Annotated in this window: 59 protein-coding genes, 1 tRNA gene and 4 pseudogenes (2 of these 64 running past the window's edge); 44 read left to right on the top strand and 20 right to left on the bottom strand. The window is 70.9% G+C overall.

Annotated features, from left to right (window positions below; genetic code table 11):
* The 4 genes from ACZZ0J_RS08415 to ACZZ0J_RS08400 all read right to left on the bottom strand — a co-directional run.
* On the bottom strand, positions 1-40 hold the beginning of the coding sequence (locus tag ACZZ0J_RS08415) for an NAD-dependent epimerase/dehydratase family protein (protein WP_463436223.1). 1028 nt of this gene lie to the left of the window's left edge; the window shows 40 of its 1068 coding nt (coding positions 1-40); the start codon lies at positions 38-40; its stop codon lies beyond the left edge, outside the window.
* A 31-nt stretch (positions 41-71) separates the two neighbouring features.
* Positions 72-944 carry a sulfurtransferase gene (locus ACZZ0J_RS08410; RefSeq protein WP_463436222.1) on the bottom strand — a complete coding sequence of 291 codons (873 nt, stop codon included), beginning with the start codon at positions 942-944 and terminating at the stop codon, positions 72-74.
* A 236-nt stretch (positions 945-1180) separates the two neighbouring features.
* On the bottom strand, positions 1181-1915 hold the full coding sequence (locus ACZZ0J_RS08405) for an MFS transporter (RefSeq protein WP_463436221.1): 735 nt from the start codon (positions 1913-1915) through the stop codon (positions 1181-1183).
* Positions 1804-2721 (bottom strand): MFS transporter, encoded by a 918-nt coding sequence (locus ACZZ0J_RS08400; protein WP_463436220.1) that lies wholly within the window; start codon positions 2719-2721, stop codon positions 1804-1806. The genes ACZZ0J_RS08405 and ACZZ0J_RS08400 overlap by 112 nt, the downstream gene beginning before the upstream one ends.
* Positions 2722-2890: 169 nt before the next feature.
* Here ACZZ0J_RS08400 and ACZZ0J_RS08395 point away from each other — a divergent pair, with 169 nt between their 5' ends.
* Positions 2891-3553: a TetR/AcrR family transcriptional regulator gene (locus tag ACZZ0J_RS08395; RefSeq protein ID WP_159574131.1), complete on the top strand. Its 663-nt coding sequence runs from the start codon at positions 2891-2893 to the stop codon at positions 3551-3553.
* A gap of 178 nt (positions 3554-3731) precedes the next feature.
* Here the strand turns inward: ACZZ0J_RS08395 and ACZZ0J_RS08390 are convergent, their stop codons facing one another.
* Positions 3732-5363, bottom strand: coding sequence for a dolichyl-phosphate-mannose--protein mannosyltransferase (locus ACZZ0J_RS08390; protein WP_463436219.1), 1632 nt, complete (start codon positions 5361-5363; stop codon positions 3732-3734).
* A gap of 65 nt (positions 5364-5428) precedes the next feature.
* On the opposite strand from ACZZ0J_RS08390, the pseudogene rsmI reads away from it, so the two are divergent.
* The 8 genes and pseudogenes from rsmI to ACZZ0J_RS08350 all read left to right on the top strand — a co-directional run bounded on the left by rsmI (position 5429) and on the right by ACZZ0J_RS08350 (position 11673).
* A pseudogene (gene rsmI, locus ACZZ0J_RS08385) lies at positions 5429-6249 on the top strand (16S rRNA (cytidine(1402)-2'-O)-methyltransferase).
* Between the two features lie 134 nt (positions 6250-6383).
* A complete protein-coding gene (metG, locus tag ACZZ0J_RS08380; protein ID WP_463436218.1) occupies positions 6384-7961 on the top strand; it encodes a methionine--tRNA ligase in 1578 nt (525 codons plus the stop codon).
* Entirely contained in the window at positions 7958-8866 is a 909-nt protein-coding gene (locus tag ACZZ0J_RS08375; protein ID WP_463436217.1) for a TatD family hydrolase, read from the top strand. The genes metG and ACZZ0J_RS08375 overlap by 4 nt, the downstream gene beginning before the upstream one ends.
* Entirely contained in the window at positions 8866-9717 is an 852-nt protein-coding gene (gene rsmA / locus ACZZ0J_RS08370) for a 16S rRNA (adenine(1518)-N(6)/adenine(1519)-N(6))-dimethyltransferase RsmA (RefSeq protein WP_463436216.1), read from the top strand. Before ACZZ0J_RS08375 ends, rsmA begins: the two co-directional genes overlap by 1 nt.
* A 92-nt stretch (positions 9718-9809) precedes the next feature.
* Positions 9810-10082: a hypothetical protein gene (locus ACZZ0J_RS08365; RefSeq protein ID WP_463436215.1), complete on the top strand. Its 273-nt coding sequence runs from the start codon at positions 9810-9812 to the stop codon at positions 10080-10082.
* A 2-nt stretch (positions 10083-10084) separates the two neighbouring features.
* Entirely contained in the window at positions 10085-10618 is a 534-nt protein-coding gene (locus ACZZ0J_RS08360) for a type II toxin-antitoxin system VapC family toxin (RefSeq protein WP_463436214.1), read from the top strand.
* Between the two features lie 37 nt (positions 10619-10655).
* Positions 10656-11195: a hypothetical protein gene (locus ACZZ0J_RS08355; RefSeq protein ID WP_463436213.1), complete on the top strand. Its 540-nt coding sequence runs from the start codon at positions 10656-10658 to the stop codon at positions 11193-11195.
* Positions 11196-11247: 52 nt separating this feature from the next.
* The gene (locus ACZZ0J_RS08350; protein WP_123673765.1) at positions 11248-11673 is read left to right on the top strand and encodes a hypothetical protein; all 426 of its coding nucleotides are present in this window, start codon (positions 11248-11250) and stop codon (positions 11671-11673) included.
* Positions 11674-11727: 54 nt separating this feature from the next.
* Here the strand turns inward: ACZZ0J_RS08350 and ACZZ0J_RS08345 are convergent, their stop codons facing one another.
* Together ACZZ0J_RS08345 and ACZZ0J_RS08340 are read right to left on the bottom strand one after the other, a co-directional pair.
* Positions 11728-11922, bottom strand: coding sequence for a hypothetical protein (locus ACZZ0J_RS08345; protein ID WP_463436212.1), 195 nt, complete (start codon positions 11920-11922; stop codon positions 11728-11730).
* Positions 11907-12515 carry an SDR family oxidoreductase gene (locus ACZZ0J_RS08340; protein ID WP_463436211.1) on the bottom strand — a complete coding sequence of 203 codons (609 nt, stop codon included), beginning with the start codon at positions 12513-12515 and terminating at the stop codon, positions 11907-11909. The genes ACZZ0J_RS08345 and ACZZ0J_RS08340 overlap by 16 nt, the downstream gene beginning before the upstream one ends.
* A 54-nt stretch (positions 12516-12569) precedes the next feature.
* Here ACZZ0J_RS08340 and ACZZ0J_RS08335 point away from each other — a divergent pair, with 54 nt between their 5' ends.
* From ACZZ0J_RS08335 to ACZZ0J_RS08310, 6 genes are all read left to right on the top strand, one after another.
* Positions 12570-12767, top strand: a complete 198-nt coding sequence (locus ACZZ0J_RS08335) for a hypothetical protein (protein ID WP_463436210.1) — start codon at positions 12570-12572, stop codon at positions 12765-12767.
* Positions 12704-13411 (top strand): helix-turn-helix transcriptional regulator, encoded by a 708-nt coding sequence (locus tag ACZZ0J_RS08330; RefSeq protein WP_463436209.1) that lies wholly within the window; start codon positions 12704-12706, stop codon positions 13409-13411. The genes ACZZ0J_RS08335 and ACZZ0J_RS08330 overlap by 64 nt, the downstream gene beginning before the upstream one ends.
* Positions 13412-13701: 290 nt before the next feature.
* Positions 13702-14691: an ATP-grasp domain-containing protein gene (locus ACZZ0J_RS08325; protein WP_463436208.1), complete on the top strand. Its 990-nt coding sequence runs from the start codon at positions 13702-13704 to the stop codon at positions 14689-14691.
* 108 nt (positions 14692-14799) lie between these two features.
* Positions 14800-15840: an LLM class flavin-dependent oxidoreductase gene (locus ACZZ0J_RS08320; RefSeq protein ID WP_194646903.1), complete on the top strand. Its 1041-nt coding sequence runs from the start codon at positions 14800-14802 to the stop codon at positions 15838-15840.
* Positions 15840-17159 (top strand): O-acetylhomoserine aminocarboxypropyltransferase/cysteine synthase family protein, encoded by a 1320-nt coding sequence (locus ACZZ0J_RS08315; protein WP_463436207.1) that lies wholly within the window; start codon positions 15840-15842, stop codon positions 17157-17159. Before ACZZ0J_RS08320 ends, ACZZ0J_RS08315 begins: the two co-directional genes overlap by 1 nt.
* A gap of 9 nt (positions 17160-17168) precedes the next feature.
* Positions 17169-18101: a 4-(cytidine 5'-diphospho)-2-C-methyl-D-erythritol kinase gene (locus ACZZ0J_RS08310; RefSeq protein ID WP_194646901.1), complete on the top strand. Its 933-nt coding sequence runs from the start codon at positions 17169-17171 to the stop codon at positions 18099-18101.
* Positions 18102-18150: 49 nt separating this feature from the next.
* Here the strand turns inward: ACZZ0J_RS08310 and ACZZ0J_RS08305 are convergent, their stop codons facing one another.
* Complete coding sequence (locus ACZZ0J_RS08305; protein WP_463436206.1) at positions 18151-19803, bottom strand: glycosyltransferase family 39 protein; 1653 nt, start codon at positions 19801-19803, stop codon at positions 18151-18153.
* Positions 19804-19898: 95 nt separating this feature from the next.
* Between ACZZ0J_RS08305 and ACZZ0J_RS08300 the strand changes: the two genes are divergently transcribed.
* Genes ACZZ0J_RS08300 through ACZZ0J_RS08270 form a run of 7 tightly spaced genes read left to right on the top strand, consistent with a single transcriptional unit; the run spans position 19899 to position 25183 of the window.
* A complete protein-coding gene (locus ACZZ0J_RS08300) occupies positions 19899-20969 on the top strand; it encodes a ThiF family adenylyltransferase (protein ID WP_463436205.1) in 1071 nt (356 codons plus the stop codon).
* A 53-nt stretch (positions 20970-21022) separates the two neighbouring features.
* Positions 21023-21439 carry a TOBE domain-containing protein gene (locus tag ACZZ0J_RS08295; protein WP_463436204.1) on the top strand — a complete coding sequence of 139 codons (417 nt, stop codon included), beginning with the start codon at positions 21023-21025 and terminating at the stop codon, positions 21437-21439.
* Positions 21436-22245, top strand: a complete 810-nt coding sequence (gene modA / locus ACZZ0J_RS08290; protein WP_463436203.1) for a molybdate ABC transporter substrate-binding protein — start codon at positions 21436-21438, stop codon at positions 22243-22245. Before ACZZ0J_RS08295 ends, modA begins: the two co-directional genes overlap by 4 nt.
* A 3-nt stretch (positions 22246-22248) precedes the next feature.
* Positions 22249-23049: an ABC transporter permease gene (locus ACZZ0J_RS08285; RefSeq protein WP_463436202.1), complete on the top strand. Its 801-nt coding sequence runs from the start codon at positions 22249-22251 to the stop codon at positions 23047-23049.
* Positions 23046-24071, top strand: a complete 1026-nt coding sequence (locus ACZZ0J_RS08280) for an ABC transporter ATP-binding protein (RefSeq protein ID WP_463436201.1) — start codon at positions 23046-23048, stop codon at positions 24069-24071. Before ACZZ0J_RS08285 ends, ACZZ0J_RS08280 begins: the two co-directional genes overlap by 4 nt.
* A 12-nt stretch (positions 24072-24083) precedes the next feature.
* The gene (locus ACZZ0J_RS08275) at positions 24084-24743 is read left to right on the top strand and encodes a calcium:cation antiporter (RefSeq protein WP_463436200.1); all 660 of its coding nucleotides are present in this window, start codon (positions 24084-24086) and stop codon (positions 24741-24743) included.
* Complete coding sequence (locus tag ACZZ0J_RS08270) at positions 24740-25183, top strand: calcium:cation antiporter (protein ID WP_463436199.1); 444 nt, start codon at positions 24740-24742, stop codon at positions 25181-25183. Before ACZZ0J_RS08275 ends, ACZZ0J_RS08270 begins: the two co-directional genes overlap by 4 nt.
* Before the next feature lie 136 nt (positions 25184-25319).
* Here ACZZ0J_RS08270 and ACZZ0J_RS08265 read toward each other — a convergent pair whose 3' ends face one another.
* From ACZZ0J_RS08265 to ACZZ0J_RS08255, 3 genes are read right to left on the bottom strand one after another with little or no spacing between them, the layout of a single operon-like run.
* Complete coding sequence (locus ACZZ0J_RS08265) at positions 25320-25559, bottom strand: MoaD/ThiS family protein (protein WP_463436198.1); 240 nt, start codon at positions 25557-25559, stop codon at positions 25320-25322.
* Between the two features lie 3 nt (positions 25560-25562).
* On the bottom strand, positions 25563-26627 hold the full coding sequence (moaA, locus tag ACZZ0J_RS08260) for a GTP 3',8-cyclase MoaA (protein WP_463436197.1): 1065 nt from the start codon (positions 26625-26627) through the stop codon (positions 25563-25565).
* A 5-nt stretch (positions 26628-26632) separates the two neighbouring features.
* Positions 26633-27880 (bottom strand): glycosyltransferase 87 family protein, encoded by a 1248-nt coding sequence (locus ACZZ0J_RS08255; RefSeq protein WP_463436196.1) that lies wholly within the window; start codon positions 27878-27880, stop codon positions 26633-26635.
* Between the two features lie 63 nt (positions 27881-27943).
* On the opposite strand from ACZZ0J_RS08255, the gene ACZZ0J_RS08250 reads away from it, so the two are divergent.
* From ACZZ0J_RS08250 to pheA, 5 genes are read left to right on the top strand one after another with little or no spacing between them, the layout of a single operon-like run.
* Complete coding sequence (locus tag ACZZ0J_RS08250; RefSeq protein WP_463436195.1) at positions 27944-28909, top strand: cytochrome b/b6 domain-containing protein; 966 nt, start codon at positions 27944-27946, stop codon at positions 28907-28909.
* Positions 28906-29472 carry a molybdopterin-dependent oxidoreductase gene (locus tag ACZZ0J_RS08245; protein WP_463436194.1) on the top strand — a complete coding sequence of 189 codons (567 nt, stop codon included), beginning with the start codon at positions 28906-28908 and terminating at the stop codon, positions 29470-29472. Before ACZZ0J_RS08250 ends, ACZZ0J_RS08245 begins: the two co-directional genes overlap by 4 nt.
* Positions 29469-29918 carry a hypothetical protein gene (locus tag ACZZ0J_RS08240; protein WP_463436193.1) on the top strand — a complete coding sequence of 150 codons (450 nt, stop codon included), beginning with the start codon at positions 29469-29471 and terminating at the stop codon, positions 29916-29918. The genes ACZZ0J_RS08245 and ACZZ0J_RS08240 overlap by 4 nt, the downstream gene beginning before the upstream one ends.
* 28 nt (positions 29919-29946) lie before the next feature.
* Positions 29947-30492 (top strand): MarR family winged helix-turn-helix transcriptional regulator, encoded by a 546-nt coding sequence (locus ACZZ0J_RS08235; RefSeq protein ID WP_123291838.1) that lies wholly within the window; start codon positions 29947-29949, stop codon positions 30490-30492.
* 53 nt (positions 30493-30545) lie between these two features.
* Positions 30546-31502, top strand: a complete 957-nt coding sequence (pheA, locus tag ACZZ0J_RS08230) for a prephenate dehydratase (protein ID WP_463436192.1) — start codon at positions 30546-30548, stop codon at positions 31500-31502.
* A gap of 115 nt (positions 31503-31617) precedes the next feature.
* On the opposite strand, the gene ACZZ0J_RS08225 is transcribed toward pheA, so the two are convergent.
* The gene (locus ACZZ0J_RS08225; protein ID WP_131921472.1) at positions 31618-32694 is read right to left on the bottom strand and encodes a diacylglycerol/lipid kinase family protein; all 1077 of its coding nucleotides are present in this window, start codon (positions 32692-32694) and stop codon (positions 31618-31620) included.
* Between the two features lie 72 nt (positions 32695-32766).
* Between ACZZ0J_RS08225 and serS the strand changes: the two genes are divergently transcribed.
* From serS to ACZZ0J_RS08185, 8 genes and pseudogenes are all read left to right on the top strand, one after another.
* On the top strand, positions 32767-34029 hold the full coding sequence (gene serS, locus ACZZ0J_RS08220; RefSeq protein WP_463436191.1) for a serine--tRNA ligase: 1263 nt from the start codon (positions 32767-32769) through the stop codon (positions 34027-34029).
* A complete protein-coding gene (locus ACZZ0J_RS08215; protein WP_463436190.1) occupies positions 34026-34889 on the top strand; it encodes an HAD family hydrolase in 864 nt (287 codons plus the stop codon). The genes serS and ACZZ0J_RS08215 overlap by 4 nt, the downstream gene beginning before the upstream one ends.
* Before the next feature lie 201 nt (positions 34890-35090).
* Positions 35091-36467, top strand: coding sequence for a DUF7933 domain-containing protein (locus ACZZ0J_RS08210; RefSeq protein WP_463436189.1), 1377 nt, complete (start codon positions 35091-35093; stop codon positions 36465-36467).
* On the top strand, positions 36362-37183 hold the full coding sequence (locus ACZZ0J_RS08205) for a DUF7507 domain-containing protein (RefSeq protein WP_463436188.1): 822 nt from the start codon (positions 36362-36364) through the stop codon (positions 37181-37183). Before ACZZ0J_RS08210 ends, ACZZ0J_RS08205 begins: the two co-directional genes overlap by 106 nt.
* On the top strand, positions 37180-39204 hold the full coding sequence (locus ACZZ0J_RS08200) for a DUF7507 domain-containing protein (RefSeq protein WP_463436187.1): 2025 nt from the start codon (positions 37180-37182) through the stop codon (positions 39202-39204). Before ACZZ0J_RS08205 ends, ACZZ0J_RS08200 begins: the two co-directional genes overlap by 4 nt.
* Before the next feature lie 129 nt (positions 39205-39333).
* A tRNA-Ser gene (locus tag ACZZ0J_RS08195) sits at positions 39334-39421 on the top strand.
* Positions 39421-39846, top strand: a pseudogene (locus tag ACZZ0J_RS08190) (GNAT family N-acetyltransferase); the annotation flags it as partial. The gene ACZZ0J_RS08195 and the pseudogene ACZZ0J_RS08190, both read left to right, overlap by 1 nt.
* 112 nt (positions 39847-39958) lie before the next feature.
* Positions 39959-40522 carry a GrpB family protein gene (locus ACZZ0J_RS08185; protein WP_463436186.1) on the top strand — a complete coding sequence of 188 codons (564 nt, stop codon included), beginning with the start codon at positions 39959-39961 and terminating at the stop codon, positions 40520-40522.
* Between the two features lie 66 nt (positions 40523-40588).
* Here the strand turns inward: ACZZ0J_RS08185 and ACZZ0J_RS08180 are convergent, their stop codons facing one another.
* Both ACZZ0J_RS08180 and ACZZ0J_RS08175 read right to left on the bottom strand, forming a co-directional pair.
* A complete protein-coding gene (locus ACZZ0J_RS08180) occupies positions 40589-40762 on the bottom strand; it encodes a hypothetical protein (RefSeq protein WP_463436185.1) in 174 nt (57 codons plus the stop codon).
* Entirely contained in the window at positions 40759-41283 is a 525-nt protein-coding gene (locus ACZZ0J_RS08175) for an SDR family NAD(P)-dependent oxidoreductase (protein ID WP_463436184.1), read from the bottom strand. Before ACZZ0J_RS08175 ends, ACZZ0J_RS08180 begins: the two co-directional genes overlap by 4 nt.
* Before the next feature lie 85 nt (positions 41284-41368).
* Here ACZZ0J_RS08175 and ACZZ0J_RS08170 point away from each other — a divergent pair.
* Positions 41369-41823, top strand: a pseudogene (locus ACZZ0J_RS08170) (winged helix-turn-helix transcriptional regulator).
* Positions 41824-41880: 57 nt separating this feature from the next.
* On the opposite strand, the gene ACZZ0J_RS08165 reads toward ACZZ0J_RS08170, so the two are convergent.
* Both ACZZ0J_RS08165 and ACZZ0J_RS08160 read right to left on the bottom strand, forming a co-directional pair.
* Entirely contained in the window at positions 41881-42648 is a 768-nt protein-coding gene (locus tag ACZZ0J_RS08165) for a LacI family DNA-binding transcriptional regulator (protein WP_463438158.1), read from the bottom strand.
* A gap of 319 nt (positions 42649-42967) precedes the next feature.
* Positions 42968-44200 carry a Gfo/Idh/MocA family protein gene (locus ACZZ0J_RS08160; RefSeq protein ID WP_404561865.1) on the bottom strand — a complete coding sequence of 411 codons (1233 nt, stop codon included), beginning with the start codon at positions 44198-44200 and terminating at the stop codon, positions 42968-42970.
* Positions 44201-44430: 230 nt separating this feature from the next.
* On the opposite strand from ACZZ0J_RS08160, the gene ACZZ0J_RS08155 reads away from it, so the two are divergent.
* From ACZZ0J_RS08155 to ACZZ0J_RS08140, 4 genes are all read left to right on the top strand, one after another.
* Complete coding sequence (locus tag ACZZ0J_RS08155) at positions 44431-45378, top strand: carbohydrate ABC transporter permease (RefSeq protein WP_123292300.1); 948 nt, start codon at positions 44431-44433, stop codon at positions 45376-45378.
* 15 nt (positions 45379-45393) lie between these two features.
* The gene (locus ACZZ0J_RS08150) at positions 45394-46335 is read left to right on the top strand and encodes a carbohydrate ABC transporter permease (RefSeq protein ID WP_123291849.1); all 942 of its coding nucleotides are present in this window, start codon (positions 45394-45396) and stop codon (positions 46333-46335) included.
* A gap of 27 nt (positions 46336-46362) precedes the next feature.
* Complete coding sequence (locus tag ACZZ0J_RS08145; RefSeq protein ID WP_463436183.1) at positions 46363-47736, top strand: ABC transporter substrate-binding protein; 1374 nt, start codon at positions 46363-46365, stop codon at positions 47734-47736.
* A gap of 96 nt (positions 47737-47832) precedes the next feature.
* Positions 47833-48465 (top strand): ScbR family autoregulator-binding transcription factor, encoded by a 633-nt coding sequence (locus ACZZ0J_RS08140; protein WP_463436182.1) that lies wholly within the window; start codon positions 47833-47835, stop codon positions 48463-48465.
* Here the strand turns inward: ACZZ0J_RS08140 and ACZZ0J_RS08135 are convergent.
* Together ACZZ0J_RS08135 and ACZZ0J_RS08130 are read right to left on the bottom strand one after the other, a co-directional pair.
* Positions 48428-48856 (bottom strand): BLUF domain-containing protein, encoded by a 429-nt coding sequence (locus ACZZ0J_RS08135; RefSeq protein WP_463436181.1) that lies wholly within the window; start codon positions 48854-48856, stop codon positions 48428-48430. The two genes, ACZZ0J_RS08140 and ACZZ0J_RS08135, sit on opposite strands and share 38 nt — an antisense overlap.
* A 12-nt stretch (positions 48857-48868) precedes the next feature.
* Positions 48869-50014, bottom strand: a complete 1146-nt coding sequence (locus tag ACZZ0J_RS08130) for an AI-2E family transporter (RefSeq protein WP_123291852.1) — start codon at positions 50012-50014, stop codon at positions 48869-48871.
* Between the two features lie 137 nt (positions 50015-50151).
* Between ACZZ0J_RS08130 and ACZZ0J_RS08125 the strand changes: the two genes are divergently transcribed.
* Complete coding sequence (locus tag ACZZ0J_RS08125) at positions 50152-50793, top strand: hypothetical protein (RefSeq protein WP_463436180.1); 642 nt, start codon at positions 50152-50154, stop codon at positions 50791-50793.
* Here ACZZ0J_RS08125 and ACZZ0J_RS08120 read toward each other — a convergent pair.
* Positions 50722-52023: an MFS transporter gene (locus ACZZ0J_RS08120; protein WP_463436179.1), complete on the bottom strand. Its 1302-nt coding sequence runs from the start codon at positions 52021-52023 to the stop codon at positions 50722-50724. The two genes, ACZZ0J_RS08125 and ACZZ0J_RS08120, sit on opposite strands and share 72 nt — an antisense overlap.
* A gap of 90 nt (positions 52024-52113) precedes the next feature.
* Between ACZZ0J_RS08120 and ACZZ0J_RS08115 the strand changes: the two genes are divergently transcribed.
* The 3 genes and pseudogenes from ACZZ0J_RS08115 (at position 52114) to ACZZ0J_RS08105 (ending at position 54151) form a co-directional block, all read left to right on the top strand.
* Positions 52114-52836 (top strand): MSMEG_4193 family putative phosphomutase, encoded by a 723-nt coding sequence (locus ACZZ0J_RS08115; RefSeq protein WP_123338602.1) that lies wholly within the window; start codon positions 52114-52116, stop codon positions 52834-52836.
* Between the two features lie 33 nt (positions 52837-52869).
* Positions 52870-53397, top strand: coding sequence for a DUF3090 domain-containing protein (locus ACZZ0J_RS08110; protein WP_463436178.1), 528 nt, complete (start codon positions 52870-52872; stop codon positions 53395-53397).
* Positions 53394-54151, top strand: a pseudogene (locus tag ACZZ0J_RS08105) (SCO1664 family protein). The gene ACZZ0J_RS08110 and the pseudogene ACZZ0J_RS08105 overlap by 4 nt, the downstream one beginning before the upstream one ends.
* 364 nt (positions 54152-54515) lie before the next feature.
* On the opposite strand, the gene ACZZ0J_RS08100 reads toward ACZZ0J_RS08105, so the two are convergent.
* Positions 54516-55302 carry the end of a vWA domain-containing protein gene (locus ACZZ0J_RS08100; RefSeq protein WP_463436177.1) on the bottom strand. The gene runs 1232 nt beyond the window's last position, so only the last 787 of its 2019 coding nucleotides appear in the window; its start codon lies beyond the right edge, outside the window; its stop codon occupies positions 54516-54518.

The following is a 55302-nucleotide window of genomic DNA, read 5'->3' as shown; positions in this document are numbered from 1 at the left end:
CGCCGGTACCGCCGAGGATGACCGCGCGTCTGGAACTCATGCGCCAACGCTAGCCGGGACGCGCGTCGTCGTCAGGACGCCAGGGCCTCGGGCTCGTGCCGCCACCAGTCCAGCAGCGAGCCGTCGTACACGGTCACCTTGTCGTGGCCGAGCACGGTCAGCGCCAGCGCGTCGACGCACGCGGCGCTGCCGACCCCGCAGTATGTCACGATCTCGTCCTCGCCGACGACCGCGGCGAACGCCGCGGCGAGCTTCGGCCCGCGCAGGTACGCGTTGGTGTCCGGGTCGACCAGGGTGTCCACGGTGATCGGGGTACTTCCCGGGATGATCGGCGCGTGGTCGTCGCCGAGGGCCGCTGCGGGCGCCGCGAACACCAGTGCCGCGGGCTCTTCACCCGTCACTGCTCGGCGGACACGGGCGTGGTCGGCCCAGAGCGGGCGTTCTTCACCGGCGAGGAAGGCGCTGTCGTCGTCGGGCGTCTTCGCCGGCGATGGCGCCTGGCGCAGGGCACCGACGCGGACCGGTCGGCCCTCGTCGCGCCACTTCATGAACCCGCCGTCCAGGACCGCGACCGAGTCGAAGCCGAACGATCGGAAGATCCACCACAGCCGTGCCGACCACTCGCCGACGCTGTCGTCGTAGACCACGACCGTCGAGGTGTTCGTGACGCCGAGGTCGCCGGCAGCTGCCTCGAACCGCTCGGCACTCGGGCGGGTGAAGGGCACCTCGGCACCCGGCGTGGAGAACGCGTCGACGAGGTCGGCGAAACGGGCGCCGGGGACGTGTCCGCGCTGCTCGTAGGAGTCGACCGCGGAGTGCCACATCGTCTCGAGGCCGGTCCCCACCGTGTGCACGGAGGCGTCGAGGACGACGAGCTCGTCACCACCGAGGTGGTCGGCGAGCCACTGCGTCGACACGAGCGGCGAGGTCAGGACGGGGGCCATGCTGCACACGATAATGCGGACCTCTGACGGGCGACAGGGAAACCGACACACTGCGCAACCGGGGCGCGTGTGGTGGCTCGTGCGTCGACTCGGAACGACAAGGTGGTCGTCGCACGACATCGCGATCGTCGTATCGAGTCCGCCCCGCACCCCCGCCCCGCCCGCACCCCCGCCCCGCACGCATGAACGGCCCGCCCCGGCAGAACCAGGACGGGCCGTTCGGACGAGCTGACGCGTCAGTGTGCGGCGGCGGGGATGCTCCCGGTCGTCGTGGACGCAGCGTGGGCGAGCCGGTCGAGCCGCACCGACTGCCGGTTGATGAGCAGGCCACCCGCGAGGGCGACGAGCACGAGCACGCCGGCCGAGATGCCGAACGCCACGTGGTAGCCGTCGAGCGTGGCCTGCGCCTGCTGCAGCTTCGTGGGCGCCGCCGACAGCCCGGTCAGGCTGTTCTTCACGACGTCGGCGAAGATCGTCGACAGCAGCGCCGTGCCGATCGAGCCACCGATCTGCTGCATGGTGTTGACCGTCGCCGAGGCCACACCGGCGTCGGCGCGGGCCACTCCGGTGGTCGCGGTGTTCATCGCGGACGAGAAGATCGTGCCCATGCCGAGCCCGATGACGATCAGCGCCGGCAGGACGGTGCCCGCGTAGGAGCTGTCCAGGTCGGTGCGCAGCAGCAGGAGCAGGCCGATCGCGGCGACGAGGCCACCGGCGAAGATCAGGATCTTCGGGCCGATGCGGGGCAGCAGTCGCCCACCGATCTGCGTCGCCGAGATCATGATCGACAGTGGCATCGGCAGGAAGGCCAGACCGGTCTGCAGCGAGCTGAACCCGAGGGTCTGCTCGAGGTAGTAGGTCAGGAACAGGAAGATGCCGAACATGCCGATCGCCACCAGGCCGATCGCGATGAACGACCCGCCGCGGTCACGGTCGAGCACGACCCGCAGGGGCAGCAGCGGGTGCGCCACACGGGTCTCGATGAACACGAACGCGGCGATGAGGACGACGCCACCGGCGAGCATGGCGATGGTGACGGGGAGTCCCAGCCGTTGGTCTCGGCGTTCGAGAACCCGTAGACGACGCCCACCAGACCGGCCGTGATGGTGATGACGCCGGCGACGTCGATGCGCGGGCGGTCGACCTTCGGCGGCTTCTCCATGAAGACGAGCGCGCCGATCACGCCGAGCACGGCGAAGACGACGTTGACGTAGAGGCACCAGCGCCACGACGCGTACTCGGTGAGCACGCCGCCCAGGAGCAGACCGATGGCCGCACCGGAACCGGCGATCGAGCCGAAGATGCCGAACGCACGACCGCGCTCCTTCGGGTCACGGAACGTGGTGGTCAGCATGCCGAGCGCGGACGGTGCGAGCAGGGCGCCGAAGACACCCTGCAGGGCGCGCGCCGCGACGAGCAGGCCGAACGAGTCGGCGAGGCCGCCGAGCACCGATGCGACCGCGAAGCCGACCAGGCCGATGATGAAGGTGTTCTTGCGGCCGAACAGGTCGCCGAGGCGCCCGCCGAGCAGCAGGAGCGAGCCGAACGCCAGCGAGTACGCGGTGACGATCCACTGGCGCTGGTCGGTGCCGAACCCCAGGTCGGCCTGGGCCGAGGGGAGCGCGATGTTCACGATGGTGGCGTCGAGCACGACCATCAGCTGGGCGAGGGCGATGACCGCCAGGGCGATCCAGCGGTGGTTGCTCTTGGCGGGGGTGGAGCCAGGAGTCGTGGGTGCTGCCCCGGTGGGGGTCGGCACGGTGTGTTCTGCCGTCACGGCAGCCTCCTTCGAGAAGGTTGGAGGGGGAGCACGAAGCGCGCACCGTCGGGCGTTTCGAAGAGGAGAGGTGTCAAACGGATGCGCGGCATCCGTTTGTCGACAGTGTAGACCGAAACGGAAGGTCCGCATCCACTTATTCCCAGAAAGTTCAACTAGGTTCGGCATCGTGAGCACCACCGAGTCCGCGCCCGACCTCGAGCGCCCGCTGCGCGCCGATGCGGCACGCAACCGCGAGCTGATCCTGCAGACCGCTCGCAAGTGCTTCGCGGAGCGCGGGCTGTCGGTCACCCTGAACGACATCGCGCACGAAGCGGGGGTCGGTGTCGGCACCGTGTACCGACGCTTCGCCGACAAGGACTCCCTGATCGAGGCGCTGCTCGCCACCAAGTTCGAGGCGATGAACGACGCAGCCGCCCGCGCCGCCGACGTCGTCGACCCGCGCGAGGCCCTGCGGGTCTACCTGACCGGGGTGTTCGAGTTCCGCGCCCGCGACCGTGCGCTCGCCGACGCCATCGTGCGCGCAGGCAAGGCGCGTCCGTCGATCGTGCAGGAGCGTGACCGGCTGGAACGCCAGGTCTCCGCGATCATCGGTCGGGCCGAGACCGCCGGGGTGGTCCGCGCCGGCTTCGACTACCGCGACCTGCCGATGCTCACCGCCATGGTGGGTGCGGTGGCCGATGCCACCCGCGAGCACGACCCGAACGCCTGGCGCCGGTACGCCGAACTCCTCATCGAGGGCGTCCTGCCGCAGACCCGGACCGCGCCGAGCATGGTCGGCGACCCGCTCGACCGCGAATCGATCGAGCGCGCGCTGCACGCGCAGTCCTGACGCGTCCCCGCGGACCGCGCGCGGCTCGGGTGCCAGCCGACTCCGGACCGGAGGCCCGTGGCGGAGCCGACCCGTGCCTCCCGTCCGGCGGTCTGGTCGCGACCAGTGCGCCGGGCCGGTCACGACCAGTGCGCCGGGCCGGTCGTGACGGGCGCGCCGTGCCGACACCCGACGCGCGCTACAGCCAGCTCGGCAGCCAGTAGTGCGACCGGATGAAGTCCCACGGCACCTGGATCGCGGTCCACATCGGGTACCAGTACGCCGACGCGAGCACCACCACGACCAGGTACACGCCGACCCAGACGACCGCCCGTGTCCGTCGGGGCCGCGGATCGGTCCGTGAGCCGAGCACCAACCCGATCGCCGCCGCCAGCGCCATCACCATGAAGGGTTCGAAGGCGATCGTGTAGAACTGGAAGACCGTCCGGTTGACGTACATCAGCCACGGCAGGTAGCCCGCGGCGACGCCGAGCAGGACGAAGCCGTACTGCCACTGTCGGCGCAGGATCCAGAGCACGAGCAGCGCCACGGTCGCGATGACCGCCGCGTACCAGATGAACGGGTTCGCGACGCCGGTGATCGCCTCGCCGCAGCGGCTCGCCGAGCAGCCGTCCTGGCCGGCATCGGTGCCGACGTAGAACATCGACGTGGGGCGCTGCATCACGAGCCAGAGCAGCGGGTTCGCCTGGTACGAGTGCGGCGTGTGCAGCCCGATGTTGAAGTTGTAGATCTCCGACTGGTAGTGCCACCAGTTCTGCAGGCTGTCCGGCACCCACCGGAGCGCCCCGGTCCAGCGCTCTCCTCCGGAGGCCAGCCAGTTCCGGTCCCAGCCGTCCTTCGACACGAACCAGCCGGTCCACGACGCGACGTAGGTGACGGCGGCGATCGGCACGGTCAGCAGGAACGACACGGGGGCCTGCTGCAGCAGTGCGCTCGACGACCAGAACTCGACTCCGGCACGGCGGCGCATCAGCATGTCGCTCAGCACGGAGTACACGGCGAAGAACGCCAGGAAGTACATCCCCGACCACTTCGTCGCGGTGGCCAACCCCATCGTCAGCCCCATCGCGAACAGCCACGGACGCCACCAGAGCACGGGCCCCCACAGGGTGTCCCGGCCGGCGGCGACGCGCTCGGCGACCCAGTCGTCGAGCCGCCGCTGACTCCGGCGCCGGTCGAGCAGGAGCGCCCCGAACCCGAGCACGACGAAGAACGTCAGGATCCCGTCGAGCAGCGTGACGCGGGACATCACGATGGCCTGGCCGTCGATCGCGAGCAGGCCGCCGGCGAGCGTGCCGACCAGGGTGGAGCGGAACAGCGACCGGGCGATCACCGCGGTGAGGAACACCGTCGCGATGCCGAGCACGGCGACGGCGAACCGCCAGCCGAACGAGTTGTCCGCCCCGAACAGGAGCATGCCGAGCCCGATCAGGTACTTGCCGAGCGGCGGGTGCGCGATGAACTCCGCCGCGCTGGTGAAGACGTCCGTCTCACCACTCGAGAACCGGTCGTCGGTCGTCGGGGCGGAGTCGCTGCTCGGGTTCGCCGGCCAGGTGCCCTCGTAGCCGAGGTGGACGATCGACCAGCCGTCCTTGACGTAGTAGGTCTCGTCGAAGACCAGGGAGTGCGGGTTCCCCAGGTTCGCCAGGCGGAGCACGGCGGCGAGCAGCGTCACCGCGATCGGTCCGGCCCAGCGCCACACCGCGACGCGCTGGGCGGTGGAGAGCACCCGCCCCCACCAGTCGTCGAGGCGCGAGCCGACCGGCCCGTCGGGCACGGCCGTGCGGTCGTCGGTCAGCTCGCTGGTCATCGCTGAGCATCCTACGGATCGACCGCATGTCCACGCTGCGTCGGAGCTGCGACGACAATGGGTGCGTGATCGTCCTCGCAGCAACCCCCATCGGCAACCTCGGGGACGCCTCGCGCCGTCTCGTCGAGACCCTCTCCAACGCCACGGTGGTCGCGGCGGAGGACACCAGGACCGCCATCCACCTCATGCGCGCCCTCGGCATCGAGAACCGTCCGCGGCTCATCGCCCTGCACGAGCACAACGAACGGGCGAAGGCGTCCGAGGTCGTCGAGCTCGCCCGTGACGAGGACGTCGTGGTCCTCACCGACGCCGGCATGCCGGCGATCAGCGACCCCGGCTTCCCGCTCGTCGAGGCCGCCGCAGCCGCGGGCGTCACGGTCACGGCACTGCCCGGCCCGTCGGCGGTGCTCATGGCGCTCGCCGTCTCCGGACTGCCGACGGACCGCTTCACGTTCGAGGGGTTCCCGACGCGCAAGGGCGGGGAGCGGCGTCGTGCGTTCCAGGCGCTCGCGGGGGAGCAGCGCACGATGGTCTTCTTCGAGTCGCCGCACCGGTTGGCCGAGACGCTCGCCGACATGGTGGTCGGGTTCGGGGGCGATCGTCGCGCAGCGGTCTGCCGCGAGCTCACGAAGCTGTACGAAGAGGTCCGTCGTGGTCCGCTCGACGAGCTCGTCACGTGGGCATCAGCGGGGTCCGGGGCGAGATCTGCATCGTCGTCGCCGGTGCCGCCGAGGCCACCGAGGAGGCGACGCTCGACGACGGGGTCCGCCTCGTGCTCGAGCGGGTGGCCGCCGGCATGCGCATGAAGGAGGCCGCAGCGGCGGTCGCGGACGCGACCGGGCTGTCGAAGCGGGACCTGTACGAAGGGGCGCTCGCGGCGCGCTGAGCGGGGCTCGTCACGTTCGCGTCGGCCGGTCGGGAGGCGCGGGGCGGGCCCGCCACGGGCCTCCCGGATCCGGTTTTCCACAGTCCACCGCCGCGCGCGTCATCGGGGTTCCGTGCGCCCGTAGGATGGTCCGCATGTCCGACGGGTCCTCGTTCAGCATCACCACGCCGATCTTCTACGTGAACGACGTGCCCCACATCGGGCACGCCTACACCGAGGTCGCCGCGGACGTCCTCGCACGCTGGCACCGGCAGCGGGGTGACGACACCTGGCTGCTCACCGGCACCGACGAGCACGGCCAGAAGATCCTGCGCACCGCCTCGGCGAACGAGGTCACGCCCCAGGAGTGGGCCGACCGACTCGTGACCGAGGCGTGGAAGCCACTGCTCGACACCGTCGACGTGGCCAACGACGACTTCATCCGCACCACCGACGAGCGCCACGAGCGCGGTGTGACGGCGTTCCTGCAGAAGCTCTACGACGACGGCTTCATCTACGCCGGCGAGTTCGAGGGCTTCTACTGCGTGGGCTGCGAGGAGTACAAGCAGCCGAGCGACCTGGTCCCCGGCACCGGCGCGTACGAGGGGCAGCAGGTCTGTGCCATCCACTCGATCCCGGTCGAGGTGCTGTCCGAGCGCAACTACTTCTTCCGGATGTCGGACTTCGAGCAGCGCCTGCTCGACCTGTACGAGTCGAACCCGCTGTTCATCCAGCCGGAGAGCGTCCGCAACGAGATCATCTCGTTCGTGAAGCAGGGCCTCCGCGACCTGTCGATCTCGCGGTCCAGCTTCGACTGGGGCATCAAGATCCCGTGGGACAGCGACCACGTCCTGTACGTGTGGTTCGACGCCCTGCTCAACTACGTCACGGCGCTGGGCTACGGCACCGAGGACGACGAGGCCTTCAAGCGCCTGTGGCCGAGCGTGCACATCGTCGGCAAGGACATCGCCCGCTTCCACGCCGTCATCTGGCCCGCGATGCTCATGGCTGCCGGCCTGCCCGTGCCCGAGCGCGTCTTCGGTCACGGCTGGCTGCTCGTCGGCGGCGAGAAGATGTCCAAGTCGAAGCTGACCGGCATCGCGCCGTCGGAGATCACCGACACCTTCGGGTCCGACGCCTTCCGCTACTACTTCCTCCGCGCCATCACCTTCGGGCAGGACGGCAACTTCAGCTGGGAGGACATCTCGGCGCGGTACCAGGCCGAGCTCGCGAACGGCTTCGGCAACCTGGCGTCGCGCCTGGTCGCGATGCTGCAGAAGTACTTCGACGGCGCAGTGCCGGCGCGCGGGTCGCTGACCGAGGCGGACGAAGCCGTCGACGCCCTGGCGGTGTCGGTCACCGAGCGTGCCGACGCGGCCATCGCCGCGTTCGCCCCGCACGAGGCGATCGCCGCCGTCTGGGAGCTCGTCGACGCCCTGAACGGGTACATCACCGAGCAGCAGCCGTGGGCCCTGGCGAAGGACGACGCGAACCGTGAGCGGCTCGGCACCGTCCTGACCACCGCGCTCCGTGGGCTCGGCACCGTCGCGGTCCTGCTGTCGCCGGTGATGCCGAAGGCCACCGAGAAGCTGTGGGCGTCGATCGGTGCCGGCGGCTCGATCGCCGAGCAGCGAGTCGACCGTGCCTTCGAGTGGCAGGGCGCCGACCAGGTGGTCCCGCTCGAGAGCGGGCTCTTCCCGCGCATCGAGCAGGCGGAGCAGGGCGCCGCGTGACCGACGCCCACCTCCGCTCCCGTGGCGACGGGGACGGCTCCAAGCGCGACCTGACCTACCCGCCCCTGCCCGAGGCGCTCGTGGTCCCGGTCTACGACAACCACACGCACATGGAGATCGCCGACGGTGGCGACGGGGCGCTCGACTACCGCGAGCACCTCGGCCGTGCCTCGAGCGTCGGCGTCCGCGGTGTCGTGCAGGTCGGCACCGACCTGGCGACCTCGCAGTGGTCCGCCTCGATCGCCGCCCGTGAACCCCGCGTGCTCGCAGCGGTCGCACTGCACCCGAACGAGGCCCCTTCGCTGCAGGAGCAGGGGCTGCTCGACGAGCACCTCGCCGGGATCGAGGCCCTGGCGGCACTGCCCCGCGTCCGGGCGATCGGTGAGACAGGTCTCGACTTCTTCCGCACCGGTGAGGACGGGCGCGACGCCCAGATCCGCTCGTTCGAGGAGCACATCCGCATCGCGAAGGAGCACGGCCTCGCGCTGACCATCCACGACCGCGACGCGCACGACGCCGTGGTCGAGGTGCTCGACCGCGTCGGGGCGCCGGAGCGCACGGTGTTCCACTGCTTCTCCGGCGGACCCGACCTGGCTCGGCTCTGCGCCGAGCGCGGCTGGTACATGTCGTTCGCCGGCACCGTGACGTTCAAGAACGCAGCACTGCTCCGCGAAGCCGTCGTCGTCGCGCCACGACACCTCATCATGGTCGAGACGGACGCGCCGTTCCTGACCCCGACGCCGTACCGCGGCCGGCCGAACGCCCCGTACCTGATCCCGATCACCCTGCGGTCGATGGCGGAGACCCTCGGCACCGGTGCCTCGATGCTCGCCGCGCAGATCGCGTCGAACACCGAGCTCGTCTACGGTGCGTGGGACGCCGAGCCCGTGACGGTGGACGAGTAGTGGGCGCGCTGCTCGGCCCGGCCGAGATCCGGGAGCTCGCCGCCGAACTCGACGTGACCCCGACGAAGAAGCTCGGGCAGAACTTCGTGCACGACGCCAACACCGTCCGGCGGATCGTGTCGGTCGCTGGCGTGACGCCGTCGTCCCGGGTGCTCGAGATCGGGCCGGGCCTCGGCTCCCTGACGCTCGGGCTGACCGAGACCGGCGCGCCCGTCACCGCGGTGGAGATCGACAAGCGACTCGCGGCCAAGTTGCCCTCGACGGTCAGCGCGCTGCAGCCGGCGTCGACGCTGACGGTCGTGCAGCAGGACGCGATGACCGTCGCCGCGTCGGACCTCGACACCGAACCGACGCACCTCGTCGCGAACCTGCCCTACAACATCTCGGTGCCCGTCCTGCTGCACCTGCTCGCGACCTTCCCGTCGATCGAGCGGTCGCTCGTGATGGTGCAGGCCGAGGTCGGGTACCGTCTCGCGGCGGGCCCGGGCAGCAAGGTCTACGGGTCGCCGAGTGTCAAGGCCGCCTGGTACGGCTCGTGGAGCATGGCCGGGCTCGTCAGCCGACAGGTGTTCTGGCCCGTCCCGAACGTCGACAGCGTGCTCGTGGCGTTCGACCGGCACGAGCCCCCGGGGGACGAGCGGCTGCGGTCGCGGGTCTTCACCCTGGTCGATGCGGCGTTCCAGCAGCGGCGGAAGATGCTGCGGCAGAGCCTGTCCGGTGTACTCGGCGGCAGTGCCCACGCCTCCGAGGTCCTGACGGCGGCGGGCATCGACCCGACGGCCCGGGGCGAGGCGATCGGGGTCGACGACTTCGTGCGGCTCGGGCGGATGGTCCTGGCGGCTTCGGAGTAGCTCGTCTCCTGCTACCGATCGGCGAAATACGGAATGTTAGATGCCGTCCGTTCGGTGCTCCTACGGTTGATCACATCGACCAAGGAGGCACCGTGCAGCCGACCGAACCACGCCGACCGATCCGCCGCGGCCTGACCGAGGAGCAACTCACAGAAGGACGTCGTCGCGCCCTGCTCAGCGCGGATCCTGATCGACCGCGAGGACCGAGGATCTCCACCGACGCCGAGCGGCAAGCACTGTTCGCCCGGACGCCGAAACCAGAAGGCACGTTCGAAGAACGCCGCGAGCGCCGACGGCGAGCGATCGAGTCGATCGATCCGGACTTCTGGGTCGAGCCGACGGTCTCATTCCACACGCACCCCTGACCGTGTTCGAGCGACTCACGCCCGAGCATTTCGACGAGCACCGGGTCCTCGAGTTCAACGACTGCGCCGCGCGCCCGGACGCCGTCCTCGTCGATTCGAGCTTCCTCCGGAGCGCGCTGCGCCGGACCGATCGTCACAAGATGGAGTCGGTCGCGTTCCTCGACCACCTCGACCTCGCGGGTACAGAGATGATGTACAGCGGCTACGCGGAGTTCGAGGTCCTGCGAGCTGCTCACGGAATGGTGACGCAGGCCGCTCGTCGCCATGTCGCCGCATGGCGAGAACTGTTGCGGTCGACGCAACTGCACTGGGTCGGGATCGATGCCGTCAGCGATGAGGTCCCAGATCTCATGGAAGAATTCGGCCTGACCGTCTCGGGTGCATTGCACGTCGCAACAGCTCGGCATTGGGAAGTCGACGGCTTCGTGACGGTCGATCCTGCGTTCGGGGTCGTCGACAAGGAGCGCCTCCCGCTGATCATCGACGCCGAAGGTGCTCAGCTGGCGCGTCGCCTGCGGGCAGGTTCTCAGCGCTGATCCGCGATGGCGGTGTCCTGCGGCCTACGATGGCGGCATGACCGACGGAACGGTTCGCTCGCACGCGCAGGGGATGGCGCCGGACCGTGTCCTCGCGGCGACGGGCAAGTCACCGGACGAGTGGCACGTGCTGATCGACACGGCGGGCGGAGCCACCATCGGGCACGCTGCGATCGCGTCGTGGATCGTGGGCCAGGGCGTCGAGCCGTGGTGGGCGCAGGGCATCACCATCGGGTACGAACAGGCACGTGGGCTCCGCATCCCCGGGCAGCGCACAGACGGCACCTTCGCGGTGTCGGCCTCACGGCAGGTCCCTGGTGAGCGCGAGGCGGTGCTCGATCGGATCGTCCCGGTGTTCGCGGCCGCACTCGGGTCCACGCCGACGTCCGAACGCCGCGGCGGCAAGCGCCCGTCGGCCCGGTGGACCTTCCCCGACCGCGAATCCGTGCTGCTGAACACCGAGGACGGTCCCAAGCCCGACACCGTCCGCATCTCGGTGCAGCGGGAACGGCTCACCGGCCCCGAGCGGATGCCGGACGCCAAGGCCGAACTGCAGCAACTGCTCGCCGAACTCTGAGCCCGCGAACGGGGGAGCGCGCGCAGGACCCGCGGACCCCTACGATCGGCGGGTGCGTCGCATCACCCTTTCCCAGTGGCTCGCGATCGTCGCCGTGCTCGGCGGGCTGGTCATCGAGTTCTTCGCCGTACCCGCTGTCGTGCGGGACCCGGCGAACGACGCGGCGTGGGCGGGTGCGGTCCTCGGGGTCGCATTGCCGGTGTTCGGTGTCGCGGTCTCGGCGTTCCGAGACGATCCGAGCGACGTCGATGACGACTTCCGGCCGCCGATGCGCCTCGACCGGCTGGGCCGGGTGGCCGAGGGGGCACTGGCGGTGACGGCGTTCACCGCCGCCTGGGCGGTGACACGGCTGCACCACAAGCCCCTCGACTCGGCGTTGTACAGCGCGGTGGTCGCATCGGCGCTGCCGCTCGCGAGCCGCGCGCTCGACCGACTCGCGCGTCGCCGTGGGGAGCAGGCCGAGGGCAGCGACGACTGACCTGCCCCGTGCACCGAGCACGCCGTGCGCCGGTGCGAACCGACGCGCCGCGGGTCAGTGCGCGCGCGACGCCATCGCCTCGAAGATCTGCTGGTGCGTGCCGTCGCGCTCGGCGAACCGGAGCGGCAGCACGTTCTGCACCAGGATCTCGGGCGATGCCCCCGACTCCAGCAGCGAGAGGACCTCGTCGGCGAAGGCGTCGAGCGGCATGCCACCGAAGTCCGCTCCGCCCATCAGGTCGGTCGACACCGCCGGGGAGCGAGCTCGAGCACCGACACCGGGGTACCGAGCAGCTGCTGACGGAGGGACTGCGTGTACGAGTGGACGCCGGCCTTCGTGGCGTTGTACGTCGGCGTCGCGGTGAGCGGGACGAACGCGAGGCCGGACGACACCGTGACGATGGTCGAGGCGGGCTGCGCCAGCAGGTGCGGCAGGAACGCGTCGATGAGGCGGATCGTGCCGACCAGGTTGGTCTGGATGATCTCGAGTGCGTCGTGGATGTGGTCGGGGGAGCGCAGGTCCTCGTTGCGCATGATCCCCGACATGGTGACGAGGGTGTCGAGCGACGGGTACGCCTCGAGGACGGAGGCGGCAGCCAGCTCGATGGATGCGGCGTCGCCCACGTCGATCTGCACGGTGCCGAAGCCGTGCTCGGCGGCGAGCGAATCGAGGAGCGACTGGCGACGCCCGCCGATGACGACGGTGCTGCCCGCGGCCTGCAGGCGCTGGGCCAGGGCGAGGCCGATGCCGGAGGTCGCGCCGGGGATGAAGACGGTGGAGTTCGTGATGTCCATGTCCACCACCATGCGCCGTCGTCGGCGACCCATCCAGACCTCGGTCATCGGGGGATCGGCGGTCCCTGGCACGGCGGCGGGAACCGGACGACAATCAGGACCATGGACCGCGCTGCACTCGCCGACTTCCTCCGCCGTCGCCGCGAACTGCTGCGCCCCGAGGACGTCGGACTCGGCCAGGACCACGACGCCGGACGCCTGGTCTCCGGCGCGAAGAAGTCGCTGCGCTCGCGGGCATGTCGGTCGACTACTACACGCGGCTCGAGCAGCAGCGTGGGCCGCAGCCGTCGGAGCAGATGATCGCCGCGATCGCCCGGGCGCTCCGCTGCAGCCTCGACGAACGCGACCACCTGTTCCACCTGGCCGGGCAGAACGCGCCGACCCGGTTGCACCGCGCCGACCACGTCGACCCCGCGATCCTGCGGGTGCTCGACCGGCTCGAGGACACCCCCGCGATCGTGGTCAGCCACCTGGGCGAGACCCTGGTCGAGAACCGGCTCGCGGCGGCATTGCTCGGGTCGTCCGTCAGCTTGCCCGGCAACGAGCGCTACCAGGCGTGGCGGTGGTTCGTGACCGGAGACGAGCTCGCGAAGTACGCGCCGGAGCAACACGAGCGACTGGCCCGGGTGGTGGTGGCGTCGCTGCGGGCGGCGGTGGGGCTGGCCGGACCGGGGGACCGTCGGGCCACCGAGCTGATCGCCGAGCTCGAGACCCGCAGCCCCGAGTTCCGCCAGCTCTGGGCACTGCATGAAGTGACGAGTCGCTGGTCCGACAACAAGACGATCGTGCAGCCGCAGCTCGGCCGGATCACCGTCGACTGCCAGGTCCTGCACACCGACGACCAGGCCCAGGCACTGCTGCTCTTCACCGCACCCCCAGGATCCGAGGACGCGCAGAAGCTCGAGCTCCTCGGCGTCGTCGGCCAGCAGGCCTTTGCTGGCTGACGCGGCGCACGGTGCGGGTCCGTCCGGCTCGTGCGAGGTTGGTCGAGGCCGCACGGTGCGAGGCCGATGATCCCGTGCGCCGTTGACCGCTCGGTGCCGCGCTTCATCCCGCCACCGAGCGATCAACCTCGCACCGGCCGGACAAGCGCGCACCGTGCGACCCGGACCCCCGAACCCCCGGACCCCCGAACCCCCGGCCCCCCGGCTCTCTCTCCCCCGGACGCACCACACGAAGCAACCGCGCGTCACACACTTGGCCGCGTGCGGTATACCGTGCCTAGGGTGGGCGGGTGAGCACTCCCCGCGTGTACGTCATCCACGAGAACCCCGAGTGGTTCCCGCCGCTCGCCGCAGCCTTCGAGGCCGAGGGCGTCCCGGTGCAGGAGATCCTGCTGACCGACGGACAGATCGACCTCGGTGCCGAGCCGGAGCCCGGTGTGTACTGGTCCCGCATGTCGGCGTCGAGCCACACCCGCGGCCACGAGCACAGCAAGGAGTACACCCGCGCGGTCCTCGGCTGGCTCGAACGATCGGGTCGCCAGGTCGTCGGCGGCAGCCACGTGCTCGAGCTCGAGGTCTCCAAGGTGGCCCAGCACGGGCTGCTGCAGAACGCCGGGTTCGACGTGCCCCGCACCACCGCCGTGTTCGGCACGACGACGCTCAAGCAGGCCGCGCGCACCTTCACGAACGGCCAGGACGTCCCGTTCATCACGAAGCACAACCAGGGCGGCAAGGGCCTGGGCGTCCGCCGGTTCGACTCGCTCGCCGAGTTCGACGCCTACGTCGACTCCCCGGAGTTCGAAGCGCCGGTCGACGGCATCACGCTGCTGCAGGAGTTCCTGACGGCCCGTGAGCCCTTCATCACCCGTGTCGAGTTCGTCGGCGGCGAGTTCGTGTACGCCGTCCGCGTCGACACGAGCGCCGGCAGCTTCGAGCTGTGCCCGGCCGACGCGTGCGAGGTCCCCCAGGTGATCGCTGGAGCGGTCTGCGACGTGCCGGGAGCCGAACAGCCGAGCGCGTTCAGCGTCCGGACCGAGGTCACCGCCGAGCACCCGCTCGTCCAGCAGCTCCGCACGTTCCTGGCCGACCAGCGCATCACGATCGCGGGCGTCGAGTTCATGGAGACCACGGACGGCCGCACGGTCGTCTACGACATCAACACGAACACGAACTACAACCCCGCCGTCGAGGAGTCCGCGCCGGCCTCCGGTCCACGCTCCATCGCGCGCTACCTCGGTGGCCTGCTGGAGACGCAGTACGCGGCGCAACTCACGGCCTGAGCAGGCAAGAACCACCGGACAGGAGGCCCGTGGCGGGCCCGCCACGGGCCTCCCGTCCGTTCCGCGCCCCTTCCCGGGCACTCCCCACCTCCCCAAGGAACTCACCCCGTGCGATTCGGATACTGGACCCCGCTCTTCGGCGGCTGGCTGCGCAACGTCGACAACGAGAACATGCCGGTCACCTTCGACTACGTGAAGCGGCTGGCGCAGCGCGCCGAGCGGATCGGCTTCGACCTGACGCTCGTGCCGGAGCTCAACCTCAACGACATCAAGGGCACGGCCGCGCCGTCGCTCGAGGCCTGGTCACTCGCCGCGGCCATCGCGGCGACGACCGAGCGCCTCGAGATCATGGCGGCCATGCGCCCCGGCTACCACCTGCCCGCGGTGACGGCGAAGCAGGCGGCGACGATCGACGACATCTCGTGCGGCCGCTTCACGTTCAACGTGGTGAGCGCGTGGTGGGCGGAAGAGGCCAAGCAGTACGGCGGCATCTTCTCGGAGCACGACGACCGTTACAAGCGGACGGCGGAGTTCGTCGAGGTCATGAAGGGGATGTGGCGGGAGACGCCGTACTCGTTCTCGGGCGAGTACTACGACGTCCAGAACGCCCACCTCGAGCCGAAGCCGCGCGTGACCCCGCGCATCTACGCCGGCGGCGAGAGCGAGGCGGGCAAGGCCGCGATCACCGGCTACGCCGACGCCTACGTGACCCACGGCGGCACGGTCCCGGAACTCCGCACGAAGATCGCCGAGATGAAGCAGCGCCGCGTCGACGCCGGACTGCCGCCGTTCGAGGCGTTCGGCATGGCGGCCTACGTCATCGTCCGCGAGACCGAGGAAGAGGCGCAGGCCGAGCTCGCGCGGATCACCGACGTGCAGCACGGCAACGCGTACGAGTCGTACCAGGACTTCATCTCCAAGTCGCAGCTCGAGCACGTCCCCTCGCTCGAGGACTACTCGGTGTCGAACCGCGGCCTGCGCCCCGGGTTCGTCGGCACGCCGGAGCAGGTCGCTGCCCGGATCAAGGAGTTCGAGGACGCCGGGGTGGACACGCTGCTGCTGCAGTTCTCGCCGCAGCTCGAGGAGATGGACCGCTTCGGCGAACAGGTCATCCCGCTCGTCCGCCCGATCGTCGGAGCGCAGTCCTGATGGGTGCCGCGGAGACCGACGCCGAGGACGGCTGGGCGTTCGAGACCCGGCAGATCCGCGCCGGCTTCAAGGCCGACCCGGGGTTCGGTGGCAACGTCCCGCCGATCGCCCAGACCGCGGCCTTCGTCTACCCGTCCGGTGAGGACGCGGCGGACCGGTTCATGCTCAACGCTCCGGGGCACACGTACTCGCGCGTGAACAACCCGTCGGCGGCGGCGCTCGAGCGGCGCATCGCGGACCTCGAGGGCGGCGTCGGTGCGCTCGCGCTGGCGTCCGGCCAGGCGGCCACCTCGTTGGCCGTCCTCGGCGTCGCGCGGGCCGGTGACCACGTCGTGTCGAGTGCCTCGCTGTACGGCGCGACGTACACGCTGTTCGCGTCGACGCTGCACGACCTCGGCATCGCGTTCACCTTCGTGCAGGACCCCACGGACCTGGACGAGTGGGCTGCCGCCGTGCGTCCGGAGACGAAGGCGTTCTTCGGGGAGTCGATCCCGAACCCGCGCGGTGACGTCCTGGACTTCGCCGGGGTGGCCGGGGTCGCGCACGACGCCGGCGTCCCGCTCATCGTGGACAACACCATCGCGACGCCGTACCTGGTCCGTCCGATCGAGCACGGTGCCGACATCGTCGTGCACTCGGCGACGAAGTACCTGGCCGGTCACGGCAGCGCCATCGCCGGGCTCATCGTCGACAGCGGCAACTTCGACTGGGCGGCCCACGCCGACAAGTTCCCGCAGCTCGCGACCACCGAGCAGTCCGGGTTCGCGAACACGGACTTCGCCGAGAAGTTCGGCCGCCGCGCGTTCATCCAGCGCACCCGGTCGAAGCTCTCCGCCGACCTCGGTCCGGCGATCGCCCCCTTCAACGCCTTCCTGGTGCTGCAGGGCATCCAGACGCTCTCCCTCCGGATGGAGCGGCACGTGTCGAACGCGGCCGCCGTCGCGTCGTGGCTGGACGCGCACGACCAGGTGCTCGGCGTGCACTACGCGGGACTGCCGTCGTCGCCGTGGCACCACCTGCAGCAGCGGTACGTGCCGAAGGGGCCGTCGGCGGTCCTGGCGTTCGACCTGGACGGCGGGGTCGAGGCCGGACGGCGGTTCGTGGCCGCACTCGAGCTGTTCGACCACGTGTCGAACATCGGGGACGTCCGGTCACTCGTCGTGCACCCGGCATCGACGACCCACGTGCAGATGACGTCGTCGGAGCGGGCAGCGGCCGGTGTGGGCGACGGGCTCATCCGGCTGTCGATCGGCCTCGAGCACATCGACGACGTCCTCGCCGACCTGGCGCGGGGCTTCGCGGCAGCCGCAGCGGGATAGGTTGGGGGCATGACCACGTTGGCCGCCCCGACCCGCGTGCGGACGCGCGCCCCCGGCAAGATCAACGTGTTCCTGTCCGTCGGTGCGCTGCAGGACGACGGCTACCACGACGTGGCGACCGCGTACCAGGCCGTGTCGCTGTACGAAGACGTGACGGCCGAGCACGCCGACGACTTCTCGGTGACCTTCACCGGTCCGATCGACACGTCGGACGTGCCGGTCGACGAGTCGAACCTGGCGATCCGTGCGGCCCGGCTGGTGGCCGACGCCGCTGGGCACCGGGGCGGAGTCCGGTTGACGATCGACAAGCAGGTTCCGGTGGCCGGCGGCATGGGTGGTGGCTCGGCGGACGCCGCGGCCACGCTGCTCGCCGTGGACACGCTCTGGGGCACCGCCCTCGGGCGTGAGGAACTGCTCCGTCTCGCCGCGCAGCTCGGCGCGGACGTGCCGTTCGCCTTCGCCGGTGGCACGGCCGTGGGCACCGGCCGCGGCGACGAACTCAGCCCCGCGCTGGCGAAGGGCGAGTTCCACTGGGTCCTCGCGCTGAGCGACGACGGCCTGTCGACCCCGGCGGTCTACCGTGCGCTCGACGAGCACCGGGAGCGCTACCGCGCCGACATCGCACCGGCGCCGTCCCACCCCGTGGTGGAGTCGAACGTGCTGCAGGCGCTGCGTGCCGGTGACCCCGACCTGCTCGCCGACTGCGTCCACAACGACCTGCAGGCCCCGGCCATGCGGCTGCAGCCCGGACTCGCGTCGACCCTCGAACTCGGCGAGAAGGCCGGGGCGCTCGCGGGTCTGGTGTCGGGCAGCGGTCCGACGGTGGCGTTCCTGGTCGGTGACCGTGACGCCGCGCTCGAACTGCAGGTCGAGCTCAGCGCCGCCGGCCTGGTCGCGCTCCGTGCCACCGGTCCGGTGCACGGCGCCCGCCTCGTGCACTGACCGTACGACGAAGCGCTGACCGTACGACGAGCACTGACCGCCCGTCAGCTCAGCGGCTGTACTTCCAGAGGATGACCGTGTCCTCGTGCCACCAGCGCACGACGTGGAACCCCTGTGCCTTCAGCGTCTCGGACACCTGCGGGCGGATGTTCCGCGACGTCGCGCCGACGAACCACACGGTGTCGATGTCGTCCAGGCGAGCGGGCACCGTCGTGGCGATGTCGCCGTTCGTGTTCCAGAGCTCGCCGCGTTCCACTCCCGTGCTCGTGATGGCGAGGTCCCGCATGCCGGTGAAGGCCTCGGGGTAGGCGTCGGCGATGACCTGCGCGGTCGTGGTGGGGTGCCCGTACACGCTGCCGTAGATGACGCCTTCGTCGGAGTCGGTCGCCCAGTTGCGCTCGCGCTCGATCACCGCCGCGGCGTTCGCCCAGTGCGAGGACTGCTTGGCGTGCGGCAACCGCACGATCGTCGACGTCGGCACGGACACCAGGACCATGCCCACGACCGCCACCGCGATCCAGCGTCGCGGGCGGATGGCCGTGATCGCCAGTCCGATCAGGAGCGCCACGAACGGCAGGCTGATGCTCGCGTACTTCGGGGAGTAGAGGTGCTCACCGGCGGCCGTCGCGGCGATCAGGAGCGCGGTCGGCAGGATCGTCAGGGGCACCGCGACCCGGACGGCCTGCATCCGCAGGACGTCACGCGCGCCGGGCGCCGGGCGTCGGACCGCGCGCACCGTCAGCACGACGGCGACGATCATCAGCACCCAGCCGAGGGTGGCGTACGGGTAGACGACCCCGAACCAGGCCGTCGCGAAGACCTGCCGCAGGGTGGCCCACCCGATGCCGGTGATCCAGCCGACCTGCTTGGCCTGACCGGCCGCGAGCCCGATGAACGGCAGGACCACCACGGCTGCGGCCGTGGCGGCGACGGCCCAGCGGACGACGACGGCGCGGTCCACCATCGCCGGGGGCACAGTGCCGCGGCGGTCGGTCACCGAGGCCTGCCGTCGGGCCGCCCGATCGGCGACGCCGGTCCACGCGAGCACGACGCCGTGCGCCACGACGGCGAGGGACAGGTAGACGTTGAACAGGACGGCCACGGCCGCCAGAGCGCCGTAGACGATCCACCACCGCGTCGCGTGGTGCCGCACCCGGGTGCGACGGACCGCGGTCAGGCCGACGAGTGTGAGCAGCGCGGCGAAGGTGGTGACGGTCGCGTACGGGCGGCCCTCGGTGCCGGCCCAGGCGACGCGGGGCAGCAGCAGGAAGACCAGGCCGGAGACGACCCCGAGCCGGACACCGCCGAGGCGCCGGCCGAGCGCCACCACGAGTGCGGCGGCGATCCCGATCGCCAGGGCACTGGGGAAGCGGAGCGTGAACGGGGTGTATCCGACCAGGGCGAGCCAGACGTGCATGAGTGCGTAGTACAGGCTGTGCACGGCGTCGACGTTCTGCAGCTCCGCCCAGAGCGCCGGCCAGCTGCGCTGCGCGCTCGTCAGGGTGGCCGCTTCGTCGTACCAGACCGACGGCACCCACGTGAAGGCCGCGGTGACGACGACTCCGACCACACCGATGGTGATCTCCGGTGCCCGCACCAGTGCCCGGACGGTCGAGCGGGCGAGCGCCCGGAGCCGTGCGCGCGTCGACGCATCCGACGTCGTGCGTCGGACCGTGACGGTGCCGGTGCGGGGAGAACTCACGCCCGCGACCGTACCGAGCGGCACTGAGCATCCGCCGCGTCCACCCGCTGAACATTCACATGCAGGGATTCGGCACGACCGGCCAGAATGACGGGATGGACCCCCTCGTCGCCCCCGTCGCAGCGCTTTCCCCGTGGCGGACCCGGCTCGGGTCGCGGACCGCTGCCCTGTCCGACGTCGGCACCGTCGGACTCCGGCGCCTGGCCGCTTCACGCGTCCTGGTGGTCGGGGCCGGCGGACTCGGGGCTCCCGTCGTCGCGTACCTCGCCGGGCTCGGACGGCTCACGGTCGTCGACCCGGACGTGGTCGACGCGTCGAACCTCGCGCGTCAGACGCTCTTCACGGCTGCCGACGTCGGATCGTCGAAGGCCGAGGTCGCCGTCGCCCGCGCCCGCGCCGTCGACCCGGAACTCGACGCGGTCGCCGTGGTCGGTTCCTTCACCCCGGAGCTCGTCGCCGGGCACGACGTGGTCGTCGACGCGGCGGACTCCGTCCTGGTCACCCGGGCGGTCTCGGATGCCTGCTCCGACGCGGGCGTGCCGTTCGTCTGGGGCACGGTGCTCGGCCACGACGGACAGGTCAGCGTGTTCCGTGACGCCGGGCCGGACGGCGTCGACTTCCACGACCTGCACCCCGAGGCCCTGCCCGACGAGGGCTCGTGTGCCCTGGACGGCGTCGTCCCGGCACTGTGCGGAGCGGTCGGAGCGGTGATGGCCGGGCAGGTGACCGCCCTGGTCACCGGCACCGGCGAACCGTTGCTCGGACGGGTCCTGACCGTCGACGCGCGCCGCTGGCGGTGGAGCGAGAGCCCCGTCCGGCGCGGGCCGGCATCACGCCGTCCCGTCGCGGTCGCTGCGTCGCGGACCGAGCGCATCGCCCCGTCCGCACTCGCCGCGCGCCTGGCCGACCCCGCTGACCCGGTGGTCGTCGTCGACGTGCGCACCGACGCCGAACGCGCGGACGGCGTGGTCGCCGGAGCCGTCACGGGTGACGCGGTGACCGACGACACCGACGCGGCGGACGTGGTCGTCTACTGCGCCCGTGGTCCGCGTGCGGACGCGTGGGCTGCCGCCCAGCCTGCCTGGAGGCACGTGGCGGTCCTCGACGGCGGGTTCGAGGCCTGGCGCCGCGAAGGGTTGCCCGTGGCGATCGGGCACATGTCCTGATTCGACACTGATCGGGTCCAGGGCGCCGCTTCCGCGGCTAGGATCGTCGCATCATGACGCAACTGCGGATCCGCGACGCTGCAAGCTTCCTCGGGGTGAGTGACGACACCGTGCGCCGACTCGTCGACGGGGGCACCTTCAGCCGGGCCACCGACGACGCCGGTCGCGCCGTCGTCGACGGTCGGCAGGTGGCCGAGTACGCCCGGGCGCGGAGCACCGAGCTGGCCGCCCCGGACACCGGTGTGAAGAGCTCGGCTCGGAACCGCTTCGTCGGCATCGTCACCGACCTGGTCGTCGACACGGTGATGGCGCAGGTCGAACTGCAGTGCGGCCCGCACCGCGTGGTCTCGCTCATGAGCGCCGAGGCGGTGCGCGACCTCGGGCTCGAGGTCGGGTCCGTCGCCGTGGCGTCCGTCAAGGCCACGATGGTCACCGTCGAGGCGCCCACCCACCAGGAGGACCCCCGATGACCCGTCGTCCCCGCTCGCTGCTCGTGCCCCTCGCCGTCGTCGCGGCGCTCGGCCTGGCGTCGTGTTCCACCGCCGACGCTCCGGCCGGGTCGTCGTCGCCGTCGTCGTCGTCGAGCGCGGACGCAGACGTGTCGGGCTCGATCACGGTGTTCGCCGCCGCGTCGCTCCAGAAGACCTTCACCACGCTCGGCAAGGACTTCGAACTCGCGCACCCCGGCGCCTCGATCGAGTTCTCGTTCGCGGGCTCGAGCGACCTCGTCACCCAGATCCAGAACGGCGCCCCCGCCGACGTGTTCGCCTCCGCCGACGAGGCGAACATGGCGAAGCTGTCCTCGACCGACCTGGCGAGCGGGTCACCGCGGGACTTCGCGACGAACGTCCTCGAGATCGCCGTCGCGCCGGGCAACCCGAAGGGCATCACGAGCCTCGACGACCTGACCGGCTCCGGCGTCCAGCTCGTCACGTGCGCGGCCCCGGTGCCGTGCGGTGCCGCGACGGCGAAGGTCGAGTCCGCCTCGGGCGTCGACCTGCAGCCCGTCAGCGAGGAGCAGTCCGTCACCGACGTGCTCGGCAAGGTCGAGTCCGGTCAGGCCGACGCCGGGCTGGTCTACGTGACCGACGTGCAGGGTGCCGACGGCAAGGTCGACGGTGTCCCGTTCGACGAGTCGAGCAAGGCCGTCAACACGTACCCGATCGGCGTGCTGAAGGGTTCCGACAACCCGGAGCTCGCACAGGCGTTCTCCGACTCCGTCCGGTCCGCCACCGGCCAGAAGGTGCTCACCGCCGCCGGGTTCGGGAAGCCGTGACCCGTGGCCTCGCGGGCTGACGGACGGCCGCCGGTCGCCTGGTGGCTCCCGCTGCCCGCGGCGCTGGGCGGTCTGTTCGTCGTCGTCCCCGTGCTCGCGATGCTCGGTCGGGTCGACTGGTCGTCGTTCGTCGCCCTCGTCACCTCGACGGCGTCGCTCACGGCCCTCGGGCTCAGCCTCGGCACCGCGCTGACCGCCACGGCCGTCGCGTTCGTGCTCGGGTACCCGCTCGCCGTGCTGTTCGCCCGGTCCCGATCACGGTGGGTGGGCGTCGCCCGCGCCGTCGTCCTGCTCCCGCTCGTGCTGCCGCCGGTCGTCGGCGGGCTCGCGCTGCTGGCGGCGTTCGGTCGCCTCGGGGTGGTCGGGGCGTTCCTCGACGACCACGGACTGCACATCGCGTTCACCACGACAGCGGTCGTCATCGCGCAGACGTTCGTCGCCATGCCGTTCCTGGTGTCCTCGATCGAGGGCGCGCTCCGCGTCGAGGGGGACCGGTACGAGCGGGTCGCCGCCACCCTCGGCGCCGGTCCCACCCGCACGTTCCTCAGCGTCACGACCCCGAGGGTCCTGCCCGGCATCGTCTCCGGGCTGGTGCTCTGCTTCGCGCGAGCGCTCGGCGAGTTCGGCGCGACCCTGACCTTCGCGGGCAGCCTGCAGGGGGTCACCCGGACCCTGCCGCTGGAGATCTACCTGCAGCGCGAGGTCGACCCGGACACGGCCGTGGCACTGGCCGTCGTGCTCGTCGTGGTCGCCGTCATGGTCATCGGCGCCTCGTCGCTCCGGACCCGGGGCGTGGCAGCGTGACCGGGGTCACCGCGCGGATCGTCGTCGAGCGACGAGGGGTCGACGTCGCCCTCGAGGTCGCGACGGGGGAGTGCGTGGCCGTCATCGGGCCGAACGGCGCGGGCAAGTCCACCGTGGTCGAGGCCCTCGCCGGCCTGCTGCCGATCGACGCCGGACAGGTGGCCCTCGGCGGCACCGTGGTGGCGGACCAGCGGCGGACCGTCCCCGCCCACCGCCGCCGCATCGGACTCGTCGCCCAGCGGCCCGACCTGTTCCCGTTCCTCGACGTGGTCGGCAACGTGGCGTTCGGCCCGCGGGCAGCCGGCGTCCGACGCGCCGCGGCCCGTGCCCGCGCGCTCCGTGCCCTGGCTGCCGTCGGCATCGACGAACTGGCAGGACGGAGCCCCGACACGCTGTCCGGCGGGCAGGCCCAGCGCGTCGCCATCGCCCGGGCGCTCGCCACCGACCCGGCGGTCCTGCTGCTCGACGAACCGACGTCGGCGCTCGACGTCGCCGCGCGCGACGAGGTCCGTGCAGCCCTCCGGACCGCGATCGGCGGGCGCCCGAGCGTCCTGGTCACGCACGACCCGGTCGAGGTCGTCGCCCTGGCCGACCGGGTCGTCGTCGTCGAGCACGGCCGGGTCGTCGAGGACGGCACCCCAGCGGCCGTGCTCGGACGGCCCACGAGTGCCTTCGCGGCGGCGTTCTCCGGACTCGCGCTGGTGCGCGGGACCGCCACCGCGGGTGGGATCGCCACCGACGGCGGGGGCGAGCTGGCGTCCGGGACGCACGCCGTGCCTCCCGGTCGGCCAGCCCTGGGCGCCTTCCACCCGACGGCCGCCGTGCTCATGCGGGACGGCGCCGGACCGGAGCGCACCGTCACGTCGCTCGAACCGCGGGACGGTCTCGTGCGGGTGTGCGCCGGCGACCTGGTCGCGGACCTGACCCTGGCGCGGGTCACGGCGCTCGGGATCGGCCCGGGCGATGCCGTCCGCGTCGACGTCCCGGCGTCCGAACTGGCGGTGTACGCGCCGCGCGGTTGAGACAATGGACGGATGACCTCCTGGTTCCCCAAGGCGTGGCCCGTGGCCATCCCGATCCTGGCGGCCGTCGTGCTCGCGTTCTCGTACGGCCGCTACGGACTCGGCACCGTGGTCGTGGCGATCGTCGCGGTCGTGCTCGCCGCCACCGTGCTCGCGGCGGTGCACCACGCCGAGGTCGTCGCGCACCGAGTCGGGGAACCCTTCGGCTCACTCGTGCTCGCCGTCGCGGTCACGATCATCGAGGTCGCGCTGATCATCTCGCTGTCGAGCTCCGGCGGCGCCCAGGCCGAGACGCTGGCGCGCGACACGGTGTTCTCGGCCGTGATGATCACGATGAACGGGCTCGTCGGCCTCGCGATCCTGATCGGGACGCTCCGGCACAACACCGTGCGCTTCAACCAGGAGGGCGCGAGCGCCGCGACGATGACGGTGGCCGCGCTCGCCGTGCTGACCCTGGTGCTGCCGACGTTCACCACCGGCACCGACGACGCGTCCTTCACCGGGACGCAGCTCGTCTTCGTGGCCGTCGCGTCGATCGTGCTCTACGGCCTGTTCGTGGTGACGCAGACCGTGGCCCACCGGGACTTCTTCCTGCCCGTGAACCGGTCAGGGGTGTGCTCGCCGAGTCCGAGGACGCCCACGCTGCCCGGCCGACCGGTCGCGCGACGATGACCTCGCTCGCACTGCTCGTCGTCGCCCTGGTCGCGGTGGTCGGGCTCGCCAAGGTCGAGTCGCCCGCGATCGAGGCCGGCGTGGCCGCTGTCGGGTTCCCGCCGTCGTTCGTCGGTGTCGTGATCGCCCTGCTCATCCTGCTGCCCGAGGGCATCGCGGCGTCGAAGGCCGCCGCCCGCAACCGGATCCAGACGAGCCTGAACCTGGCGATGGGCTCGGCGATGGCGTCGATCGGTCTGACGATCCCCTCCATCGCGGTGGCGTCGCTGTTCATGCCGGGCACGCTGCTGCTCGGGCTCGGGTCGTCCCAGATCGTGCTGCTCGCACTGACGATCGTCGCCGCGGTGCTCACGGTGCTGCCGGGTCGGGCGACGCGACTGCAGGGCGGGGTGCACCTGGTGATCTTCGCCGCGTTCATCGTGCTGTCCGTCTCGCCGTAGGGCGCAGCGCGGCGGCGGGCGGCGGGCGGCGCGGCGGCGTACCTGGTCGAATCGGGCATACCTGGTCGGAAGTTTTGACCCGGTACGCCCGGAAGCACCGGGCATCGCGTGCGTTCTGGGAAAGAACGAGCGCCGCTCAGCCGCCGGCGAAGGGGGGCATGACGTCGACGACCGCGACACCATCGAGCGCGGTGGCTCGGTCGCGGGTGGTCACTCCGTCGACCAGGTACGAGCACCGCTCCTGCAGCGCACTCCAGCGCGACGGGTCGGCGGCGGTGACCTCGCGCAACGCCTCGTCGATCGTGACAGCAGTCGTGGACAGCTCGTCGACGCCGACCGCCGCCCGGGCAGCGGCGAAGAACCGGATCGTGGTCACCGCTCAGCCGCCGATCGCGCTCATGCCGCGCGTCGGGTGCACGAGCTCGTCGCTGTCGTCGCCGTGGTCGCGCGGCTTCGCCCACATCGCCCGGCGCCACAGCTCGGCCACGTCGTCGTCGGAGACCCCTGCGCGCATCGGGCCGAGGACGTCGGTCTCGGCGTCGGAGAACAGGCAGCTCCGGACGTTGCCGTCGGCGGTCAACCGGGTGCGGGTGCAGTCGGCGCAGAAGGACTCGGTGATGCTCGCGATGATCCCGACGGTGCCGAGCAGCACGCCGATGCCCGACGCAGCGGCGTGGTCGCGTGCGTGCACCCGGTACCGCTCGGCCGGGGCGCCGTCCCGCGGGGCCTCGTCCGGCGTCAGCACGAACGACGACGCCAGCAGCTGCCGGGTCTCGGCAGCGGTCACCATCTCGGTGCGGTCCCAGGCGTGGTCGGGGTCGAGCGGCATCTGCTCGATGAACCGCAGCTCGTAGCCGCGGTCGAGGCACCAGCGCAGCAGCTCCGGCGCGGCCTCGTCGTTGATCCCGCGCAGCAGCACCGCGTTGACCTTGATGTCCAGGCCGGCGTCGTGGGCGGCGGACAGCCCGGTGATGACCTTGTCGAGGAACGGGCGGCGGGTCACGGTGGTGAACACGTCCGGGTCGACGGTGTCGAGCGACACGTTCACGCGCCGCAGCCCGGCGTCGTACAGGGCCTGGGCGCGGTGGGCGAGACCGATGGCGTTCGTGGTGAGCGACAGTTCCGGGGCGTCGGGCAGCGCGGCGCACCGGGCGATCACGTCGACCAGGTCGTGCCGGAGCATCGGCTCGCCGCCGGTGAACCGCACCTTGCGCACGCCGAACCGCGACGACCCGATCCGCACCAGCCGCTCGATCTCGGCGGCGGTCATCAGGGCGTCGTCGGGGGCGAAGGGCAGCCCGGCGGCCGGCATGCAGTACGTGCAGCGCAGGTTGCACCGTTCGGTCAGCGACACCCGCAGGTCGATCGCACGACGCCCGAAGCGGTCGACGAGCCCGGCGGACGCCGGGTCCACGGTCGTGCCGAGCAGGGTCGCGGGTGCCATGCGGCTCAGCGTACGTGTTCGACGCGCCGGAACGACAGCCGTTCCCACCAGCGCCGCCAGTCCGACCGGCTCGTGCGCAGGAGCGTGACCACCACGATGACGGCCACGGCGGCGAGCAGCCACCACCGGTAGGCGTCCGTCGACGGCCACACCCCGCGCAGCGCGATGGCGAGCCCGATCGACAGCCACTCCCACCGCCCCGACAGCACGACGAACGGGATGAGCAGCAGCGCGTACCAGGGGTAGCGCGGCGTCACGGCGAGGAAGGTGACGCCGATCATCAGGACCTCGCCGGACCACGGCCGCGACGGGTCGGACAGCCGCCACGCGACGAACGCGGCGGCCAGCACGGCGAGCCCGACCACCACGGTCGCGGCGTCGCCCCGGAACACCAGCGACACCAGGGCGAAGCGCGAGCCGTCCTCGTAGCCCTCCTCGCTCAGGTAGCCGGGCAGGTAGCCGAGCACGTCGAGCCCCGTCGTCAGCACGTACGGCACGTAGAGCAGCCCGAACACGGCGATGCCGACGGGGATCGCCCACCAGGCACGCCACCGCCCGAGCAGCGGCGGGTACACGATCGCCGGGATGAGCTTGGTGGCCGTGGCCGCTCCGAGCGCGATCCCGCCCCAGATCGGTCGGCCGAACGCGACGAGCACGGCACCGGCGGTCGCGAGCGCCGCGCCGAGGGCGTCGACGTGCGAGTTCGTCACGGCCTCGGACGCCACGAGCGGCGACCAGGCCCAGAGCGCCGCCCACCAGGTCGGACGGCCGGTCTTCCGCAGCACCACGACGAGTGCGACGGTCACGAGGAGCGAGAGCAGCAGCCCCGCGACCTGGAACGGCATGTACTGCGCGGTGGCCGGCACGAACGCCCGGACGCCGGCGAACCAGAGCTGCGCCATCGGCGGGTAGATCGTCGTCACGTCGGGGCGGTTGATCGGGGTGCAGTGGCCGTCTGCACCGTCGCCGAGGCCGCGGAACCGGGGCTTGAGGTCGTCGCACGTGCCGTTCACCTTGTCCGGGAACAGCCAGTCGGGCCGCAGACCGGACAGTGCCGTGGACTGGGGGTGTGCGCGTACGGTGAGACTCCGGCATGCTGGACGATGCCGTCCCACGCGTACCGCGCCGAGTCGGTGCTCGTGCTCGGGGCCGGCCAGCGCCGCGAGACCGACCACCACTGCCCCGACCATGACCACGGCGGTCATCCACCGGGCGGGCACGAACCGCAGTGCGAGCACAGCGATCACGAACACCGTCCAAGCGATCAGCGTCCACGCAACGAATGACGAACGAGTGTCGGATCGGAGGAACCCCAGATGCGTGACGCCGAAGGCGATGACGCCCGCGAGGGCAAGTACCCCGACGACCGCGCCCACGACGGCGACGCGGGCACCGGGTCCGACGGCGGAGGACGGTCGGACGGCACGCAGTCGGTCGCTCATGGTCCGTCGAGGCTAGCGGGCGTGCGGCACCTGCTGTTCGAGGCGCGGGCCGCACTGGCCTCGCCGAACCGGAACGCGCGCTCCGCGGTGGTGCTCGGACGACTGCTCGGCATCGCCTTCGTGGTCTGCTTCGGCACCGGCATCTACAGTCACCTGCTGCAGGAGCCCCTCGGCTGGATGCGGTTCCCGACCCGGCCGACGCAGCTCTACCAGTTCACGCAGGGCCTGCACATCACCACCGGCATCGCGATCATCCCGCTGCTGCTGGCCAAGCTCAACACCGTCATGCCCGCGCTGGTCCAGGTCCCGCCGGTGCGCGGCGTGCTGCACCTGTTCGAGCGGCTGTCGATCGCCGTGCTCGTGTCGGCGTCGATCATCCAGGTCACGACCGGCCTGCTCAACACGTACCAGTGGTACCCGTGGCCGTTCCCGTTCCGCCAGGTGCACAACGCGATGGCGTACGTGATCATCGGGTCGCTCATCATCCACATCGCGTCGAAGCTGCCGGTGATCGCGCGCTACTGGCGGAAGCGCGACTCCTACGACGAGCAGGGCCGGTTCATCGCGGACCCCGCGTCCGGCAGTGAGTTGCTTCCCCGGTACGGGAGGCCCGCCCCGCGTCCGCCCCGCCGGCTGCGGGTGCCGAGACGGCCCAGTCCACGGCCCCCGGCCTGCTCGGCCGCGTGTTCCGCTGGATCGACGGCGTCGACGCGGTCGACGCAGCCCCGGACGAACCGGTGGCCGATGCGCCGGAGCCGACCCGGGCCTCCCGGTCGGTCGAGGAGCGTGCACAGGGCCGACGCCAGCGGATCGCACGACGCGGGTTCTTCGGTGGCGTGACGGCCGCGGTCGTCGGCGTCGTCGCCCTGACGGCGGGGCAGTCCTCGAAGCTCGCCGAACCGTTCAACGTGTTCGGCGCGCGCCAGCGCGGTCTCGGTGCGAACGGCCTGCCGGTCAACCGCACCGCCCGCGCGGCGGGGGTGCTCGCCAGCGCGACTGCCGCGGACTGGACGCTGACCGTCGTGGGACCCGACGTGACCCGGACCTTCGTGCGCGCGGAGCTCGTCGCGCTCGGCACCACCGAGGTCGACCTGCCGATCTCGTGCGTCGAGGGGTGGAGCCAGATGGGCAGCTGGAAGGGCGTGCGGATGCGCGACCTGCTCGGCGCCGTGCAGGCCGAACCCGGATCGCACGTGCGCGTCACGAGCCTGGAACGACACGGCGGCTACCGGATCATGGACATGGGGCCGGAGTACGCCGAGGACCCGACCACCCTGGTGGCGCTCGAGCTGAACGGTTCGACGCTCGACCTGGACCACGGGTTCCCGGCGCGGATCATCGCTCCGGGGCGACCGGGCGTGCTGCAGACCAAGTGGATCGAGAAGATCGAGGTGCTGCGGTGAAGGCCGTGCGGATCGTGCTCGTCGTGCTCGGCGTGCTGGTGGTCGCGTTCGGCGCCTACGTCCTGGTGACGTCGGTCAAGCCGAACCGGATCGGTGGGCTGGCGACCTGGCTGCTCGGCGCGGTGATCCTGCACGACGCGATCCTGTCGCCGTTCGTCGTCGGCGCCGGGCTACTCCTGCGTCGGGCGGGGCGGTCGCTCCGGGCGTGGGTGCTCGTCGTGGTGCAGACGGTGATCGTGCTCGGCAGTGTGCTCGCCCTCGTGGTGCTGCCCGAGATCGCGGCGAAGCGGCACGGACAGAAGAACCCCACGATCCTGCCGTTCGACTACGGCACGCGGTTGCTGATCGTCGAGGGAGTGCTGCTGCTCGTGGTGGTGGCGGTGCTCGTCGTCGGGGTGGTCCGGGCGCGGCAGTCTGCTGTCCGCGGCTCACGCGACACTGGTTAAACCGACAACCATTCGGTAGGATGCAGACATGACCGACGAGACCCCGTGGCTCACCCGCGAGCAGCTGCGCGCGTGGATGAAGCTCGTGGCCGTCATGGAACTCCTGCCGGCGGCGCTCGACCAGCAGCTGCAGCGTGACGCGGACCTGACGCACTTCGACTACATGGTCATCGCGATGCTCTCCGAGACCGACGGCCGCACGCTGCGCATGTCGGCGCTCGCCTCGGCGACGAACGCCTCGCTGCCCCGGCTGTCGCACGTGGTGTCCCGGCTCGAGAAGCGCGGGCTCGTGACGCGCTGCCCCTCGACCTCGGACCGCCGCGCGACCGACGTCCGGCTCACCGACGCCGGGTACGCCACGATCGTCGAGGCCGCTCCGGACCACGTCCGCACCGCACGCCACGTCGTGATCGACGCCCTGAGCGACGAGCAGGTCGTCCAGCTCGACGGCATCGCGGCCGCACTGCTCACACGGCTCGACCCCGAGGGGCGGTTCGCTGCCCTGACGTACCCGCGGGACGACGACGACACCGCGATCTGCGAGGCCCGGCTGACCGGCGCCAGCACCGACTGAACGGCGCTGTGCGCCCGCGTCTGCGGGCTCGGTCGTTGCAATAGGCTCGGCCCATGACCGACCCCGCCGCGCCGTCCGACACGTACTCCTACCTCGGACCCGCCGGCACCTTCACCGAGGCGGCCCTGAAGCTCGTCGAGGCCGCGGCCGGAAAGCCGTGGCGGAGCGTCAACAACGTCGGTGAAGCCCTCGACGACGTCATGTCCGGCCGCTCGGTCGGTGCGGTCATCGCCATCGAGAACAGCGTCGACGGTGGCGTCAGCGCGACGCAGGACGCCCTCGCCCGGATCCCCGGCTCACGGATCGTGGGGGAGTACCTCGTGCCGGTCGACTTCGTGCTCGTCGCGCGCCCCGGCACCGTGCTCGCCGACGTCCGCACGGTGAACGCGCACCCGGTGGCGTACGCGCAGACCCACAACTGGCTCGAGGCGAACCTGCCCGGTCACGGCCACATCCCGGCGTCGTCGAACGTCGCCGCCGCGCTCGCCCTGCTCGAGGCGAACCCCACCGCCGACGCCGCCGTCGCACCGCCCGGCATCACCGACCACCACGACGTCGTCGTGCTCGCGTCGTCGATCGGCGACAACGCCTCGGCCGTCACCCGCTTCGTCCTCGTGTCGAAGACGCTGGCGCTGCCCGAACCGACCGGTGCCGACAAGACGAGCGTCATCGTCGAGCTGCCCGCCGACCACCCCGGCGCCCTGGTCGACATGCTCGAGCAGTTCGCCACACGGGGCATCAACATGGGGCTGCTGTCATCGCGGCCGATCGGTGACGAGCTCGGCCGCTACCGTTTCGTCATCGACCTGGACGGGCACGTGCAGGACGAGCGCGTGGCCGACGCCCTGCTCGGCCTGCGACGGTTCAGCCCCCGCGTGACGTTCCTCGGGTCGTACCCGCGAGCCGACGGCGCGCAGCCCGAGGTGCCGGCGCGCTACTCGGACGCCGCGTTCGTCGAGGCGCGGGACTGGCTACGCGCGATCGTCTCCGGCGAGCCCGACGCGGGCTGACGCGCGGCGGTGTGCTGCGCTCACCGGCCGCTGCTGCTGCCCGGTGCGAGGTTGATCACTCCGTGCGCCCGAACAACCTCGCACCGAGTGAGCAACGCCGCACGGGCCGCACCGCTCAGCGCTTGCGGCCGCGCACCCAGCTCGGCTTCGGCTCGACCGTCGGCACCTTGACGGTCAGTGAACCGGGGTCGATCCGGGCGCGGAACGCCGTGATCTCGCCCACCGGGTCGCCGTCGATCTCGAACTCGTCGGGCTTCTCGAGCCGCAGCGTGAACTCCTCGCCGCGCATGTACCGCAGCGGACGTTCCTGCTTCGCCGCCGTGGTGATGCGTCGGCCGATCAGGGTCTCGGACAGCGCCGAACGCCGGAACCAGCGCAGGATCCCGTTCTCCCAGAAGACGCGGGCACCGATCCGCACCCAGCCGAAGAAGCCGCGGGGGCGCATCACGACGATGTCGAACACGCCGTCGTCGATCTCGGCGTCGGGCAGCAGCATCGCGTTCGCCTGCAGCATGCCGCAGTTGCCGACGATGACCGAGTGCGCGCGCACTGAACCGTTGCGAGCCGACTCGTCGAGCCGGTACTTGAACTCGAAGCCGTCGGTGTCGCGCACGGAGCGCAACAGCGAGTCGAGGTAGGCGAGCCACCCGACGCGCTTCTTCAGCTCGGGGCGGGTGTTCGCGATCATCCGGGCGTCGAGCCCGAGGCCCGCCATCACGACGAAGCCGAACTGCTCGCGGGCTCCGTCCGGCCGCTCGATGCCGATCAGTCCGAAGTCGATCGCCCGCTCGTGTCCGGAGAAGATCGTGTGCGCGCTGCTCGCCAGGTCGTCGAGGGGGAGCTTCATGTTGCGGGCGAGCAGGTTGCCGGTCCCGCTCGGCAGCAGCGCGAGTGAGGCACCGGAGCCGTGCACGACCTCGGCGACGGCGCGCACGGTGCCGTCGCCGCCCGCGGCGGCGACGACGTCGGCTCCCGCCTCGAGCGCTGCGCGGGCCATGCCCCCGCCCGGGTCTTCCTCGGTGGTCTCGAACCACAGCGTCTCGGCCCAGCCGGCCTCCTGCTGGTGCTGTTCCACGGTGGCCTTGAGGGTCGGCAGGTGGACCTTGACCGGGTTGTAGACCACGGCAGCCGTCCGGTGCTCGGTGGGGAGGGCGTCCTGGTCCGCGGGCGCGGTCTCCGAAGGGGTCGACATGGGATCAACGGTACCGATCTGACGCTGCGAGCGGCGGGTTCCTCCCCATGTCGCCGCCTCTAGGATGGAGCGGTGATCGATCCCCAGCTGCTTCGTGACAACCCGGACGTCATCAAGGCCTCGCAGGAGTCCCGCCGCGCATCCGTCGCCGTGGTCGACGAGGCCGTCGCCGCCGACGCCGCCCGACGCAGCGCGATCACCGCGTTCGAGTCGCTCCGCGCCGAGCAGAACGCCTTCGGCAAGACCGTCGCCAAGGCCCCGAAGGACGAGAAGGCCGCGCTCGTGCAGCAGGCCCAGGCGCTCTCGGCCCAGGTGAAGGAAGCCCAGGCGACCGTCACCGCGGCCGAGGAGACCTTCAACTCCGTCGTACGCGCCATCCCGAACGTCGTCCTGCCCGGCGTCCCCGCCGGTGGCGAAGAGGACTTCGTCACCCTCCGCACCGTCGGCACGAAGCCCGAGTTCGACTTCGAGCCGAAGGACCACGCCGACCTCGGCGAGCACCTCGGCATCATCGACATCCCGCGCGGCGTGAAGGTCTCCGGCTCGCGCTTCTACTTCCTGCGCGGCCTCGGCGCCCGGCTCGAGATCGCGCTCATGTCGCTCGGCCTCGACCGCGCCATCGCGGCCGGGTTCGAACCGCTCATCACCCCGACGCTCGTCCGCCCCGAGACGATGGCGGGCACCGGCTTCCTCGGCGAGCACGCGGCCGAGGTCTACCGGCTCGAGGCCGACGACCTGTACCTGACCGGCACGAGCGAGGTCGCCCTCGCCGGCTTCCACGCCGACGAGATCCTCGACATCGAGAACACCGTGCACCGCTACGCCGGTTGGTCGACCTGCTACCGGCGCGAAGCCGGCTCGGCGGGCAAGGACAACCGCGGCATCCTGCGCGTGCACCAGTTCAACAAGCTCGAGATGTTCGCCTACGTCCACCCGGACCAGGCCGAGGCCGAGCACGAGAAGCTGGTGTCGTACCAGGAGCAGATGCTGCAGGACCTCGGGCTGCACTACCGCGTGATCGACGTCGCCGCGGGTGACCTCGGCACGAGCGCGGCGAAGAAGTACGACATCGAGGCCTGGGTCCCGACGCAGGGCACGTTCCGCGAGCTCACCTCGACGTCGAACTGCACGACGTTCCAGGCCCGTCGCCTCGACATCCGGTACCGCACCGAGAGCGGCAAGACCGCCCCGGTCGCCACCCTGAACGGCACCCTCGCGACCACCCGCTGGATCGTCGCGATCCTCGAGACGCACCAGCAGGCCGACGGCTCCGTCGTCGTGCCGGAGGTGCTGCGCCCCTACCTCGGTGGCGTCGAGGTGATCGAGCCCCGATGAGCGCGCAGGGGCGGTTCGTGGACGGCGCGGCGCAGGGCGCGGGTGCCGGCGCTCCCGCCCGCACGAAGCGGTGGCTGGTCGCCCTCGACATCGACGGCACCACCATGCGCGAGGACGGCGTCATCACCGAGGCCGTGGTCGCCGCCGTGCGCGATGCCGAGGCCGCCGGGCACGAGGTGATGCTGTCGACCGGCCGCAGCGAGGGCATGACGGTGCCGCTGCTCGAGACCCTCGGCATCGAGCCGAAGTACCTCGTCTGCGCCAACGGTGCGCTGACCCTGGCCCGTCGTCCGGGCGGGTCCTACGAGCGTGTCCACGTCGAGCACTTCGACCCGAGCGACGTCCTGCAGACCATCCGTGGCGCCCTGGAGAACGCGGCCTTCGGGGTCGAGGACGAGACCGGCCACTTCCGGTTGTCCGAGAACTTCCCCGCCGACACCATGACCAACGCCGGCGAGCTGGTGCCGTTCGAGCAGCTGCTCACGGTCGAGGCCACCCGCGTGGTCGTGATCTCGCCGGAGCACGGGCTCGAGGAGTTCCTGCAGATCGTCGAGGACATGGGCCTGCACAAGGTCTCGTACACGGTCGGGTGGACCGCGTGGCTCGACATCGCACCAGAGGGCGTGACGAAGGCCACCGCGATGGAACGCGTGCGCGAGTGGCTCGACATCCCGCGGTCGCGCGTCTTCGCCGCGGGCGACGGCCGCAACGACATCGACATGCTCCGGTGGGCCTCGACCTCCGGTCGTGGCGTCGTGATGGGCCAGGCGCCCGACGACGTCGTGGACGCCGGCAACGAACTCACCGGTGGCGTGTCCGACGACGGCCTGGCAGCAGCGCTCGACTCCCTGCCGCGCTGACGACGAACGGCCCCGTGCCACGGGGCGGTCGCGCGGTCGTCCTGTGCGGTAGCGCCGCGCCTCCCACGTGCTCTCACGACGACGATGTCAGAACTCGGTGTCTGATGTGTCAGTATTTCAGGCGCGCTCGAGCGTCGGCGGGATTCCTCTCCGACCAGCTCGGACGATCCTGCAATCTGTACCCGTCCGAGAGAGACGACCATGAAACACACTGCTCCGCCCGTCGGCCGTCACAAGAGGACCCTCCTCGCGAGCGGCGCGCTCGGTCTGACCGCTGCGCTGCTCAGCACCGTCGCCGTGTCGGCCGCCGCCGTTCCGGTTGCTGTCGATGGGCAGAACGTCGAGACGGCCCCCGCGGCAGCCGTCGCGTCGTCGTCGGTGACCGCTCGAGAGCCGGAAGAACTCCTCGTCGAGGACTTCGAGAACGGCGGGGGGACCGTCTCCGAGCTCGTGTCGTCCTACGTCGGTGTCGCTGGTGCGACCTACACGGCCGATCCGGCGTGGATCAGCGCCCCCGACTGCAACGGCATCCTGACCAGCTACGACAGCTCGGTCCTCCCCGGATGTTCATCGGCAGCCGGGAACCACTTGCGGAACATGGCCAACGTGCTCGGGCAGATCACCGGGAGTGAACCACGGGCGAACCACATCGTCAGCGCTTACACCAACGCCTCGAACCCGGGAGCGGGGAAGGTCCAGCTCGAGTCCGTGCAGCCGTTCGCTCTCAGTGACACCGGGCGCTTCGTCTCGTTCGGCGTCAGCGCTGCAGCGATGAACTGCACGAGGAACCATCCGCTGTTGGACTTCTCGCTCGTCGACGGAACCGTCGAGCACAAGATCGCGGACACCCTGATCGACCCCTGCTCCGACCCCGGCACGCAGAACTACACGGTCGACGGCTCCGCGGTCACCGGCGGGACGTTCGTCTCGAAGGGCGGGCTGCTGTTCAGCGGCGACTCGCTGCGCTGGGTCATGCGGAACCAGCAGGCGTCGGGTGTCGGCAACGACGGAGCAATCGACCACGTGTCGGTCGTCGACTCGACCCCGACCCTCGTCCAGGAGATCACCGGCACCCTGATCGTCGCGGACACCGCGCGCATGACGTACCGCGTCGTCAACACCACTGAACACGGTGCCAAGGAAGGCTGGTCGTTCGACGCGAACCTCCCCGAGGGGCTGACCGTCGCAGTCGACCCCAGGACGGAGACGACCTGCACGAGTCCCGAGATCACTGCGGCGAGTGGCGCGACCTCGGTGGCCGTGCGTGGCGGGATCGCCGCAGGCGACGCGGACTGCACCGTCTCCGTCGACGTCACGACGACCACCCCGGGTACCTACTCGGTCGCACCGACGAACGTCACCACGACAGTCGGCCTCGACGTCGCGGGCTCCTCGTCGGTCGATTTCGCCGCGGAGCGCAACGCGCTGACCGTCAGCGGCGCCCCCTCATCACGGGCGGCAACGGCGACGGCGTGGCGGACCTCGGCGAACAGATCGCCTTCCGCTACCAGGTCGCCAACGCCGGGAACGTCCCGGTGCACGACGTCAGGCTCGATGACCGCGGCTCCTGTGACGTGAGCGAGCTCGCAGTGGAGGCGAGCACGGAATGCACCACCACGGCACGCGCGGTCACGCAGGACGACGTCGACGCCGGCTCGATCGACCACCAGGTCGACGTCGCCGCCCGGTCCCGTCTCGACGCCGCGGTCTCTGGTTCCGCGACTTCTGCGGTCCCGACGACGGAGCAGTCCGCCGGTTCGGGTCTCACTGTCGCTCCGGTCGTGCAGACGAAGGCCGAGCCGGGGGTCGGCGGCAAGGTGTCGCTCGGCATCTCCGTGTCGAACACCGGCAACGTCACCCTCCAGGGCACCGAGGTCGTCGTCGACGGCGACACCGGGATGACCGTCACGTGTGGCGAGGGTGGCATCACGCCCGGCGACAGCATCGAGTGCGACGTGGCCGGCTCTGCCACCGTCACGCAGGCCGACGTCGACCACGGTTCGATCTCGTTCAGCGCGACTGCGACCTCGCGCGGCCCGAAGGGCCAGACGGTCACCGCAACGGGGACGACGTCGCAAGCCACCGTCTCCCAGGCTCCAGCTGTGCAGGTGGCCTTGGCTGGTGAGCTGTCCGGCACGGGCTCTCCGAGAGCCGGTGACACGGTCTCCTTCGAGGGATCGGTGGAGAACTCGGGCAACGTGACCCTCCACGACTTCATCGTCACCGTGCCGGGCTTCGACATGGCGGTCGAGGCCCCTCGGGCGCGCTCGTCCCGGGCGCGAAGGCCACGGTGACCGTCGCGGACTACGCCCTGACGCAGGCGGACGTCGATTCCGGCACCGTGTCGGTCCCGTTGCACGTCACGGCGACTGGTCCGAAGGAGCAACGAGTCGAGGACGACGCCCGGAGCGCGGTCGAGATCGAGCAGCACACGGCGATGTCCGTGGAGTTCGGCGCGGCGCTCGACGCCTCCGGCACGCCGAAGGCCGGCGACTCCGTGTCTCTTTCGGGCGAACTCACGAACACCGGCAACGTCACGCTCGACGGTCTGGCCGTGTCCATCGTCGACCGGGACGACATCTCGGTCGAGGTACCCGTGGTGCCGATCGCGCCGGGTGCGGTGGTCTCCGCGACGATCGCGTCTGCCACCCTCACCCAGGACGACATCGATGCCGGAGTCGTCTCCTTCAGGATGCGCGGTGGAGCGGTGGGGCCGCAGGGTCAGATCGCGAACGGTGAAGCCGGCACGAGCATCGACCTCGAGCAGGCAGCGGGCGCCGGACTCTCCCTGGCACCGGTCGTGCACGCGGCGGCTGATCCCGGGGTGGACGACGAGATCTCGCTCCGGATCACCGCCTCGAACACCGGGAACACCACGCTGCGCGACACCCGTGTCGAGGTCGCGGGAGCGAGCGGGATGACCGTGGACTGCCCTGCGACGATCGCCCCCGGCAAGTCGGTGGACTGCGAGGTCGACGGCTCGCACACAGTGACCCAGGCGGACGTCGACCGTGGTGCGGTGGCCTTCACCGCCACCGCGACCAGTGCAGCTGCGAACGGTGCAGCGGTCGAGGTCGAGGCGAAGACCACGCAGGCGACGGTCGCGCAGGTGGCTTCTGTCACGGCGGAGTTCTCCGGCCGGCTGTCGGAGAAAGGCGCGCCGAGTGCGGGTGACGAAATCTCGTTCACCGGCTCGGTGGAGAACGTCGGCAACGTCACGCTGCACGAGGTGGCGGTCGACCTGCCCGGGTTCGACCTGGAGGTCGGAGTGCCCTCGAAGCCGCTCGCGCCCGGCAAGAGCATCTCCATCTCGGTCTCCGACTACACGTTGACCCAACGGGACGTTGACTCAGGGGTCGTCACGGTACCGCTGCGCACACGTGCGACCGGCCCGAAGGGCCAGCCGGCATCAGCTGACGAGTCCGCCGATGTCACACTCGAGCGACACCCGCTCGTCGAGTCGGTCCTGTCGGCACATCTGGCTGACACGGACCACGGTGGAGAACCCCGCGCGGGCGATGCAGTCGCGCTCGCGGCGACGCTCCGCAACACCGGGAACGTGACACTCTCGGACGTCACCGCCGACATCGGACGCGGAGTACCCGTGCAGGTGGTGGACGGCACGCTCGCACCCGGTACGGACGTCGTGGTCGAACTGGCGGCCCACGTGCTCACCCAGCAGGACATCGACCGTGGTTCGGTCGGCTTCGACCTGGCAGCTGCAGGCGCCGGACCCACCGGCGAGCAGGTGTCGTCTGCAGACCACCGAGACGTCTCGCTTCAGTCCGCTGCGGGGATCGACCTCGAGGGCGCGTACACATCGTCGGCGTCGACCGAGTCGCTGCGATCCGGCGACGTCGTCACCGGGGAGTTCACGATCGCGAACACCGGCAACCGGACGGTCCACCACGCTGCGGTCGAGCAGCAGCACGGAGCAGCAGCGTCGTGCGAGAGCTCGGAGCTGATGCCCGGTCAGGTCGTCTCGTGCGAGACCGAGTACACGGTGACCGATTCGGACGCGGCTGCAGGCAGCGTGACCTTCTCCGCGAAGGCGAAGGCGCAGTACACCGTGCCCGAGGGGGCGGATGCCGCTGTGACGACGCGCGCTGCCGTGGAACGGCAGAACGTCTGGGTGTTCTCGAAGCAGATCACTGAGAAGTTCGCTGCCTCGTCGGCTCCGCAGGAGCTCGCCTTCACCGGTACGGGCGTCGTGCTCGTCGGGCTCCCCATCGCGATCGTCGTGCTCGTCCTGGGCGCCGTGCTGCTGCTCACGCAGCGTCGTCGCCGTCAGGCAGAGTGCGGCCCCCGGTCCTGACCTTCCGCGAGTCCGCCCGGCACACCCCTGACCCTCCGGTCGGGGGTGTGCCGGGTTCAGGTGCCAGGCCTGACGGCTCGGCTAGACTTCCCGGGACGCGGTCACGTCTCGCCACGTGGTCGCGTCACTGGAGGGTTGTCCGAGCGGCCGATGGAGCCTGTCTTGAAAACAGGTGGGCAGAGATGTCTCGTGGGTTCGAATCCCACACCCTCCGCCATGGACACCCGGTTGCGCCTGCTCCGCGTCGACGACGCGCCGACGCTCGCCGCCGTCATCACCGCGAGCGCCGAGCACCTGCGACCGTGGGAGCCGTCCCGGGCACCGGCGTACTTCACCGAACAGGGCCAGCACGACGTCATCGTGCAGTCGCTCGCTGCGGAGCGCGCCGGCACCGCGGTCCCGTTCGTGATCGAGTCGACCGACGGTGAACTCCTCGGGCGCATCACGCTGAGCGGCATCACCCGCGGGGCCCTGCAGTCCTGCGCGATGGGGTACTGGATCCGTGCCGACCGGCTCCGCCAGGGGCACGCCTCCCGCGCCGTCGCCGCTGCTGCCGCCCACGCGTTCGACGTCCTCCGACTCCACCGGGTGCAGGCCGAGACGCTGCCGGAGAACCTGGGGTCGCAGCGTGCCCTCGAGTCCGCGGGGTTCAAGCGCTACGGGTTCGCGCCGGAGTACATCAAGATCAACGGAGCCTGGCGCGACCACGTCATGTTCCAACTGCTCGCACCCCTCCTGCCACACGGCGCATCCGATGATCGAGGTCGTCGAGTACCAGCCGTCGTGGCCCGAGCGGTTCGCGGTGTTGCGGAACGCGTACGCCGCGGCCCTCGACGCTGCCGGTGCGCCCCACCGCAGCATCGAGCACGTCGGCAGCACCTCGGTACCCGGCCTCGCGGCGAAGCCCGTGATCGACGTCGACATCGTGGTCGATGCCGGCGACGTCGCGGCGGCGGTCGCAGCGATGGCCTCGATCGGCTTCAAGCCACGGGGAGACCTCGGTGTCCCCGACCGGCAGGCCTTCCGGACACCCGAGCGCTTCGCCCCGAGCAACACCTACGTCGCCACCGCCGGATCGCTCTCGTTGCGCAACCACCTCGCCGTCCGCGACGTGCTGTGCGCCGACCCGGCCCTGCGCGACGAGTACGCCGCCGTGAAGCGCCGAGCGGCCGCCGAAGCCGAGGACATCGACGACTACATCGAGCGCAAGAGCGAGGTGCTCAGCCGTGTCCTCGCTGCCGCAGGCCTGTCCGCCGAGGAGCGCGCCGCGATCACCGCCGTCAACCGCGACATCACCGGTCGCGGCGCCGGCGGCTGACGGTCCTGGTTCGCGAACTTCGCGGTTTTCGAACCAGAACCGTCAGCTCGCCGACGAGAACAAGCCTCAGGCCGTCGCGAGCGCCGGGTACAACGCCGTCAGCGGCGCACTGAGTCCGGCGCGGACGTCACGGCTGACCTGGTCCGCCAGCACCTCGTGCTCGCCGGCCTCGACGGCGTCCCAGATGAGCCGGACGATGTCGGCCGGGTCGGACTTCTCGACGTCGAGCCCCGCGGTCATGCCGGTGTCGGTGTAGCCGAGGTGTGCGCCGACGACCTGGGTGCCGTGGGTGCGAGCTCGAGGCGGAGCGAGTTCGTGATCGACCAGAACGCCGCCTTCGACGCCGAGTACGCGCCGGCCAGGGCGACCCAGCTCAGGGCCGAGTGCACGTCGATCAGCGCGCCGCCGCCGATCGCGGGAGCGAAGGCCTTGGCGACACGGAGTGCGCCGAAGACGTTCGTCGCGAAGATGCGCTCGACCTCCGCGACCGAGGTGTCGACGAGCGGGTCGGCGCCGGCGATCCCGGCGTTGTTCACGACGATCGTGGTGTCCGCGGCGGCACGGGCTGCGGCGTCGACGCTCGCCTGGCTCGTGACGTCGAGTGCGAGCGGCACGATGCGCTCGTCGTCCCAGGTGCGCGGGGTGCGGGCGGTCGCGTAGACCTTGGCGGCGCCGCGGTCCAGGGCCTGCTGGACGAACTCGGCGCCGAGGCCGCCGTTCGCTCCGGTGACGAGGACGATGGCGTTGGTGAGGTCGGTCATGAGGGGCTCCAGACGAGAGAAGTTGAGTACGGAAACCGAACCTAGCACGTTGTGTCCGGAAATCGAACCCAGCTAGGATGAGCGCATGCTCGGCATCCTCGGCGGCGACGAGCGCTGCCCCATCGCACGGTCCCTCGACGTCCTCGGCGAGAAGTGGACGCTCATGATCGTGCGCGATGCCCTCGCCGGTTCCACGCGCTTCAGTCAGTTCCAGCAGAGCCTCGGCGTTCCGCGCGAAGTCCTGACCGCGCGACTGGCCTCGCTCGTCGACGGGGAGTGCTCGAGCGCACGACCTACAAGCCGGAGGGCGCGCGGGCGCGCGAGGAGTACGTGCTCACCGACGCCGGCCGCGACCTCTCGCTGGTGCTGCTGGCGCTCGGTGGCTGGGCCGACCGGTACCGGCCGTCCGAGCTGACGTCGGACCTGCGCTTCGTTGACACCGATTCCGGCGAACCGGTCGAAGCGGTCGCGGTGACGCAGGAGTCCCAGCAGCGTGTGCCACTCCAGCGGCTCACCGCCGTCATGGACCCGGCCAACTGACGGACGGGAGGCCCGTGGCGGCCCCGCCCCGCGCCTCCAGGACAGTCCCGTGGTGCGTCAGCGGCGCACGTCGCACCCGCAACTCGCGCCCAGGACCAACTCGGCGGGCACCAGGTCGCGGTGCCACTGGTTGTCCGCGTCGAGCCCGAGCACACGGTCGACGGCGGCGGTGGCCATCGTCTCGATCGGCTGCCGGACCGTCGTGAGCTGGGGGTTCGTGTAGTCCGCCTCGGCACCGCCGTCGAACGACACGATCGCGACGTCGTCCGGTGCGCGCAGCCCGAGTTCCCACAGTGCCCGCAGCACACCGACGGCCTGCATGTCCGAGCTGACGAAGACGGCGCGGGGGCCCGTCCCGTCCGCGAACATGCGGAGGCCGGCCTCGTACCCGCCCCGTCGGGTGAAGTCGCACCGCACGATCGGGCCGTCGGGCAGCCCGGCGTCGCGCAGGGCCCGCATCCAGCCCTGTTCACGGAGCTCCATCGACCCGGCGTGCCCCATGACGAGGCCGATCGACCCGTAGCCGTGCTCGACCAGGTGGCGGGTGCCGTCGTACGCGCCGCGCAGGGCGTCGACGCCGATGCTCGCGTAGTCGGGCACCTCGAAGAAGGTGTTGAGCAGGACGAGTGGGATGCCCGGGTCGGAGACGTTGGACAGGTCCGGGTGGGTCATGATGCTCGTCAGGATGATGCCGTCGACCTGCCGGGCGGACAGACTGCGGAGTCGCTCGCGCTCCTGGGTGCCGTCACCGTCGCTGTTGGCGAGCAGGACGTCGTAGCCGCGGGCGGCCGCGGCGTGGGTGACCTCGACGGCGAGCTCGACCAGAAGGGGTTGTCGAGCTCGGGGACGATGAGGCCGAGCATCTTCGACGACCCGGTCCGCAGGGCCTGGGCGCTGGCGTTCGGGCGGTAGCCGAGGACCCGGATGGCGTCACGGACCCGGGCGGCGGTGGCCGCCGCGACGGGGCGGGGGCCGTCGTGCACGACGTAGCTGACGACGGAGGTGCTCACGCCGGCGTACCGGGCGACGTCGGCGCGGGTGACCGCCCTCGGGGTCGTCGGGACGCTCACGGGTGCCACCTTCGTCGGCTCGGAAGTCGCGTTCGGGTGCCGGCCCGTGTGGACCGACACCCGAACACCACTTGCTATTCGCTGGCGATACTAGACGAGGGCACCGCCGAGGTCGTCTCCGGGGCGTCCCCGAAGTCCGGCACCTCGAGGCGTGCGCCGCCCTGCAGCGCGGACTGGTGGGCGATGATGCCGGGCAGCGTGAAGCGCGCGGCGGTCCAGGCGTTCACCGGCGGCAGGGTCCGGTCGACGACGGCGCGGACGAAGTCGTCGGCCAGGAACTGGTGGCTGCCCTCGTGCCCGGTCGGCACGCCGGCGTACTCGGCGGGCAGGCGGTCGGTGTCGTGCACCTCGGCGTACCCGGACACGAACGCGTCGCGCAGCGAGGGGTCGACGCCGGCGAGACGCGGGTCGTCGAGGTCCATCGTCGCCTGCGTGTTGATCTTGTCGCTGATGTCGTGCGAGTCCTCCTTGTCCTGCCAGACGCTGACCTTCGCGAGCTGCTCGAAGCTGGCCTCGGTGCCGAAGTAGCGGAAGCGCGACTCGCGGATGTGCGACGGGTAGCCGACACGGCGCATCTCGTTGATGCGCATGACGCCGCCGTTGTCGAGCTCGAACAGGGCGGTGGCGTTCGAGAAGTCGTTGTCGAACTGGCTGACGTCCTTGTCGAAGACGCCGTCGCCCCGGTCGTCCTTGACGCCGATGCAGCTGACGCTGACCGCGTGGCCGGGGATGGCGCCGAGGACGCCGCCGACCGAGTGGGTCGGGTACAGCATGGGCGGGTAGCTGGCGGTGCGCTTCCAGTCCTCGCCGCCGCTGAACTGGTACGCGGCGTAGAACCCGAGGTCCATGTCGTGCACGTAGTCGCCCTCGGAGTAGAAGACCCGGCCGAAGGCGCCGTCGGCGACCTGCTTGCGGGCGAACACCGTCGCGGGGTTGTAGTAGCTCGTCTCGCCCATCATGTAGGTGAGCCCGGTCTCGCGGACGGCCTCGATGATGTCGCGGATCTCGTCGACCGAGATCGCCATCGGCACCGCCGAGTAGACGTGCTTGCCGGCGCGGAGCGCCTTGACGACGAGCGGACCGTGCGTCCAGCGCTGCGTGAAGATCGCGACGGCGTCGACGTCCGAGGCGAGCACGGCGTCGAAGTCGGCGAACGTGCCGTCGAGGTGCTGCGACTCGACGAGCTCCGACGCGCGGTCGTCGACGAGGTCGGTCACGAAGACGCGGTCGACGTCCGGGTGGAGCTTGAACAGCTTGGCGAACTGGGGGGCGAACTGGCCCGCGCCGACCATTCCGACAGAGATCATCAGTGACCTTTCCAGGGTGAGGGATGCGTCGCCGGGCAGGTCGCGCCGATGCGATCGAGCGCCATCCTGACACGATTGTCTACACGTGACAACCCCGGATTGAGAACGCGAAAGAGCCTCTTGCCACCCGGTGTCCCCACGTGTAGATTCCCGGCTCACGGACTGCTGCACGTCAGTCCACCGCAGACGAAGGAGTCGCGATGGCCACCGAGAGCCCTGTGTCGTCACCCTTGACGACCGCCAGCACGAGACGGAGGAGTCGGGCAGCCGACCTCCCGCTCGCCAGCACCACCGTCCCACGCCGCCGCCGTCCCCGGAACGACCTGTGGCTCGCACTGCTGTTCATCGCGCCGGCCGCGATCGGCTTCGTGGTGTTCCTCGCCTGGCCGACCGTGCGGGGCATCTACCTGAGCTTCACGTCCTACAACCTGCTCACCGAGCCGGAGTTCACCGGGCTGCAGAACTACGCCCGGCTCGTGCAGGACTCGATCTTCTGGCACTCGATGGTCGTCACGATCGAGTACGTGCTCATCAACATCGTCATCCAGACGGTCGTCGCGCTCTTCATCGCCGTGATGATGCACCGCCTGACGAAGTCGACCTTCGTGCGCGGCATCGTCCTGGCGCCCTACCTGGTGTCGAACGTCGTCGCGGCGCTCGTCTGGCTGTGGATCCTCGACACCCAGCTCGGCATCGGCAACGAGATGCTCGCGGCCCTCGGCCTGGACCGCATCCCGTTCCTGCAGAGCGACGTCTGGGGCATCCCGTCGATCGCACTCATCAACGTGTGGCGGCACGTCGGCTACACGGCGCTCCTGATCTTCGCCGGACTGCAGTCGCTGCCCGAGACCGTCTACGAAGCCGGCCGCATCGACGGTGCGAGCGAGTGGAAGATGTTCTGGCGCATCACGGTGCCGCTGCTCCGCCCGATCCTGTCCCTGGTGCTCATCATCACCGTGATCGGGTCGTTCCAGGTGTTCGACACCGTCGCCGTCACCACGCAGGGCGGCCCCGCGAACGCCACGAACGTCGTGCAGAACTACATCTACAACCTGGCGTTCGGCCGGTTCCAGTTCGGCTACGCGTCCGCGGTCTCGGTCGCGCTCCTCATCGTCCTCAGCATCATCACGATCATCCAGTACCGACTCACCCGCTCGGGTGAGTCGGACCTGGACTGAACGGAGCGCCGAACCATGACCACGACCCTCACCCGTTCCGTCACCACGAAGCGTCCGCCCCGTCCGGGAGCCGGCCACCGTCGCCGTCCGTCGGTCGGCCGCGTCCTCGCCTGGGTCGCGATGATCATCGTCATCGTCGTCACCCTGTTCCCGTTCTACTGGATCCTGCGCACCGCCCTGTCGTCGAACGGTGCGATCAACTCCGACCCCACGTCGCTGCTGCCCGTCGGGTTCAGCCTGGGCGGGTTCGAGCGTGTCCTCGGCCTGCAGTCCACCGAGGAGGCCCTCGCCCAGGGTGGCTCCGGCGCTGCCCTGAACTTCTGGCGGTACCTGCTCAACTCCGTGATCGTGTCGACGCTCGTCACGGTCGGCCAGGTGTTCTTCTCGGCCGCCGCCGCGTACGCCTTCGCCCGACTGCGCTGGCCCGGACGCGACAAGGTCTTCGGGGTGTTCCTCGCTGGCCTGATGGTGCCCGCGATCTTCACACTGCTGCCGAACTTCACGCTCATCAAGCAGCTCGGGCTCGTCGACAACCTGCTCGGCATCGCGTTGCCGACGATGTTCATGACCCCGTTCGCGGTGTTCTTCCTGCGGCAGTTCTTCCTCGGCATCTCGAAGGAGGTCGAGGAGGCCGCGCTCATCGACGGCGCGGGCAAGGTCCGGGTGTTCTTCCGGCTCGTCATCCCGATGGCCGCCGCACCGATCGCGACGCTCGCCGTGCTGACGTACATCACGAGCTGGAACGACTACTTCTGGCCGCTCATGGTGTCGTACACCGACAGCTCGCGGGTGCTCACCGTCGCACTCGGCGTCTTCAAGTCGCAGTCCCCGCAGTCCGGCACCGACTGGGCCGGGCTGATGTCCGCGACCCTCGTGGCGGCGCTCCCGATGATCGTGCTGTTCGGCGTCTTCGCCAAGCGGATCGTCAACTCCATCGGCTTCTCCGGGATCAAGTAGCCCCGGCTCGGACAGGACCACCACACCATGACGAACACCCTCTCCCGCCGCGCACTGTTCGCCGGCGGCGCCTCAGCCCTCGCCCTCGGTGCGCTCGCCGCCTGCTCGTCCCCGAGCCGGGGGACCGCCTCGAAGAGCGGCGCCCGCACCGTGAGCTACTGGCTCTGGGACTCCAACCAGCTGCCCGCCTACCAGCAGGTCGCGAAGGCCTTCCACCGCGAGAACCCCGACATCACGGTGCAGATCACCCAGCTCGGGTGGGCCGACTACTGGACCAAGCTGACGGCCGGGTTCATCGCCGGCACCGCACCGGACGTCTTCACCGACCACCTGACGAAGTTCCTGCAGTTCTCCGACCTCGACGTGCTCTACAAGCTCGACGAGCTCGACGCGACGAAGTCGATCAGCGACGACGACTACCAGTCCGGGCTCGCCGAGCTGTGGAAGGGCCAGGACGGCCACCGCTACGGCTCGCCGAAGGACTGGGACACCATCGGGATGTTCTACGACCGGAAGGCGATGCAGAAGGCCGGCGTCTCGGACGACGAGCTCGCCACGCTCGAGTGGAACCCCGACGACGGCGGCTCGTTCGAACGGATGCTCGCGCACCTGACCATCGACTCCAAGGGTCGGCGGGGTGACGAGCCCGGCTTCGACAAGGAGCACGTCGAGGTCTACGGCATCTCGTCGAACGGGTCCGGTGGCGACGGCTTCGGCCAGACGCAGTGGTCGCCCTTCACCGGGTCGACCGACTGGTTCTACACGAACGAGAACCCGTGGGGCGACAAGTTCCGCTACGACGAGAAGACCGTGCAGGACACCCTCGCCTGGTACTACCGCCTGGCCGACAAGGGCTACATGGCGAAGTACGGCGTCTTCTCGACGACGACCGGTCCGGACGTGCAGCTCGGCGCGGGCAAGTGCGCGCTGTCGTTCAACGGCTCGTGGATGATCGGCACGTACCTGAACATGAAGGACCTCGACATCGCCGTCGCCCCGACGCCGATCGGGCCGACGGGCAAGCGGGCGTCGATGTTCAACGGACTCGGCGACTCGATCACGAAGCAGGCGAAGGACCCGGAGGCCGCGGCGAAGTGGGTCGCGTTCCTCGGCAGCGACACCGCCCAGGAGATCGTCGGCCGTGCGGGCGTGGTGTTCCCGGCCCGTCCCGCCGGTACCGAGGCGGCGGTCGCGTCGTTCCGGAAGCGCGGGCTGGACGTGTCGGCCTTCACCCGGCAGGTCGAGGAGAAGACCACGTTCCTGTTCCCCGTCACCCGCAACCCGGCGGACGTGCAGGCGCTGCTGCAGCCGGCCTTCGACAACGTCTACGCGAACGGCAAGCCGATCTCGACGTTGACCGGCATCAACGAGCAGGTCAACAACCTGCTGGCGCTCACCTGAGCGCGCGGGTCGCCTGACGCGGTCTGACGCGACCACCCTCGGTCTGGAGGCACGGGGCACGCCCGCCCCGCGCCTCCAGGCCGTCAGACTGGTCACGTGGAACGACGTGAGCAGATCCTGGTGGCCGCTGCGGAGGAGTTCGACCGCGTCGGCTTCGCCGCCGCGACGATCGCGGCCATCGCCCGCGGGGCGGGCGTCTCGCAGGGGGCGCTGCACTTCCACTTCCCGACCAAGCTGGCTCTCGCGCTCGGTGTGATCGACGAGCAGAACGTCCGGACCTTCGACGTCGTGAGCCACACCGAGCAGTCACCAGCAGCTGCACTGGTCGGCGCCTCACGAGCCATCGCGGACCTGCTGCGGACCGACCCGATCGTGCGCGCGGGCATCCGGTTGTCACTGGAGCGCGGCGAGTTCCACGCGGCGACGGTCAGCTTCTACGAGCAGTGGATCGGCGGGATCGTCGACGTGTTCCGGCTGGCGATCGCGAGCGGCGAGCTCCGCACCGACCTGACCGCGGAACAGCTCGGTTCCACCGTCGTGCCGTACTTCACAGGCGTGCAACTGGTGTCCGACGTCCGCACCGGACGAGCCGACCTGTTCCCCGCAGTCGCGACGATGTGGCGGGTGGTGCTGACGGCGACGGCGGACCCGGCGCACCGCGACCGGCTGCTCGGCGTCGTCGACGAGGCCTTCAGCGGTTGTGGAGTTCGCGGTCGCGGAACCACTTGAGCAGCCACGCGGCGCTCGTGCGGTCGAACGACCGTGGGAAGTCCGTCTCGCCGGACAGGAACGGACTGAAGCCCGGCTCCGCCTGGACGTCCGCGTCGTCGAGCGAGCGGTAGGCCATCGACCAGCCGTCGAAGCGTCGTCGCTCGATGTCCTCGCGGATGAGCGACTTGACCTCGCCGTGCCGCGGATCACGGCTGATCGCGGCGAACCGGTCGTCGACGCTCCACGCGGGACCCTCGAGCAACTGCATGAAGCGGCCGCCCTTCACGACGAGCAGCCCGGAGACGCCGAGCGCCTCGTTGCGGAGCCGTGAGCCGTCCAGCAGCGTCGCCAGGTCGCCGTCGTCGAAGGGGACGACGGCGCGACTCATGTAGACGATGGAGACGAGCACGGGTCCATGGTGTCAGTCGGCGGGGAGTTCGTGGGCCGTGACGTCCTCGTTGCGCTTCTTGCGCCACGGACGCGCGGGGGTGTTCGGGCCGTCCCAGACCAGGATCGCGCCCCACGCGGCGGCCAGCAGCGGCACCGAGATGATGGCGCCGGTGATGCCCGCCAGGACGGTGCCCGCGGTCAGGCCGATCAGGATGACCAGGCCGTGCAGCTTCAGGGTGCGTCCCATCAGCACCGGCTGGAGCAGGTTGCCCTCGAGCTGGTTCACGAGGATCACGATCCCGACGACGATGAGCGCCTGGACCGGACCGAGTGCGACGAGCGCGACCAGGGCGGCGAGGATGCCGGCTGCCGTCGCACCGACGATCGGGATGAAGGCCGTGATGAACACCACGACGGCCAGGGGGAGTGCCAGCGGGACGCCGACGATCGCGATGCCGACACCGATGCCGATGGCGTCGACGGCCGCGACCGTGGCGGTACCGCGCACGTACCCGCCGAGGGTCGAGACGACGCGGTCGCCCACCCGGCGTGCACGGTCGTAGCGCTCACCGGTGAACGGGCGGAGCAGGAACTCCCAGATGCTCGGGCCGTCCTTGAGGAAGAAGAACAGCACCACGATCATCAGCACGAGGCCGGTCAGGAAGTTCGCGGTGGCCGAGGCGCCGGCCAGGGCGCCCGAGCCGAACTGCGCACTCGTGATGAAGTCGGTGACGGACGCCACGGCGTCGTCGACCTGCTTGTCCGAGATCGAGATCGGCAGGTTCTTCGCGAAGTCCTGCAACTGCTGGAACCCGTCGACGGCCGACTTCTGCAGCTGCGACCACTGGTTCTCGACGGCGACGACGATGAGCCACCCGATGAGCCCGAGCACCGCGAGGACGCCGATGAGCACCGCGAGGGTCGCGAGGACCGACGGCACCTTGTGCTTGCGCAACCAGGACACGATCGGGTGCATGGCCGAGGCGATGATGAGCGCGAGGAGCACCGGGATGGTGACGACGCTCAGCACGCTGCCGGCGTAGACGACGCCGGCGATGACCACGACGACGATGATCACCTGCAGGCACCGCGTCGCGAGGCGGCCCGTCGAGTCGGACCACGCCGCCTGGATCTTCGAGGGGGTGGTCGGCTGGGGGCTGTCGCGGAAGAACGGCATGGGATCGACCGTACCGATCCGCGGGGCGGCGCGCCCGGACTCGCGCTCGGTGCCGCGTTCGTCGGGGTCCTGGCCGTCCTCCGGGTTGCTGCGGTCGACACCGACCTGGCACGCTGGCGTCGGACCGAGGGGGAACGGTGGCGGATCGGAAGCGCGCGGGGCGGCGGACCGGGCTGGGGTGTCTCGGGGCCGCGCTCGTGCCGGTCGGCATCGTGGTCGTCGTCCTCGTCATCGCGGGGGTCGTCGGTGCGGCGACCCGGAACGCCGCTCCGGGCACGACCGAGTCGGGCACGCTGTCGCGCGACTCGGACACCCGAATCGCGGTCACCTACCGCACGACCGCTCGGGCGTCCGAGGCGCAGGCGGAGCGGTGGGGCCGCAGTGTCCTCGGCACGAACGACCCGTCCGAGGGCACTCCGTACGTGGTCGTCGCTGACCTGGAACTGCCCGACGGCGGCCGGGTGACCGAGGACGATCTCCGGGCCTTCACCATCGCGGTCGAGCACGACGACGAACGCAGCGGGTCGAACGTCGTGCCGACGGACGCGGCCGACCCGGTCGACGGCTGTGTCACGACCACCGCGGCGCTCGCCGATGCGCTGTCGGACGGCGGCTCGGTGCGCTCCTGCAGCCTGGTGCGGCTGACGGCGACGCCCGAGGTGGTGAGCGCCGGACAGCTCTACCGGCAGGAGCGCGTGCGCCGGACGTCACACACCCGGGTGTTCCGGGCGCACTGGGAGGTCGGGGACATCGGCGTCTGGTCGGGCCGGGTCGACTGACGCGTCGGCGGTGTGCGCGTCGCGAACGTCTCGGGTGTCTCGGGCATCACGGGCATCGCGGGCGGCGGGGGCGACGACGAAGGCGGCGACGAGCAGCACGAGGGGCACCAGCATCGCGGCCTGCAGCCCGAGGTGCTCGCCGACGAAGCCGAGCAGGGGCGGTCCGACCAGGAACGCGATGTACCCGGCGGTGGCCACGACCGACACCCGGCGGTCCCCGTCGGTCGGGTGGTCACCCGCTGCCGAGATCGCGAGCGGGAACCCGAGGGCGATGCCGAGCCCCCAGACGGCTGCAGCGATCGCCGTGACGACCGGGCTCGGCGAGACCACCACGAGCAGGACCCCGACCCCGCCGACCGCTGCGCAGAGCCGGACGACCGGGCCTCGCCCGAGCCGCGTGACGAGCGGGGTGCCGGCCGACCGACCGATGAGCATGGCGAGCGCGAAGCCGGTGAAGACGAGCGAGCCGACCGCTTCCGGGGCGTCGTGGTCGGTCGTCATCAGGAGCGGGAGCCAGTCGCTGGCGGCGCCCTCGGCGAAGGCCATCGCGAGCGTGATCACCGCGATGAGCGCGAGCTGCACGGTGATGACGGAGCGGCGGGTCGCCGTGGTGACGCGGGACGTGCCGGCGGCGTCTGCGGTCTCGGCTCCCTCCGTCTGCACTCCGGCACGCGGGAGGGGCTGCAGGTTGAGGGCAGCGAACGCCGCGAGTGCCGCCATCACCGCAGCCCCCACGAGCAGGTGCACGACCACCGGTGTCCGGGCAGCCGTCATCGCGATGCCGACGACCCCGCCGACGACGGTCCCCAGGCTGAAGCAGGCGTGCAGCACCGGCACCACCGGGCGGCCGATGCGCCGTTCGACCGCGGCGGCCTCGACGTTCAGCCCGATCTCGGCGACCCCGGACCCGAACCCGATCAGGAAGAGCCCCGCCCAGACACCCGCCTGCACCTGCGCCGGGGCGAGCAGGGCGACCAGGACCATCCCGACCACGGGCAGCGCGCCACCGAGCAGGATCAACGGTCGCGTCCCGAGCCGTCGGACGAGCGCACCGGCACCGAGGATCCCGATCATCGACCCGATCGACAGCCCGAGGAGCACGAGCCCCATCGCCTCGATCGACGCCCCGAGTTCGTCGCGGATGGCGGGCGTCCTGGTCACCCACGTGGCGATGCCGAAGCCGGTCATCGTCGACGTGGCGAACAGGGCCCCTCGAGGGTGCCGGGTCATGTGACCATCTGATCGGTCCACCGACGGCCCGTCAAGGGCGGGAGCGCTCGCCGCCGGTCGTCCCGGTCGGTCCCGCCTAGGATCGGGCACATGGCGACCGTCCTCCTCGTCCGACACGGACGCACCACCGCGAACGCCACGGGCGTGCTCGCCGGACGCACCGCCGGCGTGCGACTCGACGCCGTCGGCCGGAAGCAGGCCGACCGCACCGCGGAGCGCATCGCGGCCGTGCCGGTCGTCGCCGTCGTGTCGAGTCCGCTCGAGCGGTGCCGGCAGACGGCCCGGGCGATCCTGGAGCGCCAGTCGGGCGACCCCGCGTCGGCCATCGAGCGGGCGATCACCGAGGCGGACTACGGCGAGTGGCAGGGGCGGAAGCTCGCCGACCTGGCGAAGGAGCCGCTCTGGCGGACGGTGCAGGCGAACCCGAGCGCCGTGGTGTTCCCCGGCGGTGAGTCCATGCAGACCATGCAGTCGCGGGCGGTGTCGGCCGTCCGGCGCATCGATGCTGAGGTCGAGGCGGAGCACGGGCCCGGAGCGGTCTGGGTCGCGGTGAGCCACGGCGACATCATCAAGTCCGTCCTGGCCGACGCGTTCGGCATGCACCTCGACCTGTTCCAGCGCATCGGCGTCGGGCCGGCGTCGGTGTCGGTCGTGCGGTACGGCGAGCACCGGCCCGAGGTGGTCGCGACGAACACCGAGTCCGGCGATCTCTCGTGGCTCGCGACCGCTCCGGCGCCCAGCGGGGACGCGGCGGTCGGCGGCGGGGCCGGACATCCGGAGGCCCCGTCCGAGGCAGGCCCTGCCAGACCCTGAACGGGCGCAGGCCCGCACTCCTACAATGCGGGTATGCCCTCCATCGTCCACGGCTTCGACTGGCCGGACCGCCTCGTCGTCGGCACCATCGGCCGTCCGGGCGAGCGCGCCTTCTACCTGCAGGCCCGCGCCGGCAAGCGCGTCACGAGCGTCGCCCTCGAGAAGGAGCAGACCGCCGTGCTCGCCGAGAAGATCGACGAGCTGCTGGACGAGGTCGCCACGGTCGAGGCGAACCGCTTCAGCGTGCCGGACACCGCCCCCGTGGAGCTCCGCGACCCGGAACCGCTCGACCAGCCGGTGGAGCCCGAGTTCCGTGCCGGTGCCCTGAGCCTGGGCTTCGACCCGTCGACGGCGCAGGTGGTCATCGAGGCGTACCCGATCGACGACGACGTCGAGATCGTGTCCGAGGAGAGCGAGGACGGCCTCGAGATCGAGGCGGTCGTCGAGATCCCCGAACCCGACGAGCTCTTCCAGGTCAAGATCCCGGTCGGCACCGCACGAGCGTTCGTCGAGCGCACCCGCGAGATCGTCGCCGCTGGCCGTCCGCCCGGCGACGCATGAGCGACGGCTCACTGAGCATCACGGCGCGGATCCGCGAGGCCTCGAACGCGACGTTCCTGGCCGAACTGGACGGTGAGGCGGTCGTCTACAAGCCGATCGAGGGGAGCGCCCGCTCTGGGACTTCCCGGACGGCACGCTCGCCGGCCGCGAGGTCGCCGCGCACCTGGTGTCCGAGGCGTTCGGGTGGGGCATCGTGCCACCGACGTGGCTCGGTGACGGGCCGTTCGGCCCCGGCATGGTGCAGCGCTGGCAGACGATCGACCCCGACCAGGACGCCGTCGACCTGGTCAGTCCGGAGACCGCCGAGGCGGACGGTTCACCGTGGCTGCCCGTGCTCGAGGCGATCGACGAGCACGACCAGCCGGTGACGCTCGTGCACGAAGACTCCGAGGCGTTGCGCCGCATGGCCGTCTTCGACGTCGTCGTGAACAACGCCGACCGCAAGGGCGGCCACGTGCTGGCGATGCCCGACGGACACCGGTTCGGTGTCGACCACGGACTGGCCTTCCACGTCGAGCACAAGCTCCGCACGGTGCTGTGGGGCTGGATCGGCGAGCCGCTCGGGCCGGACGAACTCGAGGGGCTCGACCGGGTGTCGGAAGCGCTCCGCGGTGCCCTGGGCGATGAACTCGCCGAACACCTGACGCCGGAAGAGGTCGACACGGTGCGCGCGCGGTGTGCGGCGCTGCGGGCCGTCGGCATCTTCCCGCCACCGCCGGGGCACGGCCCCGCGGTGCCGTGGCCGTTGTTCTGACGCACCCGTCGTGAGCCGGCGGCCCGGCCCGGCCTGCCGTGGCGACCCCGGCCGGCCGTGGACACCCCCGGTCCGGGACGGTGGGGCCCGTCGGGTCCGGACCCCACCGACCGGTCCGCGTCCGTGATCCGTGGACGCGGAGACCCGTGGCGTCCGGTGGCGTGCGCCGTTGCACTCCGGGACCCCGCGGGAGTCGACCGGTCGAGAACGGATCAGGTGCACTCGGCCGACCGCTTCCGGCACGCCGACGACGTCGGCGCAGGAAGAACGATCACGGCGGCCGGGGTCTGGGGCAACTGTGGTGGCGCTCAGCATACGACTGCGGAACCCCGCGCAACAGTCCCTGTCGGGATCGACTCGGCGGCTAGTCGAACAACGACTGCCCGCCGCGGCGCGACCCCAGGTACGACCCCACGACGGCGACACCGAGGTCGTCGTTCTCCGGAGCGACGACCGAGCCGTCCACCCGCTTCGCCATCGCGTCGATGAACCGTGCCAGTCCCGGGTCGTCCCCGAGGCGGAAGAACGTCGTCCGGGCGCCGAGCCGACCGGCGTTCTCGAGCTCCCGAACGGTCAGTGCGATCGTCACCGGGTCCGGCGGGTAGTCGAACCACACCTGTCCGTTCGGCTCGAGGTGCGACGTCGGCTCCCCGTCGGTGACGATGAGCAGCACGGGTTGGGCGGTCGGGTGCTTCCGGAAGTGCCGGTTGGCGAGGAGCAGCGCGTGGTGCAGGTTCGTGCCCTTGTCCCACATCGCGTCGAGACCCACGAGCTGCTCGATGTCCACGACCTCGGCCTCGCGTCCGAACGCGATCAGTTGGAGGTCGTCGCCGCGGAACCGCGTCGAGACGAGCGTGTGCAGCGCCAGGGCCGTGCGCTTCATCGGCACCCAGCGGTCCTCCATCGCCATCGAGAACGAGGTGTCGACGAGCAGTGCCACGCAGGCCTGTGTGCGGGACTCGGTCTCCTGCACCTCGACGTCGTCGATGGTCAGGCGGACGCCCGGGCCCACCCGCCCGTCGGCCGCGGTCCGGGTCAGCGCGTTCGTGATCGACCGGGTGACGGCCCACGGCTCGGTGTCGCCGTACGCCCACTGCCGGGTCGCGCCCGAGGGTTCGCCGGCCGCACCGGACTGCCGGATGTCGCGGGCA

Source organism: Curtobacterium sp. AC272 (assembly GCF_979258155.1).
The sequence above is the reverse complement of the archived record's forward strand: the minus strand, read 5'-3'. Positions and strand labels throughout refer to the sequence as shown.

Excerpts from the sequence above, each read along its gene's own strand:
- moaA (WP_463436197.1), bottom strand. The coding sequence starts at position 26,627 with ATGGCACCCGCGACCCTGCTCGGCACGACCGTGGACCCGGCGTCCGCC.
- metG (WP_463436218.1), top strand. The coding sequence starts at position 6,384 with ATGTCCGACGGGTCCTCGTTCAGCATCACCACGCCGATCTTCTACGTG.
- ACZZ0J_RS08355 (WP_463436213.1), top strand. The coding sequence starts at position 10,656 with ATGACCGACGGAACGGTTCGCTCGCACGCGCAGGGGATGGCGCCGGAC.
- ACZZ0J_RS08110 (WP_463436178.1), top strand. The coding sequence starts at position 52,870 with ATGCCCTCCATCGTCCACGGCTTCGACTGGCCGGACCGCCTCGTCGTC.
- ACZZ0J_RS08410 (WP_463436222.1), bottom strand. The coding sequence starts at position 944 with ATGGCCCCCGTCCTGACCTCGCCGCTCGTGTCGACGCAGTGGCTCGCC.
- ACZZ0J_RS08390 (WP_463436219.1), bottom strand. The coding sequence starts at position 5,363 with ATGACCAGCGAGCTGACCGACGACCGCACGGCCGTGCCCGACGGGCCG.
- ACZZ0J_RS08275 (WP_463436200.1), top strand. The coding sequence starts at position 24,084 with ATGACCTCCTGGTTCCCCAAGGCGTGGCCCGTGGCCATCCCGATCCTG.
- ACZZ0J_RS08150 (WP_123291849.1), top strand. The coding sequence starts at position 45,394 with ATGACCACGACCCTCACCCGTTCCGTCACCACGAAGCGTCCGCCCCGT.
- ACZZ0J_RS08250 (WP_463436195.1), top strand. The coding sequence starts at position 27,944 with ATGCGTGACGCCGAAGGCGATGACGCCCGCGAGGGCAAGTACCCCGAC.
- ACZZ0J_RS08130 (WP_123291852.1), bottom strand. The coding sequence starts at position 50,014 with ATGCCGTTCTTCCGCGACAGCCCCCAGCCGACCACCCCCTCGAAGATC.
- ACZZ0J_RS08310 (WP_194646901.1), top strand. The coding sequence starts at position 17,169 with ATGACCACGTTGGCCGCCCCGACCCGCGTGCGGACGCGCGCCCCCGGC.
- ACZZ0J_RS08225 (WP_131921472.1), bottom strand. The coding sequence starts at position 32,694 with ATGTCGACCCCTTCGGAGACCGCGCCCGCGGACCAGGACGCCCTCCCC.
- ACZZ0J_RS08115 (WP_123338602.1), top strand. The coding sequence starts at position 52,114 with ATGGCGACCGTCCTCCTCGTCCGACACGGACGCACCACCGCGAACGCC.
- ACZZ0J_RS08180 (WP_463436185.1), bottom strand. The coding sequence starts at position 40,762 with ATGACCGCGGGGCTCGACGTCGAGAAGTCCGACCCGGCCGACATCGTC.
- ACZZ0J_RS08340 (WP_463436211.1), bottom strand. The coding sequence starts at position 12,515 with ATGACCGAGGTCTGGATGGGTCGCCGACGACGGCGCATGGTGGTGGAC.
- ACZZ0J_RS08175 (WP_463436184.1), bottom strand. The coding sequence starts at position 41,283 with ATGACCGACCTCACCAACGCCATCGTCCTCGTCACCGGAGCGAACGGC.
- ACZZ0J_RS08120 (WP_463436179.1), bottom strand. The coding sequence starts at position 52,023 with ATGACCCGGCACCCTCGAGGGGCCCTGTTCGCCACGTCGACGATGACC.
- ACZZ0J_RS08160 (WP_404561865.1), bottom strand. The coding sequence starts at position 44,200 with ATGATCTCTGTCGGAATGGTCGGCGCGGGCCAGTTCGCCCCCCAGTTC.
- ACZZ0J_RS08185 (WP_463436186.1), top strand. The coding sequence starts at position 39,959 with ATGATCGAGGTCGTCGAGTACCAGCCGTCGTGGCCCGAGCGGTTCGCG.
- ACZZ0J_RS08145 (WP_463436183.1), top strand. The coding sequence starts at position 46,363 with ATGACGAACACCCTCTCCCGCCGCGCACTGTTCGCCGGCGGCGCCTCA.
- ACZZ0J_RS08210 (WP_463436189.1), top strand. The coding sequence starts at position 35,091 with ATGAAACACACTGCTCCGCCCGTCGGCCGTCACAAGAGGACCCTCCTC.
- ACZZ0J_RS08315 (WP_463436207.1), top strand. The coding sequence starts at position 15,840 with ATGGGTGCCGCGGAGACCGACGCCGAGGACGGCTGGGCGTTCGAGACC.
- ACZZ0J_RS08295 (WP_463436204.1), top strand. The coding sequence starts at position 21,023 with ATGACGCAACTGCGGATCCGCGACGCTGCAAGCTTCCTCGGGGTGAGT.
- ACZZ0J_RS08300 (WP_463436205.1), top strand. The coding sequence starts at position 19,899 with ATGGACCCCCTCGTCGCCCCCGTCGCAGCGCTTTCCCCGTGGCGGACC.
- ACZZ0J_RS08270 (WP_463436199.1), top strand. The coding sequence starts at position 24,740 with ATGACCTCGCTCGCACTGCTCGTCGTCGCCCTGGTCGCGGTGGTCGGG.
- pheA (WP_463436192.1), top strand. The coding sequence starts at position 30,546 with ATGACCGACCCCGCCGCGCCGTCCGACACGTACTCCTACCTCGGACCC.
- ACZZ0J_RS08335 (WP_463436210.1), top strand. The coding sequence starts at position 12,570 with ATGGACCGCGCTGCACTCGCCGACTTCCTCCGCCGTCGCCGCGAACTG.
- ACZZ0J_RS08215 (WP_463436190.1), top strand. The coding sequence starts at position 34,026 with ATGAGCGCGCAGGGGCGGTTCGTGGACGGCGCGGCGCAGGGCGCGGGT.
- modA (WP_463436203.1), top strand. The coding sequence starts at position 21,436 with ATGACCCGTCGTCCCCGCTCGCTGCTCGTGCCCCTCGCCGTCGTCGCG.
- ACZZ0J_RS08330 (WP_463436209.1), top strand. The coding sequence starts at position 12,704 with ATGTCGGTCGACTACTACACGCGGCTCGAGCAGCAGCGTGGGCCGCAG.
- ACZZ0J_RS08235 (WP_123291838.1), top strand. The coding sequence starts at position 29,947 with ATGACCGACGAGACCCCGTGGCTCACCCGCGAGCAGCTGCGCGCGTGG.